Origin of the sequence: Pseudomonas sp. TWRC1-2, from assembly GCF_049896685.1 — a bacterium.
GTDB lineage: Bacteria > Pseudomonadota > Gammaproteobacteria > Pseudomonadales > Pseudomonadaceae > Aquipseudomonas.
Genome location: NZ_JAFCUU010000015.1, coordinates 1 through 55,473 on the forward strand (window position 1 = coordinate 1; position 55,473 = coordinate 55,473).

57 protein-coding genes and 1 pseudogene (1 of these 58 only partly in view) are annotated in these 55,473 nt (G+C 60.6%); 28 read left to right on the forward strand and 30 right to left on the reverse strand.

All coding sequences use genetic code 11. The annotated features are described in order from the left end of the window. The 11 genes and pseudogenes from ACP7B3_RS28300 to ACP7B3_RS28350 form a co-directional block, all read left to right on the forward strand. A partial coding sequence (locus ACP7B3_RS28300; RefSeq protein ID WP_426182605.1) for an RHS repeat-associated core domain-containing protein occupies positions 1-1,458 on the forward strand: 1,458 nt, incomplete at its 5' end. Further along, on the forward strand, positions 1,455-1,865 hold the full coding sequence (locus ACP7B3_RS28305) for a DUF6896 domain-containing protein (protein ID WP_106580255.1): 411 nt from the start codon (positions 1,455-1,457) through the stop codon (positions 1,863-1,865). The genes ACP7B3_RS28300 and ACP7B3_RS28305, both read left to right, overlap by 4 nt. 235 nt (positions 1,866-2,100) lie before the next feature. Continuing rightward, a pseudogene (locus ACP7B3_RS28310) lies at positions 2,101-2,226 on the forward strand (RHS repeat domain-containing protein); the annotation flags it as partial. 14 nt (positions 2,227-2,240) lie between these two features. Beyond that, the gene (locus tag ACP7B3_RS28315) at positions 2,241-2,387 is read left to right on the forward strand and encodes a polymorphic toxin type 47 domain-containing protein (RefSeq protein WP_426182608.1); all 147 of its coding nucleotides are present in this window, start codon (positions 2,241-2,243) and stop codon (positions 2,385-2,387) included. Beyond that, positions 2,384-2,971 (forward strand): hypothetical protein, encoded by a 588-nt coding sequence (locus ACP7B3_RS28320; RefSeq protein WP_426182611.1) that lies wholly within the window; start codon positions 2,384-2,386, stop codon positions 2,969-2,971. The genes ACP7B3_RS28315 and ACP7B3_RS28320 overlap by 4 nt, the downstream gene beginning before the upstream one ends. Before the next feature lie 68 nt (positions 2,972-3,039). Then, entirely contained in the window at positions 3,040-3,453 is a 414-nt protein-coding gene (locus tag ACP7B3_RS28325; protein WP_426182614.1) for a hypothetical protein, read from the forward strand. Between the two features lie 226 nt (positions 3,454-3,679). Continuing rightward, positions 3,680-4,810, forward strand: coding sequence for a Fic family protein (locus ACP7B3_RS28330; protein WP_426182617.1), 1,131 nt, complete (start codon positions 3,680-3,682; stop codon positions 4,808-4,810). An 85-nt stretch (positions 4,811-4,895) separates the two neighbouring features. Next, complete coding sequence (locus ACP7B3_RS28335; protein ID WP_003176346.1) at positions 4,896-5,138, forward strand: exodeoxyribonuclease VII small subunit; 243 nt, start codon at positions 4,896-4,898, stop codon at positions 5,136-5,138. Further along, positions 5,135-6,022 (forward strand): (2E,6E)-farnesyl diphosphate synthase, encoded by an 888-nt coding sequence (ispA, locus tag ACP7B3_RS28340; RefSeq protein WP_369302417.1) that lies wholly within the window; start codon positions 5,135-5,137, stop codon positions 6,020-6,022. Before ACP7B3_RS28335 ends, ispA begins: the two co-directional genes overlap by 4 nt. A 110-nt stretch (positions 6,023-6,132) precedes the next feature. Continuing rightward, complete coding sequence (gene dxs, locus ACP7B3_RS28345; protein ID WP_426182620.1) at positions 6,133-8,031, forward strand: 1-deoxy-D-xylulose-5-phosphate synthase; 1,899 nt, start codon at positions 6,133-6,135, stop codon at positions 8,029-8,031. A 140-nt stretch (positions 8,032-8,171) separates the two neighbouring features. After that, the gene (locus ACP7B3_RS28350) at positions 8,172-10,073 is read left to right on the forward strand and encodes a TonB-dependent receptor domain-containing protein (RefSeq protein ID WP_426182623.1); all 1,902 of its coding nucleotides are present in this window, start codon (positions 8,172-8,174) and stop codon (positions 10,071-10,073) included. A 106-nt stretch (positions 10,074-10,179) separates the two neighbouring features. Here ACP7B3_RS28350 and ACP7B3_RS28355 read toward each other — a convergent pair whose 3' ends face one another. The 12 genes from ACP7B3_RS28355 to nrdR all read right to left on the reverse strand — a co-directional run bounded on the left by ACP7B3_RS28355 (position 10,180) and on the right by nrdR (position 18,877). After that, positions 10,180-10,539, reverse strand: a complete 360-nt coding sequence (locus tag ACP7B3_RS28355) for a transcriptional regulator (RefSeq protein ID WP_145162603.1) — start codon at positions 10,537-10,539, stop codon at positions 10,180-10,182. Between the two features lie 126 nt (positions 10,540-10,665). Continuing rightward, positions 10,666-11,466 (reverse strand): cobalamin-binding protein, encoded by an 801-nt coding sequence (locus tag ACP7B3_RS28360; RefSeq protein WP_426182626.1) that lies wholly within the window; start codon positions 11,464-11,466, stop codon positions 10,666-10,668. Next, entirely contained in the window at positions 11,463-11,882 is a 420-nt protein-coding gene (locus ACP7B3_RS28365; RefSeq protein WP_369302414.1) for an MFS transporter, read from the reverse strand. The genes ACP7B3_RS28360 and ACP7B3_RS28365 overlap by 4 nt, the downstream gene beginning before the upstream one ends. Beyond that, positions 11,879-12,496 carry a GTP cyclohydrolase II gene (gene ribA / locus ACP7B3_RS28370; RefSeq protein WP_017135999.1) on the reverse strand — a complete coding sequence of 206 codons (618 nt, stop codon included), beginning with the start codon at positions 12,494-12,496 and terminating at the stop codon, positions 11,879-11,881. The genes ACP7B3_RS28365 and ribA overlap by 4 nt, the downstream gene beginning before the upstream one ends. A 129-nt stretch (positions 12,497-12,625) precedes the next feature. Continuing rightward, on the reverse strand, positions 12,626-13,351 hold the full coding sequence (locus ACP7B3_RS28375; RefSeq protein WP_416364926.1) for a substrate-binding periplasmic protein: 726 nt from the start codon (positions 13,349-13,351) through the stop codon (positions 12,626-12,628). A gap of 57 nt (positions 13,352-13,408) precedes the next feature. Then, positions 13,409-14,374 carry a thiamine-phosphate kinase gene (thiL, locus tag ACP7B3_RS28380; protein WP_426182631.1) on the reverse strand — a complete coding sequence of 322 codons (966 nt, stop codon included), beginning with the start codon at positions 14,372-14,374 and terminating at the stop codon, positions 13,409-13,411. A gap of 18 nt (positions 14,375-14,392) precedes the next feature. Continuing rightward, the gene (gene nusB, locus ACP7B3_RS28385; protein WP_017135996.1) at positions 14,393-14,893 is read right to left on the reverse strand and encodes a transcription antitermination factor NusB; all 501 of its coding nucleotides are present in this window, start codon (positions 14,891-14,893) and stop codon (positions 14,393-14,395) included. Further along, positions 14,890-15,366, reverse strand: coding sequence for a 6,7-dimethyl-8-ribityllumazine synthase (gene ribH / locus ACP7B3_RS28390; RefSeq protein WP_003194576.1), 477 nt, complete (start codon positions 15,364-15,366; stop codon positions 14,890-14,892). Before ribH ends, nusB begins: the two co-directional genes overlap by 4 nt. Positions 15,367-15,454: 88 nt before the next feature. Beyond that, a complete protein-coding gene (gene ribBA, locus ACP7B3_RS28395; RefSeq protein ID WP_242201374.1) occupies positions 15,455-16,546 on the reverse strand; it encodes a bifunctional 3,4-dihydroxy-2-butanone-4-phosphate synthase/GTP cyclohydrolase II in 1,092 nt (363 codons plus the stop codon). A 15-nt stretch (positions 16,547-16,561) separates the two neighbouring features. Next, positions 16,562-17,224 carry a riboflavin synthase gene (locus ACP7B3_RS28400; RefSeq protein ID WP_145162620.1) on the reverse strand — a complete coding sequence of 221 codons (663 nt, stop codon included), beginning with the start codon at positions 17,222-17,224 and terminating at the stop codon, positions 16,562-16,564. 49 nt (positions 17,225-17,273) lie between these two features. Beyond that, positions 17,274-18,410 carry a bifunctional diaminohydroxyphosphoribosylaminopyrimidine deaminase/5-amino-6-(5-phosphoribosylamino)uracil reductase RibD gene (gene ribD, locus ACP7B3_RS28405; RefSeq protein WP_426182636.1) on the reverse strand — a complete coding sequence of 379 codons (1,137 nt, stop codon included), beginning with the start codon at positions 18,408-18,410 and terminating at the stop codon, positions 17,274-17,276. Continuing rightward, positions 18,407-18,877, reverse strand: coding sequence for a transcriptional regulator NrdR (gene nrdR, locus ACP7B3_RS28410; protein ID WP_164487963.1), 471 nt, complete (start codon positions 18,875-18,877; stop codon positions 18,407-18,409). The genes ribD and nrdR overlap by 4 nt, the downstream gene beginning before the upstream one ends. A gap of 139 nt (positions 18,878-19,016) precedes the next feature. On the opposite strand from nrdR, the gene ACP7B3_RS28415 reads away from it, so the two are divergent. The 3 genes from ACP7B3_RS28415 (at position 19,017) to trxA (ending at position 21,124) form a co-directional block, all read left to right on the forward strand. After that, on the forward strand, positions 19,017-19,472 hold the full coding sequence (locus ACP7B3_RS28415) for a YbaY family lipoprotein (protein ID WP_145162626.1): 456 nt from the start codon (positions 19,017-19,019) through the stop codon (positions 19,470-19,472). Further along, entirely contained in the window at positions 19,469-20,125 is a 657-nt protein-coding gene (locus tag ACP7B3_RS28420; protein WP_426182641.1) for a class I SAM-dependent methyltransferase, read from the forward strand. The genes ACP7B3_RS28415 and ACP7B3_RS28420 overlap by 4 nt, the downstream gene beginning before the upstream one ends. A gap of 126 nt (positions 20,126-20,251) precedes the next feature. After that, positions 20,252-21,124, forward strand: a complete 873-nt coding sequence (gene trxA / locus ACP7B3_RS28425) for a thioredoxin (protein ID WP_145162632.1) — start codon at positions 20,252-20,254, stop codon at positions 21,122-21,124. Here the strand turns inward: trxA and ACP7B3_RS28430 are convergent. Further along, positions 21,121-21,462 carry a hypothetical protein gene (locus tag ACP7B3_RS28430; protein WP_369302409.1) on the reverse strand — a complete coding sequence of 114 codons (342 nt, stop codon included), beginning with the start codon at positions 21,460-21,462 and terminating at the stop codon, positions 21,121-21,123. The two genes, trxA and ACP7B3_RS28430, sit on opposite strands and share 4 nt — an antisense overlap. A 130-nt stretch (positions 21,463-21,592) precedes the next feature. Between ACP7B3_RS28430 and ACP7B3_RS28435 the strand changes: the two genes are divergently transcribed. The 5 genes from ACP7B3_RS28435 (at position 21,593) to ACP7B3_RS28455 (ending at position 25,652) form a co-directional block, all read left to right on the forward strand. Next, positions 21,593-22,198 (forward strand): DUF2796 domain-containing protein, encoded by a 606-nt coding sequence (locus tag ACP7B3_RS28435; RefSeq protein ID WP_426182644.1) that lies wholly within the window; start codon positions 21,593-21,595, stop codon positions 22,196-22,198. A gap of 149 nt (positions 22,199-22,347) precedes the next feature. After that, positions 22,348-23,058 (forward strand): ABC transporter ATP-binding protein, encoded by a 711-nt coding sequence (locus tag ACP7B3_RS28440; RefSeq protein WP_426182647.1) that lies wholly within the window; start codon positions 22,348-22,350, stop codon positions 23,056-23,058. A gap of 1 nt (position 23,059) precedes the next feature. Beyond that, entirely contained in the window at positions 23,060-24,325 is a 1,266-nt protein-coding gene (locus tag ACP7B3_RS28445; protein ID WP_262208822.1) for an ABC transporter permease, read from the forward strand. Between the two features lie 11 nt (positions 24,326-24,336). Beyond that, a complete protein-coding gene (locus ACP7B3_RS28450) occupies positions 24,337-24,858 on the forward strand; it encodes a DUF3299 domain-containing protein (RefSeq protein ID WP_106580232.1) in 522 nt (173 codons plus the stop codon). Between the two features lie 95 nt (positions 24,859-24,953). Beyond that, complete coding sequence (locus tag ACP7B3_RS28455; RefSeq protein WP_145162650.1) at positions 24,954-25,652, forward strand: OmpW/AlkL family protein; 699 nt, start codon at positions 24,954-24,956, stop codon at positions 25,650-25,652. 168 nt (positions 25,653-25,820) lie between these two features. Here ACP7B3_RS28455 and ACP7B3_RS28460 read toward each other — a convergent pair whose 3' ends face one another. Continuing rightward, positions 25,821-26,705 carry a sugar nucleotide-binding protein gene (locus tag ACP7B3_RS28460; protein ID WP_145162653.1) on the reverse strand — a complete coding sequence of 295 codons (885 nt, stop codon included), beginning with the start codon at positions 26,703-26,705 and terminating at the stop codon, positions 25,821-25,823. A gap of 166 nt (positions 26,706-26,871) precedes the next feature. On the opposite strand from ACP7B3_RS28460, the gene ACP7B3_RS28465 reads away from it, so the two are divergent. Beyond that, positions 26,872-31,119 carry an Lhr family helicase gene (locus ACP7B3_RS28465; RefSeq protein WP_426182653.1) on the forward strand — a complete coding sequence of 1,416 codons (4,248 nt, stop codon included), beginning with the start codon at positions 26,872-26,874 and terminating at the stop codon, positions 31,117-31,119. Positions 31,120-31,238: 119 nt separating this feature from the next. Here the strand turns inward: ACP7B3_RS28465 and ACP7B3_RS28470 are convergent, their stop codons facing one another. After that, positions 31,239-33,368, reverse strand: a complete 2,130-nt coding sequence (locus ACP7B3_RS28470; RefSeq protein ID WP_262208819.1) for a mechanosensitive ion channel family protein — start codon at positions 33,366-33,368, stop codon at positions 31,239-31,241. 177 nt (positions 33,369-33,545) lie between these two features. Between ACP7B3_RS28470 and ACP7B3_RS28475 the strand changes: the two genes are divergently transcribed. The 5 genes from ACP7B3_RS28475 (at position 33,546) to ACP7B3_RS28495 (ending at position 38,864) form a co-directional block, all read left to right on the forward strand. After that, positions 33,546-34,748: an MFS transporter gene (locus ACP7B3_RS28475; RefSeq protein ID WP_426182657.1), complete on the forward strand. Its 1,203-nt coding sequence runs from the start codon at positions 33,546-33,548 to the stop codon at positions 34,746-34,748. 211 nt (positions 34,749-34,959) lie between these two features. Next, positions 34,960-35,886, forward strand: a complete 927-nt coding sequence (locus ACP7B3_RS28480; RefSeq protein WP_426182660.1) for a DUF72 domain-containing protein — start codon at positions 34,960-34,962, stop codon at positions 35,884-35,886. Further along, positions 35,883-36,659 (forward strand): endonuclease/exonuclease/phosphatase family protein, encoded by a 777-nt coding sequence (locus ACP7B3_RS28485; RefSeq protein WP_404485317.1) that lies wholly within the window; start codon positions 35,883-35,885, stop codon positions 36,657-36,659. The genes ACP7B3_RS28480 and ACP7B3_RS28485 overlap by 4 nt, the downstream gene beginning before the upstream one ends. Next, entirely contained in the window at positions 36,656-37,918 is a 1,263-nt protein-coding gene (gene clsB / locus ACP7B3_RS28490; protein ID WP_426182664.1) for a cardiolipin synthase ClsB, read from the forward strand. Before ACP7B3_RS28485 ends, clsB begins: the two co-directional genes overlap by 4 nt. Beyond that, complete coding sequence (locus ACP7B3_RS28495; RefSeq protein WP_262208810.1) at positions 37,908-38,864, forward strand: lysylphosphatidylglycerol synthase domain-containing protein; 957 nt, start codon at positions 37,908-37,910, stop codon at positions 38,862-38,864. Before clsB ends, ACP7B3_RS28495 begins: the two co-directional genes overlap by 11 nt. 111 nt (positions 38,865-38,975) lie before the next feature. On the opposite strand, the gene ACP7B3_RS28500 is transcribed toward ACP7B3_RS28495, so the two are convergent. After that, positions 38,976-39,731 (reverse strand): alpha/beta hydrolase family protein, encoded by a 756-nt coding sequence (locus tag ACP7B3_RS28500; protein WP_145162677.1) that lies wholly within the window; start codon positions 39,729-39,731, stop codon positions 38,976-38,978. Beyond that, complete coding sequence (locus tag ACP7B3_RS28505; RefSeq protein ID WP_426182669.1) at positions 39,721-40,830, reverse strand: DUF3182 family protein; 1,110 nt, start codon at positions 40,828-40,830, stop codon at positions 39,721-39,723. The genes ACP7B3_RS28500 and ACP7B3_RS28505 overlap by 11 nt, the downstream gene beginning before the upstream one ends. 239 nt (positions 40,831-41,069) lie before the next feature. Here ACP7B3_RS28505 and ACP7B3_RS28510 point away from each other — a divergent pair, with 239 nt between their 5' ends. Then, positions 41,070-41,633, forward strand: a complete 564-nt coding sequence (locus ACP7B3_RS28510; RefSeq protein WP_242201314.1) for a cysteine hydrolase family protein — start codon at positions 41,070-41,072, stop codon at positions 41,631-41,633. A 21-nt stretch (positions 41,634-41,654) separates the two neighbouring features. Here the strand turns inward: ACP7B3_RS28510 and tam are convergent, their stop codons facing one another. Then, complete coding sequence (gene tam, locus ACP7B3_RS28515; protein ID WP_426182672.1) at positions 41,655-42,416, reverse strand: trans-aconitate 2-methyltransferase; 762 nt, start codon at positions 42,414-42,416, stop codon at positions 41,655-41,657. Between the two features lie 101 nt (positions 42,417-42,517). Here tam and ACP7B3_RS28520 point away from each other — a divergent pair, with 101 nt between their 5' ends. Continuing rightward, the gene (locus tag ACP7B3_RS28520; RefSeq protein WP_426182675.1) at positions 42,518-43,426 is read left to right on the forward strand and encodes a LysR family transcriptional regulator; all 909 of its coding nucleotides are present in this window, start codon (positions 42,518-42,520) and stop codon (positions 43,424-43,426) included. A 127-nt stretch (positions 43,427-43,553) separates the two neighbouring features. Here the strand turns inward: ACP7B3_RS28520 and ACP7B3_RS28525 are convergent, their stop codons facing one another. Next, entirely contained in the window at positions 43,554-44,081 is a 528-nt protein-coding gene (locus ACP7B3_RS28525; RefSeq protein WP_010467282.1) for a single-stranded DNA-binding protein, read from the reverse strand. Between the two features lie 9 nt (positions 44,082-44,090). Then, positions 44,091-45,485, reverse strand: coding sequence for an MFS transporter (locus ACP7B3_RS28530; RefSeq protein WP_426182679.1), 1,395 nt, complete (start codon positions 45,483-45,485; stop codon positions 44,091-44,093). A gap of 178 nt (positions 45,486-45,663) precedes the next feature. On the opposite strand from ACP7B3_RS28530, the gene uvrA reads away from it, so the two are divergent. Next, entirely contained in the window at positions 45,664-48,498 is a 2,835-nt protein-coding gene (uvrA, locus tag ACP7B3_RS28535; protein ID WP_119742783.1) for an excinuclease ABC subunit UvrA, read from the forward strand. 65 nt (positions 48,499-48,563) lie between these two features. On the opposite strand, the gene bfr is transcribed toward uvrA, so the two are convergent. The 10 genes from bfr to rplO all read right to left on the reverse strand — a co-directional run. Further along, on the reverse strand, positions 48,564-49,028 hold the full coding sequence (gene bfr, locus ACP7B3_RS28540; RefSeq protein WP_015886133.1) for a bacterioferritin: 465 nt from the start codon (positions 49,026-49,028) through the stop codon (positions 48,564-48,566). A 155-nt stretch (positions 49,029-49,183) separates the two neighbouring features. Further along, complete coding sequence (locus tag ACP7B3_RS28545) at positions 49,184-50,632, reverse strand: catalase (RefSeq protein ID WP_426182683.1); 1,449 nt, start codon at positions 50,630-50,632, stop codon at positions 49,184-49,186. Positions 50,633-50,873: 241 nt separating this feature from the next. Then, complete coding sequence (gene rplQ / locus ACP7B3_RS28550) at positions 50,874-51,260, reverse strand: 50S ribosomal protein L17 (protein WP_003176402.1); 387 nt, start codon at positions 51,258-51,260, stop codon at positions 50,874-50,876. Positions 51,261-51,301: 41 nt separating this feature from the next. Continuing rightward, entirely contained in the window at positions 51,302-52,303 is a 1,002-nt protein-coding gene (locus ACP7B3_RS28555) for a DNA-directed RNA polymerase subunit alpha (RefSeq protein ID WP_003176403.1), read from the reverse strand. Positions 52,304-52,325: 22 nt separating this feature from the next. Continuing rightward, complete coding sequence (gene rpsD, locus ACP7B3_RS28560) at positions 52,326-52,946, reverse strand: 30S ribosomal protein S4 (RefSeq protein WP_003210056.1); 621 nt, start codon at positions 52,944-52,946, stop codon at positions 52,326-52,328. Positions 52,947-52,964: 18 nt separating this feature from the next. After that, positions 52,965-53,354, reverse strand: a complete 390-nt coding sequence (gene rpsK / locus ACP7B3_RS28565; protein ID WP_002555466.1) for a 30S ribosomal protein S11 — start codon at positions 53,352-53,354, stop codon at positions 52,965-52,967. Between the two features lie 30 nt (positions 53,355-53,384). Further along, on the reverse strand, positions 53,385-53,741 hold the full coding sequence (gene rpsM, locus ACP7B3_RS28570; RefSeq protein ID WP_024077676.1) for a 30S ribosomal protein S13: 357 nt from the start codon (positions 53,739-53,741) through the stop codon (positions 53,385-53,387). 129 nt (positions 53,742-53,870) lie between these two features. Beyond that, complete coding sequence (rpmJ, locus tag ACP7B3_RS28575) at positions 53,871-53,987, reverse strand: 50S ribosomal protein L36 (RefSeq protein ID WP_002555468.1); 117 nt, start codon at positions 53,985-53,987, stop codon at positions 53,871-53,873. 27 nt (positions 53,988-54,014) lie between these two features. Beyond that, the gene (gene secY / locus ACP7B3_RS28580) at positions 54,015-55,343 is read right to left on the reverse strand and encodes a preprotein translocase subunit SecY (protein ID WP_016969470.1); all 1,329 of its coding nucleotides are present in this window, start codon (positions 55,341-55,343) and stop codon (positions 54,015-54,017) included. After that, positions 55,344-55,473: the end of a 50S ribosomal protein L15 gene (gene rplO, locus ACP7B3_RS28585; protein ID WP_003176407.1), read on the reverse strand. Its footprint extends 308 nt past the window's final position; 130 of the gene's 438 nt are visible here — the last part of the coding sequence; its start codon lies beyond the right edge, outside the window — the gene reads right to left on this strand; the stop codon is at positions 55,344-55,346.

The following is a 55,473-nucleotide window of genomic DNA, read 5'->3' on the forward strand; positions in this document are numbered from 1 at the left end:
AGCGGCCACCTCGCCACCGTCGAGCTGAACGGCAAAACCCTCACCTCTCACCTGTTCAACAACGGAAAAGAACGCCAGCGCCAACAAGGCCAACTGCTCAGCCATTACGACTACGACGAGCAACACCGTCTACACGCCCACGCGGTGACTCAACAGGAGCACAAGTTCTACCGCCGCCACTACGACTACGACAAATCCGGCAACCTGACCCGCCTGCTCGATACGCGCAAAGGTGAACACCACTACCACTACGATCCGCTCGCCCGCCTGACTCGAGCGGATCACTCGCAAGACGTGCAAGAGCGCTTTGGCCACGACCCGGCGGGCAACCTGCTGATGCAGGACCGCCCCGGTCCGGACATCGTGGCGGGGAATCGGTTGGTGATTCAGGGCGATCATCATTACGACTATGACGCGTTCGGCAATCTGATCCGCCAAAGACGCGGTAAGGGTCATCAACTCGTTACCGAGTACCGCTACGACTGCCAGCATCGGTTGATTGGTATCACTCAACCCAACGGCCAAACCGCGAGCTACTGCTACGACCCGTTTGGTCGGCGCATCAGCAAAACCGTCGACGACATAACGACGGAGTTTTTCTGGCAAGGCGACAAGCAGGTTGCGGAGCATCACGCGGACAGGCATCGCAGTTATATCTACGAGCCGGACAGTTTCCGTCCGCTGGTCCTGCTGGAGGGCTTTGGTCCAAAACATACCCAGCCCTTCCACTACCAACTCGACCACCTCGGCACCCCGCAGGAACTCACAGCCCTCGACGGCGAAATCGTCTGGTCTGCGCACTACCGCGCCTACGGCCAAATCAGCCGCCTCGACATAAACAAAGTCGACAATCCGCTACGTTTCCAGGGCCAATACTTCGACCCGGAAAGCGGACTGCACTACAACCGCCATCGCTACTACAATCCAGATATCGGTCGTTACCTGACACCCGACCCCGTGAAGCTGGCGGGTGGGATCAACGCGTACCAGTACGTGCCCAACCCTACGGGGTGGGTGGACCCTCAGGGCTTGCATAGCTGCCCGGGTGAGAACGGTTGCAAGCCCCAAACAGGTGCGGACGATACAGCCCAAATTACCCGGGTAGATGAAGGGCTCCCTTCCGCTCCTCTTATCCATGGAGTTGATGCAGAAACGTTGAGTCGGACACATAGCATTGAAGGGAAGCGTTCAACCAAAAAGGTTGAGGAGATTTCTGGCAATATGCGAAGCAATGGATACGATATTAACCAACCCATTGAAGTGCTTGAGCATAACGAACGGCGCTACATTATAGACGGCCACCATCGAGCTGCAGCCGCCAGACGAACACATACGATGGTCACCATAAAACTGATTGAAAATATAGAAAGCCACGAAAGCGTGTTTAAGAACACCAAGGAAGTGGTGGATGCGTCAAATACAGCTGGGCTGGATAGGTTAAATAGGCCAAGACGATGAAAGCTCATACACTTGAAAATTTGATCGCAGAGTATTTAGAGCACGTAAAGAAGGCAACTGATTTGCTTGAGTGCTCATTCGGCACTAAAAATATTCTCCGACTGTGGCGAACCAACAAAATCCCGCGGTGCGGGAAGGTTAATGGTGATGTAACCTACGAACTGCACGGAATTGGTTGCTGTGTTTACCTATCCGAAATATGTATCGACTTTGATTATGGCCCTGACGGAAGAGTCGACGGCTTCGACGCATGGCGGCTGTACATGTACGCATGTGAGTTACCATGCAAATACAAAAAATACACCAACAAAGAATCCTTGGAACGCGAATTCAACGAGTACCTAAAAAAGGGAAAAGCCAAGAAAATCGAAGGTTCCACATCTAATTTATACTTTATACAGCCTTGAAAGGTGTTGAAAGACTACCTCTAAATAGACCATTCGATCTTTACCTGTGGCGGGCGAGCTTGCTCGCGCTGCGCAGAAGCCCCAATAAGGGCGACGCGCTTTGAAAACCAAAACCGCGCCGCCAGTTTCGAGGCTGCTGCGCAGCCGAACCCAGGGCAAGCCTGCTAATCACAACAAACCTACTCACCAGATACCAAGGTTCACCCTCAAAAAATAAGTGAACCCGGCACCCAATCAACTCGTCACCGAATATCGCTACGACTGTCAGCACCGGCTAATTAGCATCACCCAACCCAACGGGCAAACAGCCAGCTACCGCTATGACCCATTTGGTCGGCGCATCAGCAAAACTGTCGACAACATATAGATAACCCTTTGCCGGTCCCGAGTACCAACGGCCCACGCTCACCTCATATTGGCTACCAGACTGCCGGAAAGCGCGGTAACGGAGGTGCCAAAAGAGGCCATATCTTGCTGAATCTAACCCCCGTCAACCGCTCCAGGATTGGTATTGCACAATGAGTAACCTAGAAGCAGAGATCGACGAAAGCTTAGAAAACTTAAGTATTCAGAGTAGAAAACTTGCCCCCGAAGACTTAGATATATTAATCGCATCTCTTCGCAACGTGTTTTTCTGCGAGAGTGCCAACCATCTTGATCCAACTCAGTTACGGGTTAACCGCACGGAGTACAACCCTGATTTCTGGCAAGAGGTATCAAAACACATTCAAAGTGATCAGTTGATTTTCGTTGTGTTCGACACATCCTATAGAGCATGGGAAATCGCCTCTCCCCAACAACTTGAGCGTATTTTATCTGATACCACTGGATACCCATTCTGGATGACGGACAAGAGCTTTGGATTTTTGATCTACATGGACGACCATGATTGCGTTAGTTGGGCTTATCCCTGGAAAAACAACTTTCCCTCACGCGGCCATCAGCAACCCCGACACCGAACAAAACGGCAAATGAAAATACGTATCCAACCGCACCAACCTCCACCCGCCCAGTTTTTTAAACACCTCTCCAGCACCGAATCGCTGATCGCCCAGGCAAACATCACCACTACTATCGCGCGGTCCTCCAACGCAGGCTTCATATGAGAACCGGCGAGAAATAAAACCGACCGTATCCCCCTCCGTATGCCAAAAAGACTTCTGAAGGACGACAAATGATTACTCTACTGAAAAAGTCATCAGACCCTATAACAAACCACTATAAAAAAGGAAAAGTGATAGCACTCAATAAGCATGCAAATGATGATGTGATATTTCTCATTGAGGGAACAGCTATAAACTGTTTTGTCAGCTACTGCCCCTACACTATCGAAGTTGGAGAAACCTACGACATAGAACTCACCCTAAACCTTTCCGACGACTACGAGATTGAACGGGTTGAACCGAGGAAAATACGGGCTGAAAAGGCGAATTATGGTTATTGCTACTTCCTCTACGGAGAGCTACTCAATGAGACTTTTCTTACTTTCACTTCGCTGAGCGATGAAGATATCCACTACGAACACCCCGAATGTAACGAGCACTTTATTAAATTAAAAGTTCAAAGAGTTGACGCTAGCTTTCGCTGAGCCTGACAGTGAGATCAGCCCCCATCGCCTTTTTGTATTCACAAAAAGGCGTCCAGCGCAAAGCTCTAGATTTTGAAGCATATCCACGCCGAGGCTTGGAGCAAGCGGCTAATGACTCTCTCGAATAGTTTGAAAACAGCACGATGAGCCGAATAGAATGCACAATCGGCTCACTGAATGAGCCGAATAGCCCATTTATTCGGCTCACGCACCTAGGTACGCCTTCATGGATTCTCCTTCCTGGATCTGGCAACACACTGACTGGCCCCACTTCCATTGGCAGCCCGGACGCCTGGCTGTCTTGGTGCGCGAGTGCACGCAAGCCCAAGGCAAGCTGCTAGGCATGCTCGGCTCCGTTAGTCAGGCGGTCAGTGCGCAGAATGAGCTGGATGCTTTGCTGCAAAACATCCTGACGTCTTCGGCAATCGAAGGCGAGCAGCTGAATGTCGGCTCCGTGCGATCCTCTTTGGCGCGCCGCTTGGGCCTGGAGGCACTGCAAGATGGCCAGGTGAGCCGCCGCAGTGAAGGCCTCGCCGAATTGATGATGGACGCCACCAAACAATTCGCACAGCCGTTCACCCTTGCGCGCTTATTGAACTGGCAGCACTGGTTGTTCCCGACCCCGGAAGCGGGCTTTGCCGCGCGCGCGCTCAATGTCGGCGCTCTGAGGGGAGATGAGCCCATGCAGGTGGTCTCGGGGCGACTGGATCGGCCGAAGGTCCATTTCGAGGCGCCACCGCGCCGGGGACTGGAGCAAGCGCTGGATGACTTCCTCGAATGGTTCGAAACCAGCCGCAACCAGCCAGAGCTGGACCCGTTGGTTCGCGCCGGCGTCGCGCACTTCTGGTTTGTCACGCTGCATCCGTTCGATGACGGCAATGGTCGCCTGACCCGGGCAATCACTGACTTGGCATTGGCACAAGGCGAGCATCAGGCCATCCGTTTTTATGCCATGTCAGCCAGCATTCTTGAGGATCGCGCCGGTTACTACAACGCATTGGAATCCAGCCAGAAGGCCACACTGGATATCACCGCTTGGCTGGAATGGTTCCTGAAAACCTTGCTGCGCAGCCTGGAGCAGGCGATGGCGCGAATTGACCGAGTTCTGGCCAAGACCCGGTTTTGGCAGCAGCACCGCGACCTCTCGTTATCTGCCGAACAGATCAAGGTACTCAACCGCCTGCTCGACGGCGGTGAAAAAGGCTTCGAACACGGCATCAACGCCGCGCAGTACCAGGCAGTGGCGAAGGTGTCCAAGGCCACCGCAACCCGGCATCTTACTGATCTGTTGGAAAAAAACTGCCTGGTCCGTTTGCCTGGCGGAGGCCGTAGTACGCGCTATCAAATCAATAGCTGAAGCGACTGAAGCCACCCGCTCATTTGCCCACAATCCCCATGTCTGCTAGTGTCGCGCCGGTTTACCGTCTACCGGAATAGCCGCCATGGCCCGCAAAAAAGTTGCACTCGATTTCGAACAATCCCTCGCTGACCTGCAAACACTGGTCGAGCGTCTGGAGAACGGCGAGTTGTCGCTGGAAGACTCGTTGACGGCGTTCGAGCAAGGCATCGGCCTGACGCGCGACTGCCAGAGCGCGTTGGCGCAGGCGGAGCAGAAGGTCCAGGTTCTGCTGGAACGTGACGGGGAGTTGGCCGAAGAACCTTTCGATGCGGAACAGCCGGAATGATCGACGCGTATCAGGCCAGTAGCCAAGCCCGGGTCAACGCGGCGCTCGAGCCCTTGTTTGTTGCGCCAAGCCCGGAAATGAAGCGTCTCTACGATGCCATGCGCTACAGCGTGATGAATGGCGGCAAGCGTGTGCGCCCGTTGCTGGCGTATGCGGCGTGTGAAGCGCTGGGCGCGCCGGCCGAGCAGGCCAATGGCGCGGCGTGTGCGGTGGAGCTGATTCACGCCTATTCCCTGGTGCATGACGATTTGCCGGCGATGGACGACGATGATTTACGTCGCGGCCAGCCGACTACCCACAAAGCCTTCGATGAAGCCTATGCCATTTTGGCCGGCGATGGCCTGCAGAGCCTGGCGTTCAGCGCCCTGCTCGACCCGCGCTTAAATAGCGTGAACGCAGAAAACAGCCTGCGCATGGTGACCGCCCTCGCCCTGGCCGCAGGCCCGGCCGGTATGGTCGGCGGGCAAGCGATCGACATGGGTTCGGTCAGCCTCAAGCTGGATCAACAGGCCCTGGAACATATGCATCGCCACAAGACCGGCGCGCTGATCGAAGCCGCCGTGCACTTGGGTGCGTTGGCCAGTGGCCGTGCCGACGCTGCGCAATTGGCCGCCCTGCAGACCTATTCCCGGGCCGTCGGCCTGGCGTTTCAGGTGCAGGACGACATTCTCGACGTCGAAAGTGACACCGCGACCCTGGGCAAACGCCAAGGCGCGGATGCCGCACGCGATAAACCGACCTATCCGGCCTTGCTTGGCCTTGAAGCGGCCAAGGCGTATGCCCTGGAACTGCGCGACCAAGCCCTGGATGCCCTGCGACCTTTCGACGCGGCGGCCGAGCCTCTGCGCGACCTGGCGCGGTATATCGTCGAACGCCGCCACTGAGAATGGCGGCCATTGCAGCCGCATATCGGCCAAGTTCGGCGCTCTGCGTGGGCAGTTTGCACCGCTTGAGGTAAACTGCCGCCTCTTCTATACCTATAACGATTCGCCTGATGCCCACGACGTTTCAAGAGATTCCCCGCAAACGCCCGTCCACGCCACTGCTCGACCGTGCTGCCACGCCGGACGGCCTGCGTCGACTGGGTGAAGCCGAGCTGGAAACCCTGGCCGATGAGTTGCGCCTGGAATTGCTCTACACGGTCGGTCAGACCGGTGGGCATTTTGGTGCCGGCCTGGGCGTCATCGAGCTGACCATCGCCCTGCATTACGTGTTCGACACCCCGGACGACCGGCTGGTGTGGGACGTGGGCCACCAGGCGTATCCGCATAAAATCCTTACCGGCCGTCGCGAGCGCATGGGCACCCTGCGCCAGAAGGACGGCCTGGCCGCCTTCCCGCGTCGCGCCGAGAGCGAGTACGACACCTTTGGCGTCGGCCACTCCAGCACCTCCATCAGCGCAGCGCTGGGCATGGCCATTGCCGCCCGCCTGCAAGGCAGCGATCGCAAGGCAATCGCGGTGATCGGTGATGGCGCGTTGACCGCCGGCATGGCCTTCGAAGCCCTGAACCATGCGCCGGAAGTGAACGCCAACATGTTGGTGATCCTCAACGACAACGACATGTCGATTTCGCGCAATGTCGGTGGCCTGTCGAATTACCTGGCAAAAATTCTTTCCAGCCGCACCTATGCCAGCATGCGCGAAGGCAGCAAAAAGGTGCTCTCGCGTCTGCCCGGCGCGTGGGAAATTGCGCGCCGCACTGAAGAATACGCCAAGGGCATGCTGGTGCCCGGCACCCTGTTCGAAGAACTGGGCTGGAACTATATCGGCCCCATCGATGGCCATGACCTGCCAACCCTGATCGCCACGTTGCGCAACATGCGTGACCTCAAGGGCCCGCAGTTCCTGCACATCGTCACCAAGAAAGGCAAAGGCTTCGCCCCGGCCGAAGTTGACCCGATCGGCTACCACGCGATCACCAAACTCGAACCGCTCAACGCCCCCGCCGCCGCGCCGAAAAAGGCCAGCGGGCCCAAGTACTCCGGTGTGTTTGGCGAGTGGCTGTGCGACATGGCCGCGGCCGACTCGCGCCTGGTGGGCATCACTCCGGCGATGAAGGAAGGCTCCGACCTGGTGGCGTTCAGCGAGCGTTTCCCGCTGCGCTATTTCGACGTGGCGATTGCCGAGCAGCACGCCGTGACGTTCGCCGCCGGCATGGCCTGTGAAGGCGCCAAGCCGGTGGTCGCGATCTACTCCACCTTCCTGCAGCGCGGTTACGACCAACTGGTTCACGACGTGGCGGTGCAAAACCTCGACGTGCTGTTTGCCATCGACCGCGCCGGCCTGGTCGGCGAAGACGGCCCGACCCACGCCGGCAGTTTCGATTTGTCCTACTTGCGCTGCATCCCCGGCATGCTGGTGATGACGCCGAGTGATGAGAACGAACTGCGCAAGATGCTCAGCACCGGCCACCTGTACAACGGCCCGGCCGCCGTGCGTTACCCGCGCGGCAATGGCCCGAACGCAGTGATCGAGAAAGACCTGGAGCCGATCGAGATCGGTAAAGGGATCGTGCGGCGCCAGGGCAGCAAGACGGCGTTTCTGGTGTTCGGCGTGCAATTGGCCGAAGCGCTGAAAGTCGCTGAGAAGATCGACGCCACCGTGGTCGACATGCGTTTCGTCAAACCGTTGGACGAAGCCCTGGTACGCGACATTGCCGCTAGCCATGAGCTGCTGGTGACCGTCGAAGAAAACGCCATCATGGGCGGCGCGGGTGCGGCAGTCAGCGAGTTCCTGGCGCGGGAGAACATCCTCAAGTCGGTGCTGCACCAGGGCTTGCCGGATGTGTACGTCGAACACGCCAAGCCGGCGCAGATGCTGGCAGAGTGTGGGCTGGACGAGGCGGGTATCGAAGCGTCGGTGCGCGCGCGCATGGCACTGCTAGGCCTGTAGAAACCGGCTCAAAAAATGTGGGAGCTGGCTTGCCTGCGATAGCATCACCTCGGTTTTACTGACAAACCGAGGTGCCTGCATTGCAGGCAAGCCAGCTCCCACATTGGTTTTGTATTGCTGATAAATGCTATGGACAGCCCATGAACCGTCTTCGCCTTGCCCTGCCCTTGCTACTGCTCCCCGCCCCCGACCTGCTGGCCGACAGCTTCGAGCGTGACGACGCACTGAAACTCCCCGATGTAGTCATCAGCGCCAACCGCCAGGTCCAGGCGCGCAACGACAGCAGCGCCGCCAACACCGTGTTCACCCGTGATGACATCGACCGCCTGCAACCCACCAGCGTGACCGACCTGCTCAGCCGCGTACCCGGCGTACAAGTGGCACCCACCGGCGGCCGTGGCAGTTTGCCGGGCATCTATATTCGTGGCACCAAATCCGCGCAAAGCCTGGTGCTGGTCGATGGCCAGCGCATCGCCAACACCACCTCCGGCGACAGCGGGCTGCAATACCTGAACGTCGATCAGATTGAACGCGTGGAAGTGCTGCGCGGCTCGCGCTCGGTGATCTACGGCAGCGACGCGATTGGCGGCGTGATCCAGATATTCACTCGGCGTAATGCCGAGCAAGGCCTGCAGCCACGCTTGAAACTGGGGTTTGGCAGCCACCAGACCTGGGAGCGCAGCGTCGGTCTTTCCGGCGGTGATGAACACACGCGTTTCAACCTGGGCGCGAGCCTGGATGACACGGCGGGTATCAACTCAACGCGTGAGTCGTTTCCCAGCGACGGCGACCATGATGCCTACCGCAATCAATCCATCAGCCTCAACCTCAGCCATGCTTTCAGCGACGAACTGGAGGTTGGTTTCAATCTGTTGGATAACCGTGGCAAGTCAGAGTACGACAACAGCTTCGGCCGTTACGACGCCGCTTCCGGGCAAACTGTCGGGCAGAAACCCTACACCGATTACACCGTGAGCAGCGCCAGCGGTTATGTCGACGCCAAGCTCAATGCGCACTGGCAGTCGCGCCTGGAACTGGGCCACAGCGAGAACCTCGATACCAAGCGCGATACGCTCAGCGATGATTTCAGCGTGTTCAATACCTATCGCGACTCGATCAACTGGCAAAACGACCTGACGCTGAATGACCAGAACAGCTTGATCCTCGGCGGCGACTGGTACGAAGACCGTTTCCACGGTTCAACCACCTTCACCGAAAACAGCCGCTGGAACCGGGCCGCCTTTGTGCAGCATCGCTTCCACGGCGAGTGGTTCTCCACCGAACTGGGCCTGCGCCGCGACCAGAACCAGCAGTTCGGCGGCCAGAACAGCTGGAGCGGCACCCTCACCGTGCCGATCAACCCCGACAATGACGTGCTGCTGAGCTACAGCGAAGGCTTTCGCGCGCCGACCTTCAACGACCTTTATTACCCTGACACGAAGTACAGCAACCCCAACTTGCAGCCCGAAACGTCAAAGAGCTACGAGCTGCAATGGCGCAGCCAACTGAGTGACAGCACGCGCCTGGAAGCCTCGCTGTATCGCACCCAGTTAAGCAACGCGATCATCCTCGACAGCACCAGCAAGCCGCAAAACGTGGCGTCGGCGCGTGTCGATGGGTTTGAAGCGGCGCTCAAGCAGGAGCTGTTTGGTTGGCAGAGTAACCTGGGCGCCGCCTTTATCAACCCGCGCGACCGTGACACGGGCCACACCCTGGCCCGTCGTGCACGCCGCACGTTGAACCTGGATCTGGATCGACAATTTGACAAGTTGGGACTGGGGGCCAGTTGGCAGGTCATCAGCAGCAGCTACGACGACGAAAAAAACCGCAACCGCCTGGGTGGATACGCACTGCTGGGGTTGCGCAGCAGTTGGGCGGTGAGCCGTGAAATCCGTATTTCACTAAAGGTCGACAACCTGCTGGACCGCCAATACGCCCGCGCCCGCTACAGCTATAACGCTTCGGACTTTTCCAATAATCAGGACTACCGCGAAGCGGGACAGACCTGGATGCTCGGGCTGACCTGGACCCCGAAGCTGTAACCAACGCCCCGGCGCCTCGACCTATCGATTGACCTTTCAGGCAATGGCTCGCTGTCGGAACGAGCATTGCAGTGGCAGGGTCATGTGCGCCGCTCCCCTTGGCGCCTCAACGACGCTCGCGCATGGGCTCATTCGTACTCAGATACCCGGCCTTGATGGCCTCGGCGCAGTCTATAAACCCATAGGCGTTAACACGGCCGGCCTCGGTAAAGCCGACGTAGAAGTCCTTTTTTTTGCCTTGGCTTTCCAGTTCATAGTCAAAACACTGTGAGCTGCCACTACGAATCGGGGTGATGCGCTTGGGCTGCTGGATAGCGAGAATGTCCTGCTTGGAGGTTCTTTCGCCTCGGCCAGCCTTCTCTACCAGCGGATCAGCCCAGAAATTCATCAACGTTGAGACACCTTCCAGCGTCGCGCAGCCGGTCAGCAAAAGGGCAGTAGAAACACCGATGATCAAACGACGCATGGCCACCTCCTGTAGTGGAATAATCGCCATGCGGCACGCATCGCGGGCCATAGAGTAATCCGCTGCTGGCCGAGCCACTCAACGGAAGAATCTTATTAATCGGTAGGACAACACGCCTCCCGCACGCTAGCGTTGCGGGGCAATCAACGCGCAGAGCTCGGCCACCGCCTCGACCATCTGGCCGCTGGGCCGCTCCAGGCCTTTGTCCGGCACCAACAGCAAGCGTCCCTGTGCCACGGCGGCGATCTGCGGCCAGGCCTTCCAGGCGTTCAACTGCGGCTGATCCCCGGCCAGAATCACCTCGGGATTGCGCTGCAACACCGACTCGATGCTGACCTGCGGCGCCGGCAGCTTCAGGTCATCGAACACATTGCGCGCGCCGCACACACTCAGCGCGTCGCTGATGATCTGCCCGCCGCCCACGGTGTACAGCGGCTGGTTCCATACCTGATAAAACACCCGCAGCGGCTCGGCACGCTGATAGCGTTGGCGCAGTTCGGCCAGGCGCAGACGCAACTGCGCGGCTAATTGCCGACCGGCGTCGGCGCGGCCCAATTGCTCGGCGATTGCTTGAACCTGGGTGGTCAGTTGTTCGAGGCTATGGGGTTCGGCGACATACACGGGAATATTCAGACGCTGCAATTGCTCGCGCTGCGCAGGGCCGACGCTGCCGGGCCACAACAGGATCAGGTCCGGTTTGAGACTGAGCAGGCGTTCCATGTTCAGTTGTCCGTAATGCCCAACCGACGGCACTTCGGCCAGCACCGCCGGTCGTTCGCCGCCGTCAAGCACGCCCACCAGCAAATCGGCAGCGCCCAGTTCAACCACGATTTCAGAGAGCGAAGGCGCCAGGCTGACGACGCGCTGGACCGCCAGCGCCTGGGCACTGAATGCCAGCAGCAGCACCGCCAGCCAGTAGCGCATCATCCCAATTGACGCGGGATGCGGTAGAGGTAAAACAGCACCAGGGTGGACAGCGCCAGCAAAAACAGCGGCACCGCTTCCAGACCGACAAACACCGCCAACGCGCCGATCCAGGCCGGTAGGGCCGCCACCAGCAAGGCCGTGCGACGACGGGCCGCGAGGGTGATCCAGGCAGCCGGTTCTTCGGCAGTATCGAGGGCTTTGGCGGTGGCGATCAGCGCGTGTTTATAGCCGTTAAAATAACGCAGGCTCAAAAACATCGAGGCCACGCCGCCAATAAAGAACGGCATGGCCAATACGGGAAGCAGGGACTGGGCCTGGCCAAATACCAGGTTGATCACGAATAACGGCAGCAATGCCAGGGCCAGGTACTGCCACCAGTTGAAGGACAGTCGCCGTTTCACCTGGCCACGGGTCACGCGCGGTCGACCTCGCCTTGGTGCTCGTTGCCCATCATGTGGTCGAGCTTGCTGGCTTTGGTCGCCAGGTAGAGTTTGTTGTGCGGGTTTTGCCCGGTGTGCAGCGGCACGCGCTCGGCCACGGTGATGCCCATCTCGGTCAAGGCTTTGACCTTGCGCGGGTTGTTGGTCATCAGGCGCAGGGATTTCACGCCCAGGTGCTCGAGCATCGGCAGGCAGATCGCATAGTCACGCTGGTCGGCGGCAAAGCCCAGGCGTTCGTTGGCTTCGACGGTATCGGCGCCGCCGTCTTGCAGCTCGTAGGCGCGGATCTTGTTCATCAGGCCGATGCCACGGCCTTCCTGGCGCAGGTACAGCAGCACGCCACGGCCTTCGCGGGCGATGGCGCGCATGGCGGCTTCCAGTTGCGAACCGCAGTCACAGCGTTGGCTGAACAATGCGTCGCCGGTCAGGCACTCGGAGTGCACGCGGCCAAGCACCGGCGCGCCGTCGGCGATGTCACCCAGGCTGAGCACGACGTGCTCGCGGCCAGTGGCCTCTTCGAGAAAGCCGTTCATGGTGAACGTGGCAAAAGGGGTAGGCAGCTTGGAAGCGGCGACGAAAACGACGGGCACCGTGTGCTCCTGATTTCAGATTTCACAGAGGGCGCCATTGTAACAGCAGGTTCCTACAGACGCTTAAGCTGAATTATCGCTGATAAAGATCAATAGGTTCGATTGGCCTTCGTCCCGGTTCTATGCAGGTCAGAACGGGTAAGGCTGCTTCCAGTGTCCGAAAATCGGCTTCAGTTCGCCGCTTTTGACCAAAGCCGCCATGCGCTGGTCATACACCGCCATCAAGGCCCGGCCGCGCTCAGTGTCGGCAAAGCCTATGTAAAGCGGCAGCTCGGCGATAGGCGTGAGCCTGAACTGCGAAGGATCGTCCGCCTGGCCAAGCACGTACCTGGCTTCGGTGAGCGAGTCGATGTAGAAGTCGGCGCGGCCGTGCTGCAGCATCGGCAGGATGCCGTCTCGGCGTTCGATCTGGTTGAAGTGACGCAGGTTGGGCAAGTACTCCTCGTACTTGTAGCCGCGTACCCAGGCCAGGCGGTAATTGCCCAGCGTGGCGAGGCTTGGCGTCGGCGTCGTTGCCAGCCCGAGGGCGTAGATGTGGTCCGAGTCGAAATTCCAGTGCGGGTACAACACGCCGCTGGCTTCATCGCGATAGGCACCGACCCAGCCATCCACCTCGCCGCGCTGGGCCAGGCCGACCGAGCGGGTATAGGGCTCGCTGCGGGTTTGCAGGGTGATGCCGGCGGGCTCGAAGATTTGGCGCAATAAGTCCCAGGCCAGGCCGCTGCCATCTTTGTTGGTGTAGTCGTTCCATTCCTCACTGGCCAGCGTGATCTTGCCAGGGACCGGGCCCTCATCTGCTTGGACCAGCGAGGCAAGTGCACACAGCACCACCAGCAGCCAACGACGTACATCCATAACGACACAACCCCACACACCGTGATATCCGTATAGAGGGTAGCGCAGGTCGCTGGCTTACGGTGTTTCGTGAAAATGCTGATAGCCACGCACGGCCGGTGTGATGTCTTGCCCTGTGGCATCGAGCAAGGTGACGCCCTGCCCCGCCTCGACCCGACCGATCACGTGGATCGGCCAACCAGCAGCCTGCAACGGCGCCAGCTCGGCCGGCGGCAACGTGAACGCCAATACGTAGTCGTCGCCCCCGCTCAGGGCCGCCACGCGCGCCTGGTCATCACCGAGAAACGCCAGCAAGGCCGCCGACAACGGCAATTGCTGACGCTCAATCACCAGGCTGACAGCCGACGCCTTGGCGATATGCCCGCAATCGGCCAACAACCCGTCGGAGATATCCATGGCCGATGTGGCCTTTGCCCGCAGCGCCAGGCCCAACGCCAGTTGCGGTTGTGGCGACCAGTAGTGCGCCAGCAGCGGCTCGGCAATCGCCGTATCCGCCGTGCGTTGGCCCAGCACCAGCGGCAACGCACCGGCAGCATTGCCCAGCTCACCGCCTACACACAGCAAGTCACCCGGTTGCGCACCGCTGCGCGTCAACGCCTGCCCGGCCGGCACACGGCCAAACACGGTCAGGGTCAGGCTCAGCGGCCCACGCGTGGTGTCGCCGCCCACCAGGCCGACGCCGCAGCTTTGCGCCATGGCGTTCAAACCCTGGGCATAGCGTTGCAGCCAATCGGCATCGACCGTCGGCGTTGTCAGGGCAAGGGTAAAGGCAAGCGGATGGGCGCCCATGGCGGCCAAGTCGCTCACTGCCACGGCCAGCGAGCGCTGGCCGAGCAGGAACGGGTCACACGGGTCGGCAAAATGCACGCCGGCCACTAACGTATCGGTGGAGATTGCCAGCTGCTCCCCGGCGGGGAGCGCCAGCAAGGCGCAGTCGTCGCCGATCCCGAGGGCAATGCCTTCGCCGCCCTGCGCACAGGGCGCGGCGGCGAAGTAGTTGCGGATCAGCTCGAACTCACCCATTGGGAAGGTCAGCGCGACTTAGCGCTTGTGTTCCTTCACTTCGGCTTCACGCAGGCGCGGGGCCAGCTTGTCGAGCACGCCGTTGACGAACTTGTGGCCGTCGGTCGAACCGTATACTTTGGCCAGCTCGATCCCTTCGTTGATCACCACGCGGTACGGCACGTCAACGCGCTTGAGCAGTTCCCAGGTGGACAGGCGCATAACGCACAGTTCAACCGGGTCCAGCTCTTCGATCGTCAGGTCCAGGCAAGGTGCCAGCGCCGTGTCGATCTCGGTCAGGTTGGCATGCACACCGTGCAGGATGTCGTGGAAGTAGCTCTGGTCGGCAAACGTGAAGTCGTTGTCGACGCGGAACTGCGCTTCGATTTCGTTCAGCGAAGCGCCGGCCATCAGACGCTGGTACAGCGCCTGAGTCGCGAGTTGACGCGCTTTACGGCGCTTCTCGCTTTTGGACGGCTTGCCGGCATCCGCAGGGCGCGGGTCTTGGGGGTTGAACTGATCGCTCTCGTCGGAAATCACTTGGCCTCCAACTGCGACAGCAGGCTGACCATTTCCAGCGCGGACAGGGCAGCTTCAGCGCCTTTGTTACCGGCCTTGGTGCCGGAACGCTCGATGGCTTGCTCGATGGAATCCACGGTCAGCACGCCGAAAGCGACAGGCACGCCGAACTCCATGGACACCTGGGCCAGGCCCTTGGTGCATTCGCCGGCCACGTATTCGAAATGCGGGGTGCCGCCACGAATGACCGCGCCTAGGGCGATGATCGCCGCGTATTCACCCTGCTGAGCAACTTTTTGCGCAACCAGTGGAATTTCGAAGGCGCCAGGGGCACGGATGAGAGTGATATCGCTCTCGCTCACACCGTGGCGAACCAGGGCGTCAACGGCACCGCTTACCAGGCTTTCAACCACGAAGCTGTTGAAGCGGCCAACCACCAGGGCATAGCGGCCTTTGGGGGCGATGAAGGTACCTTCGATGGTCTTCAGGGTCATTCGACAAATCTCTTAAAGAGCCGGGACGCGAAAAGTGCGTCCCTCAGTGATGATTTAACCGCGAACAAGGGGCAAAAATCGCCGGCCTTTATTCGGAGGGCACGTATTCTACAACTTCCAGGTCGAAACCGGATATCGCATTAAATTTCATTGGCGCGCTCATCAGGCGCATTTTGCGTACGCCCAGGTCACGAAGGATCTGCGAACCGGCACCGACGATGCTGTAGGTGGTCGGTTTTTTCACCGGCACGTGGTCGGCGGTTTCGCGGATATGCGCCAGCAATACATCGCCGTCCAACGGGTGACCGAGCAACAGCACCACACCGCTGCCTGCCTCGGAGACCGCAGCCATGGCGGCGCGCAGGCTCCAGCGGCCGGGCTGCTTGACCATCAGCAGGTCGCGCAGCGGGTCCATGTTGTGCACGCGCACCAGGGTCGGTTCTTCGGCGCAAATGTTCCCCAGCGTCAGGGCCATGTGCACGTCACCTTCCACTGAATCACGGTAGGTCACCAAATTGAATTGGCCCAGTTCGCTGTCCAGTGGCTGCTCGGCAATCCGCTGAACGGTACGCTCATGGATCATGCGGTAGTGAATCAGGTCGGCAATGGTGCCGATCTTGAGGTTGTGTTCAGCCGCAAACGCTTCAAGTTCAGTGCGACGAGCCATGGTGCCGTCGTCGTTCATCACTTCGCAGATCACCCCGCTCGGCTCGAAACCGGCCATGCGCGCCAGGTCGCAGGCGGCTTCGGTGTGGCCGGCACGCGCGAGGGTGCCGCCCGGCTGGGCCATCAGCGGAAAGATGTGGCCGGGGCTGACGATGTCTTCGGCCTTGGCGTCTTTGGCGGCGGCGGCTTGCACGGTGCGCGCGCGGTCGGCCGCAGAAATACCGGTGGTCACGCCGGTGGTCGCTTCAATCGATACGGTGAACTTGGTGCCGAAACCCGACCCGTTGCGCGGCGCCATCAAGGGCAGCTTGAGCAGCTCGCAGCGTTCGCGGCTCATGGGCATGCAGATCAGCCCACGCGCGTGCTTGGCCATGAAGTTGATGTGCTCAGCCTTGCAGGCCTCGGCGGCCATGATGATGTCGCCTTCGTTTTCACGGTCTTCGTCATCCATCAGGATGACCATCTTGCCTTGGCGGATGTCTTCAACCAGTTCTTCGATGCTATTGAGCGCCACTCGGCACCCCCTTGGTCAGGATTTAAGGTAGCCGTTAGCGGCTAAAAAACTTTCAGTGATGTTCCCGGCAGTAGGCTCTGCGGCCTTATCGCCCAACAGCAGGCGCTCCAGGTAACGGGCAAGCAAGTCGACTTCCAGGTTCACCCGGCGACCTGGCTGGTACGAGGCCATGATGGTTTCGCTCAGGGTGTGGGGAATGATGGTCAGTTCAAATTCTGCGCCATTCACGGCGTTCACGGTCAGGCTGGTGCCGTCGACGGTGATCGAGCCTTTGTGGGCGATGTACTTGGCCAGCTCTTTGGGGGCGCGGATGCGAAATTCCACGGCCCGCGCGTTTTCGCTGCGCGAAACCACTTCGCCGACGCCATCAACGTGGCCGCTGACCAGGTGGCCGCCCAGGCGCGTGGTCGGGGTCAGAGCTTTTTCCAGGTTGACCGGGCTGCCGGCCTTGAGGTCGTTCATCGCGGTGCAGTCCAGGGTTTCCCGGCTGACGTCGGCGGCAAAGCCGTTGCCAGGCAGCTCGATGACGGTCAGGCACACGCCGCTGACGGCGATGCTGTCGCCCAGCTTGACGTCGCCCAGGTCCAGCTTGCCGGTTTCAACCAGCAGGCGGATGTCGCCGCCTTTGGGAGTCATTGCACGGATGCTGCCGATGGATTCGATAATGCCGGTGAACATTTCGTTCTCCTGAAAACGAGGGGGCTGTCGCTCAAGCGCGGGCCGGGAATTATACGCTCGCTGCTGGCATAGGGATGGCAGTGACTCGCCAGTCGTCGCCTACAGCGCGCATGTCAGTGATCTTGAGTGGGGGGGCATCGGCCAGTTTCTCAAGCGGCCAGTCCAGCAGAGGCCGGGCGGCGGAGCCGAGGAACTTGCCGGCGACGAATATCACGTACTCGTCCACCAGCCCTTGCTGGGCAAACGCACCGGCCAGGCTCGGGCCGGCTTCCACCAGCACGTCGTTGACGCCACGGGCGGCCAGGGCCACCAGGGCCGAGCGCAGGTCGACCTGACCATCAACGCCCGGCACCACCAGGCATTCGGGGCCACGGGGGAACTGGTTTTCCGCGGTCACGCAGGTGATGACCAACGCCGGGCCGGCCTTGAAGAACGGCGCGTTGAGCGGCACCCGCAGGCGCCCGTCGATCAACACGCGCAACGGCGGGCGCGACATGGCAAGTGCGGTGGTTTCATCGTCCAGGCCCAACTCGTCGGCGCGTACCGTCAGACGCGCGCCATCGGCCAGCACCGTGTCGGCGCCGGTCAGCACCACACTGGCCTCGGCACGCAGGCGCTGTACGGCGGCGCGGGCGGCCGGGCCGGTGATCCATTGGCTTTCGCCGCTGGCCATCGCGGTGCGGCCGTCCAGGCTCATCGCCAACTTGACCCGCACAAACGGCAGGCCGTGCTCCATGCGCTTGAGGAAGCCCGGGTTCAGCGCGCGCGCTTCGCTTTCCAGCACGCCGCTGCGGGTTTCGATACCGGCTTGCGCCAAGCGCTGCATGCCACGCCCGGCCACTTCCGGGTTCGGGTCCTGCATTGCGGCCACCACGCGCGCCACACCGGCAGTCACCAGTGCATCGGCACACGGCGGCGTGCGTCCGTGGTGGCTGCACGGCTCCAGGGTCACATACACCGTGGCGCCACGCGCCTTGGCACCGGCGGCGCGCAGGGCATTCGGCTCGGCATGCGGTTCGCCGGTGCGCTCGTGCCAGCCTTCGCCGACAATCTGCCCGTCACGCACAATCACGCAGCCCACACGCGGGTTGGGGTGGGTGGTGTACACGCCCTTGCGCGCCAATTCGAGGGCGCGGGCCATGTAATGGGCGTCGAGGACAGCTTGTTCGGCAGACGGAGGGTTCATTTTTTGGCAGGCTCACGGGCCAGGCGGTCGATCTCTTCGCGGAACTCGTTGAGGTCCTGGAAGCGTCGATACACGGAGGCGAAACGGATATAGGCGACTTCGTCGAGCTTTTGCAGCTCGCCCATCACCAGCTCTCCAACCACCAGGCTCTTGACCTCGCGCTCGCCGGTCGCACGCAGCTTGTGCTTGATGTGCACCAGCGCCGCCTCCAGCCGCTCGACACTCACCGGGCGTTTTTCCAGGGCGCGCTGCATACCGGCGCGCAGTTTGTCTTCGTCGAAAGGCTGGCGGCTGCCGTCGGACTTGATCAGACGTGGCAATACCAGTTCGGCGGTTTCGAAGGTGGTGAAACGTTCACCGCAGCCAGAGGCCAGGCATTCGCGCCGGCGACGTACTTGATCGCCCTCGGCGACCAGACGCGAGTCAATGACCTTGGTGTCGTTGGCACCGCAGAAGGGACAGTGCATGGTGGCAGGCAACAAAAAAAGGGAGGGCCATGGTAGCGCATCCCTGTGGCAAGACAAGCCATAGCCTTTACGGTATATAGGCAGGCTTATATGTTTCTTTATTTTAAAGCCACGGATTTTGCCCTTTCTGGAGCCGTACATGCAGTTACGACCACTTGTTTTACTCGCCCTGTTCAGTTTTCTGGTCGCCTGCAGCAGCGAAGCCCCCAAGCCTTCGGCGCCTCAACCGACGCCCGCCCAAGAGAAAAAAGTGCCCGGCATTGAAGACCTCGGCCCGCTGCCGGCTTACCAGCGCGAAATCAACGGCACCCTCAACGGCGTGCCGGCCAACGCCGAAGTCGAACTGGCCCTGCTGGTGATTGACGAGCGCAACCGCCCGCAACAGCTGCTCGCCAGCAGCGTGTTGACCGGCAATGGCAAGCCCCTGGCGTTCCGCCTGCGCTTTAACCCGGAAGCCTTCCCGGCCGGTGCGCGGGTTGAATTGCGCGGTCGCGCCAGCCAGTCTGGCCAGTTGATCCTGCACCTGCCCGCCGTGCGCATCACCCAGGCAATTACCCAGGCCACCGGCCCGCTGCAACTCGTCCCGGCGCCATGACGCCACCGCTGGACCTGCAACGCGCCCTGAGCGAGCTGATCGGCGACGCGCAACTGGTGCCCTGCCCGCTGCCGGGCACCGAGCTGTCGTTGTGGCTGCTGGACGCGGACAATATGGACCGCGCCTTCAGTCCCGAAGAAACCCGGCGCATCCTGCATGAGCCGCCCTATTGGAGTTTCTGCTGGGCCAGCGGTCTGGCGCTGGCGCGCTACCTGGCGGCGCACCCCGAGTGGGTTGCCGGCAAGCGCGTGCTGGATTTTGGCGCAGGCTCTGGCGTGGCCGGGATTGCCGCCGTCAAGGCGGGCGCGCTGGAAGTGGTCGCGTGTGATTTAGACCCGCTGGCGTTGGCATCCTGCAGGGCGAATGCCGAACTCAACGGTGTGACCCTGGATTATTCAGCCGATTTTTTCGCCGAAGCCGATCGCTTCGACCTGATCCTGGTGGCCGACGTGCTTTACGACCGCGCCAACCTGCCGCTGCTTGATCAATTCCTGACGCGCGGCCGTGAAGCGCTGGTAGCAGATTCGCGCGTGCGCGACTTCCAGCACCCGGCTTATCAACGCCTGGAGATCCTTGAGGCACTGACCCTGCCGGACCTGGCCGAGCCTTGGGAGTTTCGCAAGGTGAGCCTGTACCATTCGCGGCGCGCTTGAGGCCATCGCGGGCACGCCCGCTCCCACAAGGGAACGCGGTCAAGTGTGGGAGCGGCTTGCCCGCGATAGCGATCTGGACTCCATCACCTTATAGTTGCCCCATTCCCGCTTTATTCGAGACGCCCCATGAGTGAGCCCACGCCGTACATCTTCGACGTCACCACCGCCAACTTCGACCAGGCAGTGATCCAGAACTCCTTCGAGAAACCCGTGCTGGTGGATTTCTGGGCGGAGTGGTGCGCGCCGTGCAAGGCGTTGATGCCAATGTTGGCGAAAATTGCCGAGAGTTATCAGGGCGAGTTGCTGCTGGCCAAGGTCGATTGCGAGGCTGAGCAGGATATCGTCGCGCGTTTTGGCATTCAGAGCCTGCCCACTGTGGTGCTGTTCAAGGACGGCCAGCCGGTGGACGGGTTTGCCGGCGCGCAGCCGGAGTCGGCGGTGCGCGCAATGCTGGAGCCGCACGTGCAGATGCCACCACCGGCGGCGGCTGATCCGCTGGAGCAGGCCCAGGCGCTGTTTGCCGAAGGCCGCATCAGCGATGCCGAAGCGGTGCTGGTGACGATGCTGGGCGAAGACAACACCAACGCCGGCGCGCTGATCCTGTACGCGCGCTGCCTGGCTGAGCGCGGTGAACTGGGCGAAGCCCAGGCCGTGCTCGACGCCGTGAAAAGCGATGACCACAAAGCTGCCCTCGCCGGCGCCAAGGCGCAAATCACCTTCCTGCGCCAGGCCGCCGAGCTGCCGGACGCCGCCGACTTGAAAAGCCGCCTGGCGCAAAACCCACAGGATGATGAGGCTGCCTATCAGTTGGCGATTCAGCAGCTGGCACGTCAGCAATACGACGCGGCGCTGGAAGGCTTGCTCAAGCTGTTTATCCGCAACCGCAGCTACAGCGAAGGCTTGCCGCACAAGACCTTGCTGCAGGTGTTTGAACTGCTCGGCAATGACCACCCGCTGGTCACCGCGTACCGCCGCAAGTTATTTGCTGCGCTGTACTAATCGCCGATCCAGCTGTACAGCGGCGTATCCCCGCCGCTGGTCACTTTCACCTTGGCGTTATGGCGCAAGCGCACCAGCAGGCGCTTGCCTGATGCGGCGTCACCGGCCAAGCCTTCCAGCTGATCGAGCAGTTCCAGCCCGTTGAGTTGCCCGGCCTTGCGCAACAGGTCCTGGGCGTTCTGCCACAGATCATCATTGTGTTTGACCGGCGCGGCAGCGGGCGCGCTCGGCGTAGGCGCGGCCTGCAACTGGGCGCCCAAGCGCGCCCAATCGCCGTCATCCAGCTCCAGGGTCAAGTCCACCGGCACGTCGCCGACCGTTCCACGAATTCGCAACATCGTCCTTACTCCTGCACTTTTCTGACGGGCATGCTCCCACGCGGCTTGCGCAACGCCAAGCGGGCGGTCAAACTCTGTAACTATTGTTATAAGATCACATAACAAAACTTTCATGTTCTGGAGCCTTCTCATGCGCCGTCTGCTGCTTGCTTTGCCGTTTGCCCTGCTGCCACTGGCAGTTGCCCATGCTCACGATGATCACGAACATGAGCACGGCAGCCTCGGCGCCCACGAGCATGGCGTCGGCCGTCTCAATGCGGTACTCGACGGTCAGGCGCTTGAGCTGGAATTTGACAGCCCGGCCATGAACCTCGTGGGTTTTGAACACCAGGCCAGCACGCCGGCCGACAAAGCCAAAGTCGCTGCAGCGCGCAAACAGCTGGAAAACCCGTTGGCCCTGTTCAATGTGCCCAAGGCCGCCGGTTGCGTGATCAGCACCCAGGAACTCAACAGCCCGCTGTTCGGCGACAAGCCTGAAGCCGATCATGATGACGACGACGATGACCACGCCACCGACGGCAAAGGCGCAGCCGCCCACGAACATCATCATGACCACAGTGAAATCCACGCCCACTACCAGTTCACCTGCGCCACGCCGACGGCCTTGAGCAACCTCGACCTGACCCAGGTGTTCAAGACCTTCCCCGCCACTCAGAAGATTCAGGTACAACTGATCGGCCCAAGCGGCCAGCAAGGTGTGGAAGCCACGGCCACCGCAGCCACCCTGAAGTTCTGATTTGAAACACGGTCAATGTGGGAGCTGGCTTGCCTGCGATAGCGGTATAACAGACACATCCATATTGAATGTGCCGCCGTCATCGCAGGCAAGCCAGCTCCCACATTGGATCGGCGCCACGCTCTACAACCAGGCGATATTGATTTCACATGACCCAAGCACTGATCGAACTGTCTGACCTGGGCTTCAACTGGCCCGGTCACCCACAGTTGCTGGACATCCCAGCGTTTAGCCTGCAAGCCGGCGAAACCCTGTTTCTCAAAGGCCCGAGCGGCAGCGGCAAAACCACGCTGCTCGGCCTTCTCGGCGGCGTGCAGAAACCCAGCCGGGGCAGCATCCGCCTGCTCGGCCAGGAGCTGACCGAACTCTCGGCCGGCGCCCGCGACCGCTTTCGCGTGGACCACACCGGCTACATCTTCCAGCAGTTCAACCTGCTGCCGTTTCTGTCGGTGCGCGAGAACGTCGAGCTGCCTTGCCACTTTTCCAAGCTGCGCGCGCAACGCGCGATTCAGCGCCACGGCAGCGTCGACCAGGCCGCCGCGACCTTGCTCGCGCATTTGGGCCTCAACGACAACAATCTGCTCGAGCGCCGCGCCGACTCACTGTCCATCGGCCAACAACAACGCGTCGCCGCCGCCCGCGCGCTGATCGGCCAACCGGAACTGGTGATCGCCGACGAGCCCACCTCGGCGCTGGACTACGACGCGCGCGAAGCTTTCATTCAGTTGTTGTTCGCCGAATGCCGCGACGCTGGCGCCAGCCTGCTGTTTGTCAGCCATGACCAGAGCCTCGCGCCGCTGTTCGACCGCCACCTGTCACTGGCCGAACTCAATCGCGCCGCCACGCCCGCAGAGGTTTGAGATGTATTTGTTTCGTCTAGCCATGGCCAGCCTGGCTAACCGCCGCTTTACCGCGATCCTCACCGCCTTTGCCATCGCGCTGTCAGTCTGTTTGCTGCTCGCGGTGGAGCGCGTGCGGGTTGAGGCGCGCAACAGTTTTGCCAGTACCATCAGCGGCACCGACCTGATCGTCGGCGCGCGTTCGGGCTCGGTCAATTTGCTGCTGTACTCGGTGTTCCGTATCGGCAACGCCACCAACAACATCCGTTGGGACAGCTACGAGCACTTCGCCGCCAGCCCGCAGGTGAAATGGGCGATCCCGATTTCCCTCGGCGACTCGCACCGCGGCTATCGGGTGATGGGCACCAACCAATCCTACTTCGAGCACTACCAATACGGCCGCAAACAGAACCTCGAACTGGCCAGCGGCCGCGCCTTTGCCACCGACCCGTTTGAAGTGGTGCTCGGCGCCGAAGTCGCCGAGGCGCTGCATTACAAGCTGGGCGACAAGCTGGTGCTGGCCCACGGTGTCGCGGTGGTCAGCCTGGTCAAACACGATGACAAACCGTTCACCGTGGTCGGTATTTTGAAACGCACCGGTACGCCGGTGGACCGCACGCTGCACATCAGCCTCGGTGGCATGGAAGCCATTCACATCGACTGGCACAACGGCGTGCCGGCCCAGGGCAAAGGCCGCATCAGCGCCGATCAGGCGCGCAACATGGACCTCACGCCACAGGCCATCACCGCGTTCATGCTCGGCCTGAACAACAAGATTTCCACCTTCGCCCTGCAACGCGAAATCAATGAATTTCGCGGCGAGCCGATGCTGGCGATATTGCCGGGCGTGGCCCTGCAAGAGTTGTGGAGCATGATGGGCACCGCCGAAAAAGCGCTGTTCGTGATCTCGCTGTTCGTGGTGCTGACCGGTTTGATCGGCATGCTTACGGCGATCCTCACCAGCCTCAACGAGCGCCGCCGTGAAATGGCCATTTTGCGCTCGGTGGGCGCGCGGCCGTGGCATATCGCAACGCTGCTGATCTTTGAAGCCTTCGCCCTGGCCTTGTCCGGCGTGGTCGCTGGCGTCGGCTTGTTGTACCTGTGCATCGCCGCCTCGCGCGGGTATTTGCAGGCCAATTACGGCCTGGACCTGCCGATGTCATGGCCGAGCGAATATGAATGGACCTTGCTCGCCGGCATTCTCGCCGCTGCGCTGTTGATGGGCAGCGTGCCCGCGTGGCGCGCCTATCGACAATCACTGGCCGATGGCCTGTCCATACGTTTATGAGGAAGGCTTCGATGCGTCGTGCCCTGTTTGCAATGCTGCTGTTGGTGGCAGTGCCCGTCTGGGCCGAAGACCAGCCGAAGGATCTGTCATGGCAGGAGATGATCCCGCCGGACGCGCCGCCGGAAATCCCCAACATGAAACCGCTGCACGACCTGTCGAACATGGCCGACGCGCTGTCGGTCGAGTCGGCGCCGGCCGCCAAGCAGGACTTGCCCAACGCGCCGGTGGTGCAAAGCCTGGACGGTAAACACATCCGCTTGCCGGGTTACATCGTGCCGCTGGAAGTCAGCGAAGAAGGCCGCACCACCGAGTTTTTGCTGGTGCCGTATTTCGGCGCGTGCATCCATGTACCGCCGCCGCCGTCGAACCAGATCGTGCATGTGAAAAGCGAAGTCGGGGTGAAACTCGATGAGTTGTATCAGCCGTATTGGATCGAAGGCGCGATGCAGGTCAAGCCGTCATCCAGCGAACTGGCCGACGCCGGTTATCAAATGGATGCCGACAAGATTTATGTCTACGAGCTGCAGGAATAGGGGCTGATCGTCCTTTCATTGAGCTGAGTCAAAGGATCGAACGGAACGATCTTTACCATTGGACGTACAACTTTTAACGTCCTTTTGGAGCTCCCATGAACAAGTCTCTGCTCGGCGCGTCCCTCTTCGCGCTCGCCCTCGCCGCCCCGGTCGCACACGCTCACGAAGCGGGCGAAATTCTGATTCGCGCCGGTGCAATTACCGTGAATCCGGAAGCTGAAAGTGGCCATGTGAAGGTTGATCAGGGCCCATTGGCGGGCACCAACCTGGGCGGCAAGGCGACCATGAGCAGCGACACCCAACTGGGGTTGAACTTCGCCTACATGCTGACCAACCACGTCGGTATCGAACTGCTGGCGGCCACGCCGTTCGAGCACGATGTGAAGATCAAGAACACCGCCCTCGGCGCCGCCAACGGCAAGCTCGGCACCCTCAAGCACCTGCCGCCAACCCTGAGCGTCGTGTACTACCCGATGGATAGCAAATCCGCCTTTCAGCCGTACGTGGGCGCCGGTATCAACTACACCTGGATCTACGACGAGCACGTCAGCAGCCGCGCCGAACAAGCCGGTTTCAGCAACTTCAAGGCCGAAAACTCCTGGGGCTGGGCCGCGCAGATCGGCGCCGACTACATGATCAACGACAAGTGGATGATCAACGCCCAGGCGCGCTACATCGACATCAGCACCAAGGCCACCGTGGACAACAACGCGCTGGGCCAGGGCACACGTGCCAAGGTCAATGTGGACGTTGACCCGATGGTTTACATGGTGGGTATCGGCTACAAGTTCTAAATCCGATTTAACTAACACTGCATAACCCATGTGGGAGCGGGCTTGTGTGGGAGTCGGGCTTGCCCGCGATGCAGACACCTCGGTGTATCAGTGATACCGAGGTGATGCGATCGCAGGCAAGCCAGCTCCCACACAAAACCCGCTCCCACATTTTGGTTTTGTGCGGTGTCAGCTGTGGCGGTAGAACCGATCCAGCAACGCCGGTAACCCCGCCCGCCATGCCCGAGGCTTGATGCCGAAGGTGTGCAGGATTTTCTTGCAGGCCAGCACCGCGTGTTGCGGTTCATCTGCCGCATCCGGGCGTGCCGCGTGAGCCTGGGCGGTAGGCGATTCGATCGCCAGCGGGTGGAAATTACGCGCTTCGGTAAGGATCGCCTGGCCCAGCGCCAACGGTGTGGTCGCCTCGTGTCCGGCGTAGTGATAGGTGCCCCACAGCGGCGCCGCGCAATCAAGTTGCTTGAGCACCGAGATGATCACCCGCGCGGCATCGTCCACGGGCGTCGGGTTACCCCGGCGATCATCGGCCATCAGCAACTCATCCGGCTTCTCGGCCCGCGCCAAAAAGCGCCCGAGGGTGCCGTCGACGCTGTCATCCAGCAGCCAACCAAAACGCAGCAGCACATGTTGCGGGCAGGTGGCGCGCACGCTTTGCTCGATACGCCACAACGCCTGGCCACGCAGGCCCAAGGGCACCGGCTCGTCTTTTTCGCTGTAGGCGGTGGCGCGGGAGCCATCGAACACGCGGTAGCTGGACGGTTGCAGCAAGGTAATGTTGTGGTGCTGGCACAGCTCGGCCAGGCGCTCGATGGCGAATTCCTGAGAGGCCAAACGGGTTTCGCTGACCGCTTCGGCCTGAAACCAGTCGAAATAGTAGGCGAGGTTGATCAACGCATCGGGACGGGTGTCGTCGAGCAATTGGGTAAGGCTCGCGGCATCCCAGCCGTCTTGGGGCGGTTTGGGTGCGAGGAAACCGATGTCTTCCTCTGCACCGAGGCGAATCAGCGCTTGCCCGAGGGCATTCCCGCCGCCCAGTAACATAAGGCGCATTCGCATAGAGTGTGCAGGCCCGGTCTGTTTGGAACGATGGTTATTGTCGGCAGGCGGATGAAGCCGGCCGTAGGTTTATTCCAGAATCGTTGCATTTTGCGGGTTTGTAGCGCAACCGTCACGGATAAAGTGCGGGGTTGCAACTTGGCACCGCCGGTTGCATATAAGGGGTATGAACCTTCCTGAAACCACGGACACGGTCTTGAACGGCTTTCACCCCGCTGTCAGCGCCTGGTTCCGCAACGCTTTCCCCTCGGTGACCAGTGCCCAGGCCCAGGCGTGGCCGCTGATTCGCCAGCGCCGCTCCACCCTGATCGCTGCGCCCACCGGTTCCGGCAAGACCCTGACGGCATTCCTCGCCGTGCTGGATGACCTGGTGCACCAAGGCCTGGCGAATGGCGGGCAACTGCCGGACGAGACGCTGGTGGTGTATGTCTCACCGCTCAAGGCATTGTCCAACGACATCCAGATCAACCTGCAAAACCCGCTCACCGGCATCACCGCGCAGCTGCAGGCGATGGGCTTGCCGCCCTTGGTGATCCGCACCGCCGTGCGCACCGGCGACACCCCGCAAAAAGACCGCGCACAGATGCGCAAGCGCCCGCCGCATATCCTGGTGACCACCCCGGAATCGCTCTACGTGCTGCTGGGTTCGGACTCCGGCCGGCACATGCTCGCCAGCACGCGCACGGTGATCGTCGATGAAATCCACGCCATCGCCGCCGGCAAACGCGGCAGCCATATGGCCCTGAGCCTGGAACGCCTGCAGGGCCTGTGCGCCGAACCGCTGACCCGCATTGGCCTGTCTGCCACGCAAAAGCCCATCGAGGCGGTGTCGCGCTTTTTGGTCGGCACCGACCGCCCCTGCGCAATTGTCGATATCGGCCACGCCCGCCCGCGTGACCTGGATATCGAAGTGCCGCCGGTGCCGCTCTCGGCGGTCATGGCCAACGACGTGTGGGAACTGGTCTACAACCGCCTCGCCGAGTTGGCGCGCGAACACCGCACCACGCTGATTTTCGTCAACACCCGGCGCCTGGCCGAACGCCTGGCGCGGCACTTGAGCGAGCGCCTGGGCAAAACCGCCGTGGCCGCGCACCACGGCAGCCTGGCCAAAGAGCTGCGACTGGACGCCGAGCAACGGCTCAAGGCCGGCGAGTTGCAAGTGCTGATCGCCACTGCGTCCCTGGAGCTGGGGATTGATATCGGTGACGTCGACCTGGTGTGTCAGATCGGCTCGCCCGGCTCAATCAATGGTTTCCTGCAACGCGTTGGCCGTTCCGGGCACCAGGTCGGCGGCACGCCCAAGGGGCGCCTGTTCGCCACCACCCGCGACGACTTGATCGAGTGCGCCGCCCTGCTCGACTGCGTGCGCCGGGGTGAGCTGGACACCTTGCAGATTCCGGTCGCGCCGCTGGATGTACTGGCCCAGCAGATCATCGCCGAAGTCAGTGCGCAGGAATGGTCGGAACCCGCATTGCTCGATCTCATTCGCCGCGCCTCGCCCTACGCCGCGCTGGACGAACGCCATTACCAGGCGCTGTTGCAGATGCTCGCCGAGGGCTATAACGGCCGCCAGGGTATCCGTAGCGCCTACCTGCACCGCGACGCCGTGACCCACACCCTGCGCGGCCGCCGTGGCGCCAAGCTGACCGCCGTGACCAGCGGCGGCACCATCCCCGACAACGCCGACTACAGCGTGCTGCTGGAGCCGCAGAGCCTGAACATCGGCAGCGTCAACGAAGACTTCGCGGTGGAAAGCATCGCTGGGGATATCTTCCAGCTCGGTAATACGTCCTACAGAATTTTGCGGGTCGAAGCCGGCAAGGTGCGGGTTGAGGACGCCCATGGCCAGCCGCCGACCATTCCGTTCTGGCTGGGCGAGGCGCCGGGGCGCAGCAACGAATTGTCGGCGGCGGTGGCGCGGTTTCAAGGCCAGCTCGACGCGCGGCTCAGCGCCACGCCCGGCGACTTGCAAGCGGCCCTCGACTGGCTCACCGGCACACTTGGCCTGAACCACGCCAGCGCCGAGCAGATCCTCGATTACCTGGCCCGCGCACGCCTGGCCCTGAGCGCGCTGCCGTCCCAGGACACGTTGATCATGGAGCGGTTTTTCGACGAGTCCGGCGGCACCCAACTGATCATTCACACGCCGTTTGGCAGCCGTATCAATCGCGCCTGGGGCCTGGCGTTGCGCAAGCGTTTTTGCCGCACGTTCAATGTCGAATTGCAGGCGGCGGCCAGTGAAAATGCAATCGTGCTGTCGCTGTCGACCAGCCACAGTTTCGAGCTGGATGACGTGTGGCGGTATCTGAACAGCAACAGTGCCGAGCACGTCCTGATCCAGGCTGTGCTGGACGCGCCGCTGTTTGGCGTGCGCTGGCGCTGGAACGCCGGTGTGGCACTGGCGTTGCCGCGTTATACCGGCGGGCGCAAAGTGGCGCCGCAGATCCAGCGCATGAAAAGCGAAGACCTGATCGCCAACGTGTTTCCCGACCAGATCGCCTGCCTGGAAAACCTCGCCGGCGAGCGCGAAGTGCCCGAGCACCCCTTGGTGGAGCAGACCCTCGACGACTGCTTGCACGACGCCATGGACAGCAACGCCTGGCTGGCGCTGCTGCGGCGCATGGAAAGCGGCGAAGTGCGGCTGATCAGCCGTGACCTGCCGGCGCCCTCGCCCATGGCCGCGGAAATTCTCAGCGCGCGCCCCTACACCTTTCTCGACGATGCCCCCTTGGAAGAACGCCGTACCCAAGCCGTGCTCAACCGGCGCTGGAGCGACCCGCACAGCACCGACGACCTCGGCGCGCTGGATGCCGAGGCCATCGCCGGCGTGCGCGAGGAAGCCTGGCCGGCGCCCAATGGCCTGGACGAAATGCACGAAGCGCTGATGAGCCTGGCCTGCATTGCCACTCATGAGGTCACGCCGCAATGGGCCGAGTGGCTGCAGGCCTTGGCCAAGGGTGGGCGCGCCTATGCATTGAGCAATGGCCTGTGGGTGGCGGTGGAACGCTTGAGCTGTTTGCAGGCTATCTATCCCAACGACTTGCCGTTGCTGCCGGGCTTCGATGAACCCTGGACCACTGATGATGCGCTGGTCGAAGTGCTGCGCGCCCGCCTCGGCGGGTTCGGCCCGCTGAGCCTGATCGAGATCGCCGCGCCGTTGGCCCTGCCGGTGGCAGACGTAACCCAGGCACTCGCTCGCCTGGAGCAGGAAGGCTACGTGCTGCGCGGCCGTTTCAGCCCTGGCGCCAGCGAAGAACAGTGGTGCGAACGGCATTTGCTCGCGCGCATTCATCGCTACACGGTCAAGCGCCTGCGCCGGGAAATCGAGCCCGTGGCGCTGCAGGATTTCATGCGTTTTCTGTTCGATTGGCAGCACCTGTCCGAGGGCACACGCGGCCAGGGCAGCGCCATGTTGCCGCAGATTGTCGCGCAGTTTGAAGGCTACGCCGCCGCCACCTCGGCCTGGGACAGTGACTTGCTCAGCGCGCGCCTCAAGGATTACTCATCCACCTGGCTCGACGACCTGTGCCGCAGCGGCAAGCTGGTGTGGACGCGGCTGAGCAACAAGGCTGGCGCGATGGCCCTGCGCAGCACACCGGTGGTGTTGCTGCCGCGCAGCCAAGTGCCGCTGTGGAGCGGGCTGACCGAGATGACCGACAGCACCACGCTGTCGCCCAAGGCGCAGAAAGTCCACGTGGCGCTGCGTGAACATGGCGCGCTGTTTTTTGACGAACTGGTGCACGAAGCCCATCTGCTGCGCAGCGAACTGGAGACGGCGCTGCAGGAACTGGTGGGCGCAGGGCTGGTGAATGCCGACAGCTTCGCCGGCCTGCGCGCGCTGACCACACCCGCCAGCAAACGCCAGGCGCGCAGCAGCCGGCGCGGACGCGGGGCGTTTATCGGCGGCATGGACGACGCCGGGCGCTGGGCTTTGCTGCGCCGTTCACCGAGCGCCGCCGGGCCACACTCGGCCGAGACGCTGGAGCATGTGGCGATGACCTTGCTGCGCCGCTATGGCGTGGTGTTCTGGCGGTTGCTGGAGCGTGAGGCGGATTGGCTGCCGAGCTGGCGCGAATTGCTGCGTACTTTCCATCGGCTCGAAGCGCGCGGGGAGATCCGCGGCGGGCGGTTCGTCAGTGGGCTGGCGGGCGAGCAGTTTGCGTTGCCGGAGGCGATTGCGTCATTGCGCGAAGTCCGCCGCCGGCCGCATGACGGCAGTTTGATTGCGGTGTGCGGGGCTGATCCACTGAACCTGATGGGCACGCTGCTGCCGGGCAGCAAAGTGCCGGCGGTGAGTGGCAATCGGGTGGTGTACCGCGATGGGCTGCCCGCGGCGGTGATGGTCGGCGGCAAGCAGCAAATATGGGTGGAGGTGGATCAGTTGGTGGTGCAGGAGAAGTTGATCAGGCATTAAGTCGCAGTGACTTCAAGGGCCTCATCGCAGGCAAGCCAGCTCCCACATTGAACGGGTTCACACGGTCAAAAGGTGGGAGCCGGGCTTGCCCGCGATGGGGCCAGCCCAGACACCTTCCCTCACTGGGTACGCGGCTGCTCGGTCAACACCACCGAAGCCGGCGCTTCCTCATCCGGCTCATCCACCTGCGCCGTGCGCTTGGGCAGCAAGACCTGCTGTGGATAAGTTTGCGCGAAGTGCACCTCATCACAGTTATCCACAAGCTTTTTCAAGCGCTGGTTGAACGCGCGGCTCACCGCGTATTGCCCGCCCGACACCGTGCGGAACTGCGCGGTCAGCACCACGCCGTTGAGGTCCATCTTGTCGACGCCAAACACCTCCAGCGGCCCTTGCAGGTTGTACTTGAGGAACACGTCATCGCGAATCGATTGCCCGGCCTCGCGGATCAGGTCCACGGCCTTGTCCACATCGGTGTCGTAGGTGAACTGCACCGAGAAGAACGCATAGGCAAATTGCCGCGACTGGTTGGTGACCGCCTTGATCTGCCCGAACGGCACCGAGTGCACAAAACCTTTGCCGTCACGCAGGCGCAACGTACGGATGGTCAGGCCTTCTACGGTACCGGCGTGGCCGGAGTCGAGTACGACCCAATCGCCGATGGACAGCGTGTCCTCAATGATGATGAACAGGCCAGTGATCACGTCCTGCACCAATTGCTGCGAGCCAAAACCGATAGCCAGACCGACCACACCGGCACCGGCCAGCAGCGGCGCAACGTTGATGCCAAGGTTGGCCATGGTGGTAATCGCGCAGATCACCACCAGGATGATTTTCACTGCGTTACGCAGCAGCGGCAGGATGGTTTTGACCCGCGTACTCGGCTGACGGCTGGAGCGTTTATTGACCGGCGGTTTCAGCGCTTCCTGAATCGCGGTGTCGAGCACCACCCAGAACAGCCAGGTCATCAGCAGGATCAGGCCGATGCTGCTCAGAGAGTCGCTGATCGCGCGGCCCACCGAGTTGCGCTGGGCAAATTCGAACAGCGAGATGCCCCAGATACGCCCCAGAATTTCGATAAACGCGATGGCCATGGCGATGCGCAAGATCGCGTGCAACAGGCTCAGGAAGCGCTCCTTGTAGGCGCTGCTGCGCTGGATTGCCACCTGGCTGCGGGACTTGAACAGGTGTTGCAGCACGGTGCTGAGAAACACCGTGCCGATCAGCAAAATCGTGGTGAACAGCGCACAGCGCAGCGCCTTCTGGTTATCGTCGCCAGCGCCGATCAGGTTGATCGCCGAGACCAGCACCATCAACAGAATCGGCCAGTACCACAGCCCGGAAAACACTCGCAGCGATTGCTGCAGCGCAGGGTGTTTGAGGCGCTGGGCCAGTGGCCGATTGCGGATCAAATGCGCCACCGGCCGGCGCAGGCGCACCACCAATACACCGAAAATCACCGCCGCGAACAGGCCGGTGAAAACCGCGATGCTGCTGGTGATATTGCCACCCAACTGTCGGGCGATCTGCGGGCTGGTCAGCGCGTCGCTGAGGGCGGCCAGGAAGCCGATCAGAAACAGCGGCTTGGGGCAGTAGTTGCGAATGATCTGCACGGCCGGGCGCTTGTGGCCGAGATTGAACATGACGATCACGCACAGCAACATCGACGTGGAAAAGATGCCGCTGCTGGTGGCGTAGGCAAAACACAGCGCCAGCGCGCGGCCCACCGACGAGGCCAGGAAGTGGCTGACGTAGAGGGTCAGCGGCAGACAGATGAGCGCGGGGATCGTGTAGGGCACCACATACCCCAAGACTGCCAGCAAGCGTTCGCGTCGCTCGACGAAATGCCGCCGACTCAAGCGCTGCACAACAAAGTGCCCCAGCAGGGTCAACACCGCAAAGGCGCCAACCCAGACGCCGGACAGCAGCAGGAAGTCGCCGGCCACGCTCCACGGCGAGCGTTCAGCCGTCTGGTCGACCAGGCGCCCCACCTCATCCGCCGCGCGATCGGCACGCAAGCGCCAGGCGTCGATGAGGTTCTGGTTGAGGTCGAGCTTGTCTTGTACATCGTCAATGCTGGAACTGATGGCGCCCAGCAGGCCACCCTCGACCAACAACTCCGGTTTGGCCGGTTCAGCCGCTGCGGCAGGCGTGGCCGGCGCTGCGGCGGCCGCAGACGTAGCAGCTTGCAGTGCGCCATTGCCACACAGCAGCAGCGCACCAAGCAGTAATGCAGTCTTTAAATTCAGCAAAACACCGGGCTCCATCAGCAGGGTCTGTAAGGAACTGACGGGTTTGAGCCTTGATCGTTCCCCGCCATTGGGCATCTTTGCGTACCGGTCAACTATCAAATGCCGATCCCTGTCTTTTTCTGCACAGGCCAAATCCCGACACTGCGCTCCTGAATCACCCCCATCGGAGTTGCAGCCATGCCCATTGCCTTGCTCGCGCTGACCCTCAGCGCTTTTGCCATCGGGACGACCGAGTTCGTCATCGTTGGCCTGTTACCTACCATCGGTGCCGACCTGGGCGTCGACCTGCCGTCCGCCGGCTTGCTGGTCAGCCTGTACGCCTTGGGCGTTGCCATTGGCGCGCCGGTGCTCACCGCCCTCACCGGCAAGGTGCCGCGCAAACTACTGCTGTTGTCGCTGATGGTGCTGTTCACCCTTGGCAACCTGTTGGCCTGGCAGGCGCCGAGTTATGAATCGCTGGTGCTGGCGCGAATCGTCACCGGCCTGGCCCACGGGGTGTTTTTCTCGATTGGCTCGACCATCGCCACCAGCCTGGTGCCCAAGGAGAAAGCCGCCAGCGCGATTGCGATCATGTTTACCGGCTTGACCGTTGCACTGGTCACCGGCGTGCCGCTGGGCACGTTTATCGGCCAGCACTTCGGCTGGCGGGAAACGTTCCTCGCTGTCTCGGCCCTGGGGGTGATCGCGTTTATCGGCAGCCTGATCTATGTGCCGAACAGCATCGCCCACAGCAAACCCGCCTCGTTGCTGCAACAACTGCAAGTGCTCAAGCAGCCACGTTTGCTGCTTGTGTACGCCATGACCGCCATCGGCTACGGCGGCTCGTTCATCGCGTTTACCTTTCTGGCGCCGATCCTTCAGGACATTTCCGGCTTCAGCGCCGGCACCGTCAGCCTGGTGCTGCTGGTGTACGGCATCTCGGTGGCGGCGGGGAATATCTGGGGCGGCAAGCTGGCCGATAAACGCGGCCCGATCAGCGCGTTGAAAATCATCTTCGCCCTGCTCGCGGCGGTGCTGTTCATCCTCACCCTGACCGCCAGCACCCCCTGGCTGGCGCTGGCCACCGTGCTGGTGTGGGGTGCGGTCGCCTTCGGCAATGTGCCGGGCCTGCAGGTGTACGTGGTGCGCCAGGCTGAACGTCACACCCCGCAGGCGGTGGATGTGGCGTCGGGCTTGAACATTGCGGCGTTCAGCCTCGGAATCGCCGGCGGCGCCTGGGCCGGGGGCTTGATCGTGGCGCACATGGGCTTGATCCACACCGCGTGGATCGGCGGCTCAGTGGTGTTGGTGGCCCTGGCACTGACGGCGTGGAGTGGCCGACTGGACCGGTTGGGGCCGGTGTATGCCGACAGTTCGACGCGCACGGTAGTCGGACACTGATTCAGCCACGTCACACATCCAATATGGGCGCGGGCTTGCCGCGATTGCGGTATGCCAGCGTCGCATTCATCGCCTGACCTACCGCTATCGCAGGCAGCCCGCGCCCACATTCTTTACCTCGTACCGTCTGTAGGAACGGCGAAACTTTCCGACAAAAACCGCAGTCATCCCAAAACGGAGGTCACTTGACCCTACATCCACGGGAGCAATTATGGCGGCGATTCACATCGGCATTTCCGGCTGGCGCTACACGCCCTGGCGGGGGGATTTCTACCCCGAGGGCCTGACCCAGAAACGCGAATTGCAATTTGCGTCACGCGCCGTCAACAGCATCGAAATCAACGGCTCGTTTTACGCCCTGCAAACACCCAAGCGTTATGCCGAGTGGTATACCGACACGCCTGATAATTTCATGTTCAGCGTGAAGGCACCGCGCTATATCACCCACATTCTGCGCTTGCGCGATGTGCACAAACCGATGGCCAATTTCTTTGCTTCCGGGGTGCTGGAACTGAAAGAAAAGCTCGGGCCGATCCTCTGGCAGTTCCCGCCCAGCTTCACATTCGACCCGCCGCTGTTTGAAGCCTTTCTTCAGCAACTCCCCACCGACACCCAACAGGCCGCCGCCCTCGCCCCCGAGCACGAGCCGCGCCTGAACGGCAAGGCGAGCATGCAAACCCATGGCAAAAAGCCGCTGCGCCATGCGGTGGAAATTCGCCACAAGAGTTTTGCAGTACCGGAGTTTGTGCAGATGCTGGACAAGCACGGCGTGGCACTGGTGGTCGCCGATACCGCCGGTAAGTGGCCGTATATCGAAGACGTCACCGCCAACTTCCTGTACCTGCGCCTGCACGGTGACAAAAAGCTCTACGCCAGCGGCTACACCGCCGAGGCAATCAAGCGTTGGGGCGACCGCATCGATCGCTGGCGCCAGGGCAAACAACCGGCGGATGCGCATTTGGTCGACCCGAAACGCACGCCACGCGCGCGCAAGCAACGCGATATTTTTTGCTATTTCGACAACGACATCAAAGTGCGCGCGCCCTTCGATGCGCGCCAACTGTTGCAGCGCTTCGAGCTGGATAAACACTTGGCCACCGAGCCCGGCAAGTTGCCGGAACCCGGAGTGCTGCCATGACCCATCCGGAATTGATCCCCGCCACGCCCACCACCGCCATCACTCGCTTCAAAGTGCTGACGGTGAACATCCACAAGGGTTTCACCGCGCTGAACCGCCGTTTCATCCTGCCCGAGCTACGTGAAGCGGTGCGCAGCGTGGGCGCCGACATGGTGTTCTTACAGGAAATCCACGGCACTCACGAACGCCATCCCCAGCGCTACCAGGACTGGCCGAAAATGCCGCAATACGAGTTCCTGGCCGACAGCATCTGGCCGCAGTTCGCTTACGGGCGCAACGCGGTCTACCCGCATGGCGACCACGGCAACGCGTTGCTGTCCAAATTCCAGATCGTGCGCTACGACAACCTCGACATCTCGCAGAGCGGCCATGAAAGCCGCGGGCTGCTGCATTGCGTATTGCGCCTGCCCGGCACCGGCCAAGAGGTGCATGCGATCTGCATGCACTTGGGCCTGCGCGAGGTGCATCGTCAGCAGCAATTGCGTTTGCTGGAACAGCGCATCAGCGAAATCCCGGCCGACGCGCCGCTGGTGGTGGCCGGTGATTTCAATGACTGGCGCCAAAAGGCCGACCTGAGCCAGAGCGGGCTCAGAGAAGTGTTTGTTGACGCCACAGGTAAGCACGCGCGCACCTTTCCGGCGCGCCTGCCGCTGTTACCGCTGGACCGCATCTATGTGCGCAACCTGAAAATTCACAACCCCAAGGTACTGACTACCCGGCCGTGGTCGCATCTGTCAGACCATGTGCCATTGTCGGTGGAGATCGAGTTATGACCGTCGCGGTAGAGCACATTGCCACCGACCAGCCGCCCGATGACGCCAAGGCGCGAGATGTCGATTACGGCTGGCAGAGTGGCAACCGTCTTGAGTTGCTGGAGAACGGCGAGGCTTACTTCCCCAGGGTCTTCGACGCAATGCGCGAGGCCCAGCGGGAGATCCTGCTGGAGACCTTTATTCTGTTCGAAGACAAGGTCGGCCATGAGCTCAAAGGCATCCTGATCGAGGCGGCGCAGCGCGGCGTCAAGGTGGTAGCCAGCCTCGACGGGTTTGGCTGCGGCGAGCTGAGCCCGGCGTTTCTCGGTGAGCTGGCCGAGGCTGGTGTACTGGTGCAGATGTTTGACCCGGCGTCGAAAACGCTGGGGATTCGCACCAACTGGTTCCGTCGCCTGCACCGCAAGATCGTGGTGGTGGACGCCACCGTGGCGTTTATCGGCGGGATCAATTTTTCTGCCGACCATCTGGGCGATTTCGGCCCCGAAGCCAAGCAGGATTATGCCGTGCGCGTGACCGGCCCAGCGGTCGCCGACCTGCATCATTTCGCCCTGGCCCAAAGCGGCCGTCAGGTGCGCACGCGGCGCGGCTGGCGACGGCGCCAGCAACGGCCGACACCGTGGACAACGACCAATGAGGACGGCTTGGTACGTTTGATTTACCGCGACAACGTGCAACACCGCGACGATATCGAAGAGGCCTATATCCACGCCTTGAGCAAGGCGCAAAAACGCGTGGTGATTGCCAACGCCTACTTCTTCCCCGGCTACCGCCTGCTGCGCGAGATTCGCAATGCCGCGCGCCGTGGCGTGCACGTGCAACTGATCATGCAAGGCCAGCCCGACGTGCTGTTGGCCAAGCTGGCGGCGCGCATGCTTTATGACTATTTGCTCAAGGACGGCGTGGTGATCCATGAGTATTGCCAGCGCCCGCTACACGGCAAAGTCGCGTTGGTGGACGACGAGTGGAGCACCGTAGGCTCAAGCAACCTGGACCCATTGAGTCTGTCCCTGAACCTGGAAGCCAACGTGTTGATTCGCGACCGCGCGTTCAACCAGCAGCTGTACGAACGCCTGGAACTGCTCGCCCGCGAGCACTGCCAGACCATGCCGGAAAACCGCAAGCCACGCCTGTGGCTATGGCGGCTGACCGTGGGTTTTTTGGTGTTTCATGTGATGCGCCACTTCCCCGTGCTGACGGGCTGGCTGCCCGCGCACAAACCGCGTTTGAAACCCTTCGAGAGCCAGGCCCATGACCTCTGAAGCCGGTGGTTCACGACTCAAACGCTGGAAGAAGCCGCTGACCGTCGTCTTCTTCCTGGTGTTGATCGCGCTGTTCACCCTGCTCGCACGGCGCATCGACTGGAGCGAAGTGCTACAGACACTCGGCGACTTCAAGCTGCGCACGTTGTTGATCGCCGGCGCGCTGACCCTGTGCAGTTTTCTCGTCTACGCCAGTTTCGACCTCATCGGCCGCACCTACATCCGCCAACCGCTGGGTTGGAAGCAAATCCTGCCGGTGGGAATCATCAGCTACGCGTTCAACCTCAACCTCAGCGCGTGGGTCGGCGGGATTGCCATGCGTTACCGGCTGTATTCGCGGCTCGGGGTAAGCACCGGCAATATCGCCAAGATTCTTGGGCTGAGCCTGGCCACCAATTGGTTCGGCTATATGGCGCTGGCCGGTGTGGTATTCAGCAGCGGTTTGGTGACGATGCCGCCTGGGTGGAAAGTCAGCACCCTGGCCTTGCAAGGCATAGGTGTGTTGCTGGTGTTGGTCAGCCTCGGCTACCTGGCAGCCTGCCGGTTTTCGACAAAGCGCGCGTGGTCGATCAAGGGCATCGAGATCAACCTGCCGTCGCTGCGCATGGCCTGTTTACAGCTGGCAATGGGCGCGCTGAACTGGTCACTGATGGCGGCGGTGATCTTCACCTTGTTGCCGGCCAAGCTGGACTATCCACTGGTGCTGGGCGTGTTGCTGATCAGCGCGATTGCCGGCGTGGTTACACATATCCCGGCGGGGCTTGGGGTGCTGGAGGCGGTGTTTATCGGCTTGCTGCAGCATGAGGCGTCGCGCGGCAGCTTGCTTGCCGGGTTGATTGCTTACCGCGCGATCTACTTTATTTTGCCGCTGCTGATTGCATTGGTGATGTACCTCGCCGTTGAGGCTAAGGCCAAGGCGTTGCGGGTTAAAAAGACACCGGCTTGATGCAGTGTTGGCAGGACCGGCGCCATCGCGGGCAAGCCCGCTCCCACATTTGGAATGCATTCCACTGTGGGAGCCGGGCTTGCCCGTGATGGGGCTTGAGAGGGCAACGCCTTATCGGGCCTGGATGATGCTCAACCGCTCGCCCACTACCATCTCGGTAATCCAGTCCACCAGGATTGAGGTGTAGGCCTGCTGAGACACCGGATCACTCAACGAGTGATCGGCGCCGTCGATGATGCGGTGGGTCAACGAATGTGTCTGCTGGCACGCCGCGCGGTAGCTCATGATGGTGGCATGCGGCACGTGATCGTCGGTCTGCGACTCGACGATCAGCACATCGCCGGTGAATTGCGCGCAGGCATGCAGGGCGCGATTGGTTTCGGCGTGTACCAGCGTGCTGCGGTAATCCATCAGGTCGGCCTTATCCAGGTCGCGCTTGGGCTTGAGCCATTCCTGGTCGCGGTACAGCGCCGGCACGCGCAGCGCCAACCAGCGCACCGGGCGCAGTGAGGTGAGGATTGCCGCCAGGTAACCTCCGTAACTGGTGCCCACCACCGCCACGGCCGAGGTGTCGATGGCTGGGTGCGACAGCAAGCGGTCGTAGGCCGCCAGCAGGTCGCGCAGGTTGTCTTCGCGGGTAACGCGTGACAATGGAATACCGGTGCCGGCGTGGCCGCGCAAATCAAAGGTCAGGCATACGCAGCCCAGGCCGGCAATGCCTTTGGCGCGCTCAAGGTCGCGCTCCTGGCTACCGCCCCAGCCGTGCACAAACAACACGCCTGGCACTTTGGATTTGGGGCTCAGGAATGTCCCGCTCATTTGTTCGTCGTCGATGTCGATCGCAATGCTTTCACTTCTAGCCGTCATAAGATTTAACCGTCACGTACTTGAGAAGAAAGTCGCTGTTGTCTGCAGGGCCGCGGTACACCTCGATGGCATCCGCCGGCAGCGGTTGGTCCACGTAGGTTTCCACCGATGAAACGTGGATGGCGCGCAGGCTCGGGTTATTGATGAAGCTTTGCAGCGCCGCGACTTCCGCGCTGCTGGCGCCGCCCATGCGCCAGGATTGTTCGAGCACGCCGCTGCGGCGTTGGCCGTCACTGTCCAGGCCTTGGGCAATGTCGTAGTTGCGGCGCGAGGCATAGAAACCAGGGTAGGCCTCATCGGCGGCCGTGTCGAAAACCTGGGCTTGTTCGATGGCCTCACGCACGTCGTCGGGCAGGTCGAGCTTCAACAGGTCGGCGTAGGCGCCAGGCACGACGAGTAAGTCGGAGCCGCCGTAGACCGCTTCGCCCTGCCCGTCCTCAGTGAGGTACTGCTCGCCGCAATAGCTGATGACGTGACCGCCGATAAAACTCTGACCCACGCTGTGGGTGATCACCTCGTGCAAGTCCTGCTCGAGCACCACGCCTTCGGTAAAGAGCGTTGCCACGTCGGGCCGCGCCAGCAGCGCTTCGAACTCATCGAGACTGTGGATAACTTCCTGCCCCCGACCGGCGCAGGCATGCACGGGCTTCAGGCGGATCGGCCCGCTGTAAAGCAAGCGCGTGGCGGCGGGCAATGCATCTTCAAGGGCAAAGACGCTAAGGCCATCAAGGACGACAGGGCGCACCCGCTCGGCAAACGCCGACGACCAGCCTTCCGGCGCCTTCGCTTCGGGGCTCAGCAGGCCATGGGTGATGGCTTTGGTGCAGATGAAATCGTAGTCGACGTAACCGCCCCATACATCCTCTGGGCCTTTTACCTTCAGCGCCAGCGCCTGGACGGCGCCCACCAGGGTTTGCGTTGGCAGCACGTACACGTCACGCCCGGCATGTTGCTGCGGGTCGTAACTGCCGCCGAATTTCAGCCCCAGAATCTGTGCCAGCCACCGCGCCAGCGCGCGGTTGGTTTCAACCTCGTGCTGCGGCGCGCCCGCTCGCGTGGAATGAGCAACCACCAGCTTCTTGCGTTGAGTCGGGGTCATGCGTCCCCCTTGGCTATCCCGCCATGTGTGTACACCAATGGTTGCAGGGATCAGGCCAAGGCGGTTTCCGGAAAGAGCGTTTTTAAATCAATCAGTTGCTTAAAAAGCGATGGCAGTTGGCCTGTCTTATTCTGCACGACAGGCGGTTGAACAGGCGGCGTTCTGCACGATTCCCTCAGCCGCTGCGGCTGACGACAGCTAAGATACCGGGCCCATTCCTCTGCAACGAGACATCACCCATGGCCAAGCAAGCGCTCATCCTCATCGACATTCAGAACGACTACTTCCCTGCGGGCAAGTGGCCGCTCGACGGCGTGGACGCGGCGGCAGACAACGCAGCGCAGGTGCTGCAGGCCTTTCGCCAGGCGGGCGACGCGGTGATTCACGTGCGCCATGAGTTCACCTCCGAGGACGCACCCTTTTTCACACCGGGTTCCGAGGGCGCGCACCTGCATGCCAAGGCCGTGAACGAGGCGAATGAACCGGTGGTGCTCAAGCACTTTGTGAATGCGTTTCGCGGGACAGATCTGCGGGCATTGCTGGAGCAACGGGCCATCACCGAAGTGGTTGTGGCGGGCAACATGAGCCATATGTGCATCGACGCTGTGGTGCGGGCTGCGGCGGACCTGGGCTACAAGGTCACGCTGCTGCATGACGCGTGTGCGACACGGGATCTGGAATTTAATGGGCAAGTGATTCCGGCAGCCCAGGTGCATGGGGCCTATATGGCTTCACTGGCTTTTGCCTACGCAGACGTGGTGTCGACGGATGAGTACTTGAAGGCACAAGCGGCGACGGCATGACCGCCACTTGTGTACCGAGCTTTAACGAGTCGCGATGATGAAAAGGCGGGGGAACGGCAGCAACACAGTGCCATCGCCCAGTGCTGGATATGCCTGGGCAATCCGCGCCTGATATTCATGCAGAAAGGCGACTTTTTCGCGCTCGGTCAACGGTGCTAGAAAGGGCCGTAATGCCGACCCCTTGAACCATTCCACCACAGCGGCGTGATCCGCCAGCGGGTGCAGGTAGGTGGTGCGCCACACATCGACAGTGCTGCAGTGCTTGCTCAACAGCTCGTAGTAATAGCTCGCCGTGTGCCGTTCATTGTGTTTGACCGAACCGATCTTCGCCGCCCATGGGCCCTGGGCAGCAACTTCGCGCGCCAAGCGGTGGGCAGGCTCGTCCAGGTTGTCGGGGGTCTGCACGGCCAGGGTGCCGCCGGGCGTCAGCTGATTGACCAAGTGCGGATACAGCGTGGCGTGGTCCGGCAGCCATTGCAGCGAAGCGTTGGCCAGAATCACATCACATGGCTGCTCCGGTACCCAAGTGCCGATGTCGGCCAATTCGAAGTTCAGCGCCGGCAGGCGTTTGCGTGCATCGATCAGCATGTCGCCGGAACTGTCCATGCCGGTGACGTGCGCCTGTGGGAAACGCTCGGCCAGCACCTCGGTGGAGTTACCGGGGCCACAACCGAGGTCGACCGCGGTTTTTACCGGGCTATCTGGAATGGCCGCGACCAGGTCACGAACCGGGCGGGTGCGCTGCTGTTCAAACATCGTGTATTGCTTGGCTGACCAGGTCATCACGGCTTTCCTTCTTTTCGAGAGTGGCCACAGCCTAAATCTTGTGAGCCATGAGAACAAATGCCAAGATTGGCAACCTCCCATACCTTGAAAGTATCCCTATGCTGGAACTTCGCCAACTCAGAGCCTTCGTAGCGATTGCTGAGGAAGGCTATATCACTCGCGCGGCGCAACGCTTAGGCATGCAACAACCGCCGCTGACCCGAATGCTGCAAAGCCTTGAGGCCGAGCTAGGCGTGACATTGATGGAGCGCCTGCCGCGCGGGGTGCGCCCCACAACTGCCGGCCTGGCGTTGCTGGATGAAGCACGAGAAGTCTTGGCGCGTGCCGATGGGATCGCCGATATCGTGCGGCGCGCCGCCCGCGGTGAGCGTGGTCGGTTGGCTATCGGTTTTACCAGTTCGGCGGCATTGCACCCGTTCGTGCCCAGCGTTTTGCGCGTGTTTCGCGAAACGTTTGTCGGCGTCTCGGTGGCCCTGGAAGAAGCGGGTACCGGCGAGCTGCTGGACGCGCTGGCCCATGAAAGACTCGACGCAGCGTTTATCCGCTCGCCACTCAGCGGCAGTCAAACGCTGCAGGACCAGCCCATTCTGGTGGAGCCGATGCTGCTGGCGCTGCCTACCGACCACCCGCTGGCAAACGACGCCGCAATTCCCCTGCCCCTGGCGGCACTGGCCACCGAAGCCTTCGTGCTCTATCGGCGTCGCGTCGGGCTGGGTTTGTATGACGCGATTCTGGTGGCCTGCCGTGAAGCGGGTTTCAGCCCGCAGGTGGTCCAGGAAGCGCCGCGCATGACCGCGACATTGAGCCTGGTGGCGGCGGGCCTTGGCGTCTCCATCGTGCCAGCGTCCATGCAGCGGCTACGGGGGGATGGCATCGTTTATCGCGAACTGACGGACTGCCAAAGCCTGGTGGCGCCATTGCATTTGGCGACGCGGGTCGGTGACAGCTCGACGGTATTGCAGCGCTTCAAGCAGATGGTGATCAGCGCCGCCGCGACGGACGCCTGAGCGTCGGCGGCGGCACCTTGCCGCCAAGCGGCTTGGGATCAGTTGTTGAGGGCAAAGAAAAAGCCCCAAGAGCAGAACTCTCGGGGCTTTCAGGGAAATACTTTACAGATCGAGGCTCAGTCGTATCCTAGAACGGGATATCGTCATCAAAGCTGTCGAAATCCGGAGCAGGCTGCGGGGCGGCCTGTTGTGGAGGCGGCGCCTGACGCGACTGTTGCGGGGCCGACTGCTGCGGACGCGGAGCCTGCTGGCGTGGGGCCGGAGCGGACTGCTGGTAGTTATTGCCCCCGCCTTGTTGGTCGCCCTGCTGTGGACGGCCGCCGAGCAGTTGCATGGTGCCTTGCATGTCGACCACGATTTCAGTGGTGTAACGCTTGATGCCGTCTTTTTCCCACTCGCGGGTTTGCAGTTTGCCTTCGATGTAAACCTGCGAACCTTTGCGCAGGTACTCGCCGGCGATCTCTGCAACCTTGCCGAACATCGACACGCGGTGCCATTCGGTTTTCTCGACCTTCTGGCCGGTCTGCTTGTCAGTCCACTGTTCGCTGGTCGCCAGACTCAGGTTGGTCACGGCGTTACCGTTAGGCAAGTAGCGAACTTCGGGATCCTGGCCGCATGTACCGACCAATATGACTTTGTTAACCCCACGGGCCATAACGTTCTCCTAAGCTGGGCGCGCTGTCGGCACTGGGTTGACCAGTTGCTCAAGCGTCGCGCGATCCAATAATTCGGTGTCCAATTTGATGTAAATGGCCGCCTCTTCAGCGACCACCACTGCATCTGTTACCCCGACGACGGCCTTCAGGCGCTCTACCAGGCCAGCTTCACGAATTGCTTCGGGCGACAGCGGCAGGCGCAGGCTTGTGACGTACGGAGGTTCGCGCATGGTAACAGCAAAGACCAGCCAAAGTGCAGCCAGCCCGGCGCATCCGAGGAACACAACCGACAAACCGCCATGCTGGAACATCCAGCCGCCCATGATGCCGCCAAGCGCAGAGCCGAGGAACTGGCTGGTGGAATAAACCCCCATCGCTGTGCCCTTGCCACCGGCCGGTGAAACTTTACTGATCAGCGAAGGCAGCGAAGCCTCCAGCAGGTTGAACGCGGTGAAGAACACCACCGTGCCGATTACCAGCGCCCGCAGGCTGTCGCCGAACTCCCAGAAGAATAGCTCAGTGAGCATCAATGTCGCGACGGCGCCCAGGAGAACTCGTTTCATTTTGCGTTTCTTCTCGCCGTAGATGATGAACGGGATCATGGCGAAGAACGAAATCAGCAAGGCTGTCAGGTAGACCCACCAGTGCTGCTCCTTGGGCAGGCCGGCTTTTTCGACGAGGGCCAGGGGCAACGCGACGAAGCTGCACATCAGCATCGCGTGCAACACGAAGATACCTAAATCCAGACGGAGCAGGTCTGGGTGCTTGAGCGTCGGCAACAATGCCTTGCGTGCGACGCCGGACTCACGGTGCTGCAAGGTGCCGGTGGAGCGCGGCACCATGAAGGCCACGATCACGATCCCGAACAACGCCATGCCGCCCGTGGCCAGGAACAGTCCGTGCAAACCAAAGGCGCGCGTCAGCAATGGACCCACCACCATGGCCACCGCGAACGACAGGCCGATGGTCATGCCGATCATGGCCATGGCCTTGGTGCGATGTTGTTCGCGGGTCAAGTCCGAGAGCAGCGCCATGACGGCCGCAGAAATTGCGCCGGCGCCCTGCAACACGCGCCCGGCGATCACGCCCCAGATCGAATCCGACTGCGCGGCAAGCACGCTGCCGAGCGCGAACACGATGAGCCCCAGGTAGATCACTGGGCGACGGCCGATGCGGTCGGAAATGATCCCGAACGGAATCTGGAAAAGCGCCTGGGTCAGGCCATAGGCGCCAATCGCCAGGCCGATCAGGGCGGGGGTCGCGCCTGCGAGATCCATTCCATAGGTCGCCAGCACCGGCAACACCATAAACATGCCAAGCATACGGAAGGCGAACACCAGGGCCAGACCGCTTGCTGCTCGGGTCTCGCCGCTACTCATGCGTTCGCTGTGGGGATCGTGCATGGAAAAACCTCGTGTGAACCGGCGGCGATTCTACCAGTCCCATCGATTGAGAGGGTATATGCGGCGCTTTGCCGCGCAGCTTTCATGTAAGGCTGCAACCGGCACTTTGACAGTGTATATTCATCCAGTCTTTAGCCGTATACTCCTGCATTATTTACGCCCGCCGTGCGAGGCCATCTTGGACAAGATCCTGATTCGTGGGGCTAGAACCCACAACCTGAAGAACATCGACCTGACCCTGCCCCGGGACAAACTGATCGTCATCACCGGCCTGTCCGGCTCCGGCAAATCGTCCCTGGCGTTCGACACGCTGTATGCCGAAGGTCAGCGTCGCTACGTGGAATCGCTGTCGGCCTATGCCCGGCAATTCCTGTCGATGATGGAAAAGCCTGACGTCGACACCATTGAAGGCCTGTCGCCGGCAATTTCCATCGAGCAGAAGTCAACCTCCCATAACCCGCGCTCTACCGTGGGCACCATCACCGAAATCTACGACTACCTGCGTCTGCTGTATGCGCGTGTGGGTATTCCGCGCTGCCCGGACCACGATATTCCCCTGGAAGCCCAGACCGTCAGCCAAATGGTCGACCTGGTGCTGGCCCAGCCGGAAGGCGCCAAGCTGATGTTGCTGGCGCCGGTGATTCGCGAGCGTAAAGGCGAACACCTTTCGGTCTTCGAAGAGCTGCGTGCGCAAGGTTTTGTGCGCGCGCGCATCAACGGCAAGCTGTATGAGCTTGATGAAGCGCCGAAGCTCGACAAGCAGAAGAAGCATTCCATTGATGTGGTGGTCGACCGCTTCAAGGTGCGCGCCGACTTGCAGCAGCGTTTGGCCGAATCGTTCGAAACCGCGCTGAAGCTGGCGGATGGCATTGCGCTGGTTGCACCGATGGACGACGAGCCGGGTGAAGAGGTTATCTTCTCCGCGCGCTTTGCCTGCCCGATCTGCGGCCACGCCATCAGCGAGCTGGAGCCCAAGCTGTTTTCCTTCAACAACCCGGCTGGCGCTTGCCCGACCTGCGATGGCCTGGGCGTTAAGCAGTTCTTCGACATCAAGCGCCTGGTCAACGGTGAGCTGACTTTGGCGGAGGGCGCGATTCGCGGCTGGGACAGGCGTAACGTCTATTACTTCCAGATGCTGGGGTCATTGGCCTCGCACTATAAATTCAGCCTGGAAGTGCCGTTCAACCAGCTGCCGGCCGAGCAGCAGAAGGTCATCCTGCACGGCAGCGGCTCGCAGAATGTCGACTTCAAGTACCTGAACGACCGTGGCGACATCGTCAAACGCTCGCACCCATTCGAAGGCATCGTGCCGAACCTGGAGCGTCGTTACCGCGAGACTGAGTCGGCGAGCGTGCGTGAAGAGCTGGCCAAATTCCTCAGCACTCAGCCTTGCCCGGATTGCCGCGGCACGCGTCTGCGTCGCGAGGCGCGGCATGTGTGGGTGGGCGAGAAGACACTGCCGGCCGTGACCAACCTGCCGATTGGCGATGCCTGTGAATATTTTGGTGTACTCAAGCTGACCGGGCGTCGTGGGGAAATTGCGGACAAGATCCTCAAGGAAATCCGTGAGCGCCTGCAATTCCTGGTTAACGTTGGCCTGGACTACCTGTCGCTGGATCGCAGTGCGGACACGTTGTCTGGCGGTGAAGCTCAGCGGATTCGCTTGGCCAGCCAGATTGGTGCTGGCCTCGTGGGCGTGTTGTACATCCTCGATGAACCGTCGATTGGCCTGCACCAACGGGACAACGACCGCCTGCTGGGGACGCTGAAACACCTGCGGGATATCGGCAACACCGTGATCGTGGTCGAGCACGATGAAGACGCGATTCGCCTGGCGGACTACGTGGTCGACATCGGCCCGGGCGCGGGTGTGCACGGTGGCCATATTGTTGCCGAGGGCACGCCTGCCGAGGTAATGGCTCACCCGGACTCTTTGACCGGCAAGTACCTGTCTGGCCGCGTGAAGATTGAAGTGCCGGCCAAACGTACGCCACGCAACAAGAAAATGGCGCTGCACCTGAAGGGCGCACGCGGTAACAACTTGCGCAACGTCGACCTGGAAATTCCGCTGGGTCTTTTGACCTGCGTGACCGGTGTTTCCGGCTCGGGCAAGTCGACACTGATCAACAACACGCTGTTCCCGCTGAGTGCCACCGCCTTGAACGGCGCAACCACTCTGGAAGCGGCCGCGCACGACAGCATCAAGGGCCTGGAGCATCTGGACAAAGTCGTCGACATCGACCAAAGCCCGATCGGCCGTACACCACGCTCCAACCCGGCGACCTATACCGGCTTGTTCACCCCAATCCGCGAGCTGTTTGCTGGCGTACCCGAATCCCGCTCGCGGGGTTATGGGCCGGGCCGGTTCTCGTTCAACGTCAAGGGCGGGCGCTGCGAAGCGTGCCAGGGCGATGGCCTGATCAAGGTAGAGATGCACTTTCTGCCGGACATCTACGTCCCGTGCGACGTGTGCAAGAGCAAGCGTTATAACCGCGAAACCCTGGAGATCAAGTACAAGGGCAAAAGCATCCACGAAACCCTGGAGATGACCATCGAGGAAGCTCGGGTGTTCTTCGACGCGGTTCCAGCGTTGGCGCGCAAGCTGCAAACGTTGATGGATGTGGGCCTGTCGTACATCAAGCTGGGTCAATCGGCGACAACCCTTTCCGGCGGCGAGGCGCAGCGGGTGAAGTTGTCTCGTGAGCTGTCCAAGCGGGATACCGGCAAGACTCTGTATATCCTCGATGAGCCGACCACGGGTCTGCACTTCGCCGATATCCAGCAATTGCTGGACGTACTGCACCGCTTGCGTGACCACGGCAACACAGTGGTGGTTATTGAGCACAACCTGGATGTGATCAAGACTGCCGACTGGCTGGTGGACCTGGGTCCGGAAGGCGGCTCCAAGGGCGGCCAGATCATTGCGGTGGGCACACCGGAGCAGGTTTCCGAGATGCCGCAGTCGCATACCGGTTATTACTTGAAGCCGTTGCTGGCACGCGATAAAGCCTGATTTTTCGGGCTCATGAAAAAGCCCCTGTCACTTTGCGGTGACAGGGGCTTTTTTGTAGCCGGGAATCAGAACTGCGATTGCAGGTAATTCTCCAGGCCAACCAGCTTGATCAGCCCCAACTGCTTTTCCAGCCAGTAGGTGTGATCTTCTTCGGTGTCGTTGAGCTGCACGCGGAGAATTTCGCGGGTCACGTAGTCGTTGTGCTGCTCACAGAGCTCGATGCCCTTGCAGAGTGCGGCACGCACCTTGTACTCAAGGCGAAGATCGGCTGCGAGCATGTCAGGCACCGTGGTGCCCACATCCAGGTCGTCGGGGCGCATACGCGGCGTGCCTTCGAGCATCAGGATACGGCGCATCAGCGCGTCAGCGTGCTGTGCCTCTTCTTCCATTTCGTGGTTGATACGCTCGTAGAGCTCGGTAAAGCCCCAGTCTTCGTACATGCGCGAATGGATGAAATATTGGTCACGAGCTGCCAGTTCGCCCGTCAGCAACGTGTTGAGGTAATCGATTACGTCGGGGTGACCTTGCATCGCCCTACATCTCCCTGCTTGAAAGTCTGTAGTTTGAACCATGATGACCCTAAGGTCACGGGACCAACGGCAGAAAAGTGAAGGTTTCCGGAGAAAAGTGGCTGAAATAACGCAAAAACCGCCCAAATGAGGGCGGTTCTGCTTATCGTTTAGACTTAACTAAGCGTTACACCCAATGCCTTTGCGATTGCGTCTCCATAAGCCGGGTCAGCTTTGAAGAAGTGCTGCAGTTGGCGCTGAACCACATCGCTGGTGACGCCGGCCATTGCACCGGCAATGTTGCTGACCAGCAGGGCTTTTTGACTCTCGTCCATCAAGCGAAACAGTGCGCCGGCATGGCTGTAGTAGTCGGTGTCCTCACGGTGATCGTAGCGATCAGCGGCACCGCTCAAGGCCAGCGCGGGTTCTGCATACTGTGGCGCTTGCTTGGGCGCATCAGCGTAGCTGTTTGGCTCATAGTTAGGCGCTGCGCCACCGTTACTGCCGAAGGCCATCGAACCATCACGCTGGTAGCTGTTTACCGGGTTGCGTGGGGCGTTCACCGGCAATTGCTGGTGATTGGTACCCACGCGGTAGCGGTGAGCATCGGCGTAAGCGAATACGCGGCCTTGCAGCATGCGGTCTGGCGACAGGCCGACACCCGGCACCATGTTGCTTGGGCCAAACGCGGCCTGCTCTACTTCAGCAAAGTAGTTCTGCGGGTTACGGTTGAGCTCCAGCTCGCCGACTTCGATCAGGGGAAACTCTTTCTGCGACCAGGTCTTAGTCACATCGAAGGGGTTCTCGTAGTGAGCGTTAGCTTGGGCTTCAGTCATGATCTGAATGCAGACACGCCATTTCGGGAAGTCCCCCCGCTCAATCGCACCAAACAAATCACGCTGTGCGTAATCAGGATCTGTACCGGCCAGGCGCGCGGCTTCAGCGGGTGCCAGGTTCTTGATCCCTTGCTTGGTCTTGTAGTGCCACTTAACCCAGTGACGCTCACCACGAGCGTTGATCAGGCTATAAGTGTGACTGCCAAAGCCGTGCATGTGACGGTAGCCGTCAGGAATGCCGCGATCCGAAAAGAGGATGGTGACTTGATGCAACGCTTCCGGAGAGTGCGACCAGAAATCCCACATCATCTGCGCACTTTTCAGGTTGCTTTGTGGCAAGCGCTTTTGGGTGTGGATAAAGTCCGGGAATTTCAGCGGGTCACGGATGAAGAACACGGGCGTGTTGTTGCCCACGATGTCCCAGTTACCTTCTTCGGTGTAGAACTTCAGGGCGAAACCGCGAGGATCGCGCTCAGTGTCGGCCGAACCGCGCTCGCCGCCGACAGTGGAGAATCGCAGAAACGTCGGTGTTTGTTTTCCGACGGACTCGAACAGCTTCGCGCTGGTGTACTGAGTGATGTCTTGAGTAACGGTAAAGGTGCCGTAAGCACCCGAGCCTTTGGCGTGCACGCGGCGCTCAGGAATGTTTTCACGATTGAAGTGTGCGAGCTTCTCGATCAGGTGGAAATCGTCGAGCAGCAAAGGACCGCGCAGGCCGGCGGTACGGGAATTCTGGTTATCGGCAACGGGCGCACCGCTGGCGGTAGTAAGGACTTTACTCATGCTCAATCTTCCTCAGGTCAGACTCGGAACTGCCGGCTAATCGGCTTGGAGGAAGTATCGACCATCAAGATGACACCATCAAATGCATTAAATTATGGCCTTTGATAGAGAATAACTAATGAGCCATTCGCGCAAACGGCGATGGATTGATAGAAGCGCGGGCAGCGACGCAGGAAATGCAGGTAGTTTTTTAGACGCGCACAAAAAACCGGGCACTAGGCCCGGTTCTTCGTTGCAGACTGTCGTCTTACTCGGCGGATACAGCTTCGCCGGCAGTAGCACGATCAACCAACTCGACGTACGCCATAGGCGCGTTGTCGCCAGCGCGGAAACCGCACTTGAGAATGCGCAGGTAGCCACCCTCACGGGTAGCGTAACGCTTGCCCAGGTCGTTGAAGAGCTTACCAACGATAGCTTTCGAACGAGTACGGTCGAAAGCCAGACGGCGGTTAGCCAGGCTGTCTGTCTTGGCCAAAGTGATCAGCGGCTCAGCAACGCGACGCAGTTCTTTAGCTTTCGGCAGTGTAGTTTTGATCAGCTCGTGCTCGAACAGCGACACCGCCATGTTTTGGAACATGGCCTTGCGGTGCGAGCTGGTACGGCTCAGGTGACGACCACTTTTACGATGACGCATGGTTCATTCCTTACCAAACTCACGTTCGGTGATTACGACGATCAGGCAGTCGCCTTGTCGTCCTTCTTAAGACTTGCAGGCGGCCAGTTGTCGAGGCGCATGCCGAGGGACAGACCGCGGGAGGCCAGAACGTCCTTGATTTCAGTCAAGGATTTCTTGCCCAGGTTCGGAGTCTTCAACAGTTCTACTTCGGTACGCTGAATCAGGTCACCGATGTAGTAAATGTTTTCCGCCTTAAGGCAGTTAGCCGAACGTACAGTCAGTTCCAGATCGTCAACCGGGCGAAGCAGGATCGGATCGATCTCGTCTTCCTGCTCGATTACCACTGGTTCGCTGTCACCTTTGAGGTCGACGAACGCAGCCAACTGCTGTTGCAGAATGGTTGCAGCGCGGCGGATAGCCTCTTCAGGATCCAGAGTACCGTTGGTTTCCAGATCAATAACCAGCTTGTCCAGGTTAGTACGCTGTTCGACACGGGCGTTTTCCACCACGTATGCGATACGGCGAACCGGGCTGAACGAAGAGTCAAGCTGCAAGCGACCAATGCTGCGGCTTTCGTCTTCATCGCTCTGACGCGAGTCGGCCGGTTCATAACCACGACCACGAGCTACAGTGAGCTTCATGTTCAGGGCGCCGTTAGACGCCAGGTTAGCGATTACGTGATCGGGGTTAACGATCTCGACATCATGATCCAGCTGAATATCGGCAGCGGTAACCACCCCCGAACCCTTCTTCGACAAGGTCAGCGTAACTTCGTCACGGCCGTGCAGCTTGATAGCCAGACCTTTAAGGTTCAACAGGATTTCAATTACGTCTTCCTGTACACCTTCGATGGCGCTGTACTCGTGGAGCACACCGTCAATCTCGGCCTCGACTACTGCACAGCCGGGCATTGAGGACAACAGGATGCGGCGCAGCGCGTTGCCCAGGGTGTGGCCAAAACCACGCTCGAGAGGCTCGAGAGTGATCTTGGCGCGGGTTGGACTGACAACCTGCACATCAATGTGGCGGGGTGTCAGGAACTCATTTACCGAAATCTGCATGGATGCACCTATTTTCTAGCCCTTACTTGGAGTAGAGCTCGACAATCAGGCTTTCGTTGATGTCGGCGGACAGATCACTGCGAGCAGGAACGTTCTTGAAAACGCCCGACTTCTTCTCAGTGTCTACTTCTACCCATTCTACGCGGCCACGTTGGGCACACAGATCGAGAGCTTGGACAATGCGAAGTTGGTTTTTTGCTTTCTCGCGAATCGCGACCACGTCACCAGCACGAACCTGGTAAGACGGGACGTTAACGGTTTGGCCGTTTACGCTGACGGATTTGTGCGATACCAGCTGACGGGATTCGGCACGAGTCGAACCAAAGCCCATACGGTATACAACGTTGTCCAGACGGCATTCGAGCAGTTGCAGCAGGTTTTCACCAGTTGCACCTTTCTTGCCAGCAGCTTCTTTGTAGTAGCCGCTGAACTGACGCTCGAGAACGCCATAAATACGACGGACCTTCTGCTTTTCACGCAGTTGGGTGCCGTAATCGGACTGGCGACCGCGGCGTTGGCCGTGGATACCAGGTGCTGCTTCAATGTTGCACTTCGATTCGATCGCGCGCACGCCGCTCTTCAGGAAGAGATCGGTGCCTTCGCGACGAGCGAGTTTGCATTTTGGACCAATGTAACGAGCCATTCTTTACAATCTCCTGGATTACACGCGGCGCTTCTTCGGCGGACGGCACCCGTTGTGCGGGATTGGCGTCACGTCGGTGATGCTGGCGATCTTATAGCCACAGCCGTTCAAAGCACGGACAGCAGACTCACGACCTGGACCTGGACCTTTGACGTTGACGTCGAGGTTTTTCAGGCCGTATTCCAGCGCAGCTTGACCAGCACGTTCAGCAGCTACTTGAGCAGCAAACGGGGTGGACTTGCGGGAACCGCGGAAACCCGAACCACCAGAGGTAGCCCAAGACAGCGCGTTACCTTGACGGTCGGTGATGGTCACGATGGTGTTGTTAAAAGATGCATGGATGTGGGCGATGCCATCAACCACTGTCTTTTTAACTTTTTTACGAGGACGAGCAGCAGGTTTTGCCATGATAATTTTCCTGTCGATTCGCTGGGGCGATTACTTGCGGATCGGCTTACGCGGACCTTTACGGGTACGCGCGTTAGTCTTGGTACGCTGACCGCGTACTGGAAGACCACGACGATGACGCAGACCGCGATAGCAACCGAGGTCCATCAAACGCTTGATTTTCATGTTGATTTCGCGACGCAGGTCACCTTCAGTGGTGAACTTCGCCACTTCGCCACGCAGCAATTCAATCTGCTCGTCGCTCAGATCCTTGATCTTAGCGGCTGGGTTTACCCCAGCAACTGCGCAAATTTTCTGCGCAGTAGTGCGACCAACACCATAGATGTAGGTCAGCGAGATAACAGTGTGCTTGTTATCTGGAATGTTAACGCCTGCAATACGGGCCATTCAGTGGGACTCCAATTGACAGCTACCTACGCCCCGGAAGCCAAGAAATAGGGCGCGAGATAATATCGCTGTAATAACAAATAATCAACCCGGCAGCGCACTAGCTGCCGGGCTTCAAGCGGATCACACTCAGCCTTGGCGCTGTTTGTGACGCGGTTCCGCGCTGCAAATTACTCGAACAACACCTTCGCGGCGAATAATCTTGCAGTTACGGCACAGCTTTTTCACCGATGCACGAACTTTCATCACCAACTCCTCGAACCTTATGGGTACTCAGCGCAACATGCCGCTGCCGTAACCCTTCAGGTTGGCTTTCTTCATCAGGGATTCGTACTGGTGCGAAACGAGGTGCGATTGTACTTGGGACATGAAGTCCATCACAACCACGACCACGATCAGCAACGAGGTCCCGCCAAGGTAGAACGGAACGTTTGCTGCAACCACCAGGAACTGGGGCAACAAGCACACGGCCGTCATATATAGAGCACCGAACAGGGTCAAACGAGTCAGAACGCCATCAATGTAGCGCGCAGACTGCTCACCCGGACGAATACCCGGAATAAAGGCACCGGACTTCTTCAGGTTTTCCGCTACGTCTTTCGGATTGAACATCAACGCCGTATAGAAGAAGCAGAAGAAAATAATCCCTGCACTAAACAGCAGAATATTCAACGGCTGACCAGGAGCGATCGACTGAGAGAGGTCCTGCAGCCAGCCCATGTTTTCAGACTGACCAAACCAGGTACCCAACGAAGCCGGAAACAGCAAAATGCTGCTCGCGAAAATTGCCGGAATAACACCGGCCATATTCACTTTCAGCGGCAAGTGGCTGGTCTGCGCAGCGAAGACCTTACGGCCCTGCTGACGCTTGGCGTAGTGAACAGCAATACGACGCTGGCCACGCTCAATGAACACCACAAAACCGATAATCGCTACTGCCAGCAAACCGATAGCAACCAGGGCGAAGATATTGATATCACCCTGACGTGCAGACTCGAAAGACTGCCCAATTGCTCTCGGAAGACCGGCGACGATACCTGCGAAAATCAACATCGAGATACCGTTACCAACACCACGCTCAGTAATCTGCTCACCCAGCCACATCATGAACATCGCACCAGCCACAAAAGTGGATACCGCGACGAAATAGAAGCCAAAGTCACCAGTGAACGCAACGCCCTGCCCTGCCAGGCCAACGGACATGCCGATAGCTTGAACCAGGGCGAGGACGACAGTGCCGTAGCGGGTGTACTGGCTAATCTTGCGACGGCCAGCTTCACCTTCCTTCTTCAACTGCTCCAACTGCGGGCTGACGGCGGTCATCAGTTGCATGATGATCGATGCCGAAATGTACGGCATGATCCCCAGTGCAAAGATGCTCATCCGTTCCAGCGCGCCGCCGGAAAACATGTTGAACAAGCTAAGAATGGTCCCCTCATTCTGTCGAAACAGGTCTGCGAGTCGGTCCGGGTTGATACCTGGAACCGGGATGTGTGCGCCTATTCGGTAGACGATAATCGCCAGGAACAGAAAACGCAGACGAGCCCAAAGTTCAGACATACCGCCTTTGCCGAGCGCTGAGAGAGCACCTTGCTTAGCCATTTATTCCTCGAACTTGCCGCCAGCTGCTTCGATAGCCGAACGCGCACCTTTGGTGGCGCCGATTCCCTTGCCGATAGTGACAGCGCGAGTCACTTCACCGGACAGCATGATTTTCACACGCTGTACGTTG

Excerpts from the sequence above, each read along its gene's own strand:
- ACP7B3_RS28305 (WP_106580255.1), top strand. The coding sequence starts at position 1,455 with ATGAAAGCTCATACACTTGAAAATTTGATCGCAGAGTATTTAGAGCAC.
- ACP7B3_RS28320 (WP_426182611.1), top strand. The coding sequence starts at position 2,384 with ATGAGTAACCTAGAAGCAGAGATCGACGAAAGCTTAGAAAACTTAAGT.
- ACP7B3_RS28325 (WP_426182614.1), top strand. The coding sequence starts at position 3,040 with ATGATTACTCTACTGAAAAAGTCATCAGACCCTATAACAAACCACTAT.
- ACP7B3_RS28330 (WP_426182617.1), top strand. The coding sequence starts at position 3,680 with ATGGATTCTCCTTCCTGGATCTGGCAACACACTGACTGGCCCCACTTC.
- ACP7B3_RS28335 (WP_003176346.1), top strand. The coding sequence starts at position 4,896 with ATGGCCCGCAAAAAAGTTGCACTCGATTTCGAACAATCCCTCGCTGAC.
- ispA (WP_369302417.1), top strand. The coding sequence starts at position 5,135 with ATGATCGACGCGTATCAGGCCAGTAGCCAAGCCCGGGTCAACGCGGCG.
- dxs (WP_426182620.1), top strand. The coding sequence starts at position 6,133 with ATGCCCACGACGTTTCAAGAGATTCCCCGCAAACGCCCGTCCACGCCA.
- ACP7B3_RS28350 (WP_426182623.1), top strand. The coding sequence starts at position 8,172 with ATGAACCGTCTTCGCCTTGCCCTGCCCTTGCTACTGCTCCCCGCCCCC.
- ACP7B3_RS28355 (WP_145162603.1), bottom strand. The coding sequence starts at position 10,539 with ATGCGTCGTTTGATCATCGGTGTTTCTACTGCCCTTTTGCTGACCGGC.
- ACP7B3_RS28360 (WP_426182626.1), bottom strand. The coding sequence starts at position 11,466 with ATGATGCGCTACTGGCTGGCGGTGCTGCTGCTGGCATTCAGTGCCCAG.
- ACP7B3_RS28375 (WP_416364926.1), bottom strand. The coding sequence starts at position 13,351 with ATGGATGTACGTCGTTGGCTGCTGGTGGTGCTGTGTGCACTTGCCTCG.
- thiL (WP_426182631.1), bottom strand. The coding sequence starts at position 14,374 with ATGGGTGAGTTCGAGCTGATCCGCAACTACTTCGCCGCCGCGCCCTGT.
- ribH (WP_003194576.1), bottom strand. The coding sequence starts at position 15,366 with ATGACCCTGAAGACCATCGAAGGTACCTTCATCGCCCCCAAAGGCCGC.
- ACP7B3_RS28400 (WP_145162620.1), bottom strand. The coding sequence starts at position 17,224 with ATGTTCACCGGCATTATCGAATCCATCGGCAGCATCCGTGCAATGACT.
- ribD (WP_426182636.1), bottom strand. The coding sequence starts at position 18,410 with ATGAACCCTCCGTCTGCCGAACAAGCTGTCCTCGACGCCCATTACATG.
- nrdR (WP_164487963.1), bottom strand. The coding sequence starts at position 18,877 with ATGCACTGTCCCTTCTGCGGTGCCAACGACACCAAGGTCATTGACTCG.
- ACP7B3_RS28415 (WP_145162626.1), top strand. The coding sequence starts at position 19,017 with ATGCAGTTACGACCACTTGTTTTACTCGCCCTGTTCAGTTTTCTGGTC.
- ACP7B3_RS28420 (WP_426182641.1), top strand. The coding sequence starts at position 19,469 with ATGACGCCACCGCTGGACCTGCAACGCGCCCTGAGCGAGCTGATCGGC.
- trxA (WP_145162632.1), top strand. The coding sequence starts at position 20,252 with ATGAGTGAGCCCACGCCGTACATCTTCGACGTCACCACCGCCAACTTC.
- ACP7B3_RS28430 (WP_369302409.1), bottom strand. The coding sequence starts at position 21,462 with ATGTTGCGAATTCGTGGAACGGTCGGCGACGTGCCGGTGGACTTGACC.
- ACP7B3_RS28435 (WP_426182644.1), top strand. The coding sequence starts at position 21,593 with ATGCGCCGTCTGCTGCTTGCTTTGCCGTTTGCCCTGCTGCCACTGGCA.
- ACP7B3_RS28440 (WP_426182647.1), top strand. The coding sequence starts at position 22,348 with ATGACCCAAGCACTGATCGAACTGTCTGACCTGGGCTTCAACTGGCCC.
- ACP7B3_RS28445 (WP_262208822.1), top strand. The coding sequence starts at position 23,060 with ATGTATTTGTTTCGTCTAGCCATGGCCAGCCTGGCTAACCGCCGCTTT.
- ACP7B3_RS28450 (WP_106580232.1), top strand. The coding sequence starts at position 24,337 with ATGCGTCGTGCCCTGTTTGCAATGCTGCTGTTGGTGGCAGTGCCCGTC.
- ACP7B3_RS28455 (WP_145162650.1), top strand. The coding sequence starts at position 24,954 with ATGAACAAGTCTCTGCTCGGCGCGTCCCTCTTCGCGCTCGCCCTCGCC.
- ACP7B3_RS28460 (WP_145162653.1), bottom strand. The coding sequence starts at position 26,705 with ATGCGAATGCGCCTTATGTTACTGGGCGGCGGGAATGCCCTCGGGCAA.
- ACP7B3_RS28465 (WP_426182653.1), top strand. The coding sequence starts at position 26,872 with ATGAACCTTCCTGAAACCACGGACACGGTCTTGAACGGCTTTCACCCC.
- ACP7B3_RS28475 (WP_426182657.1), top strand. The coding sequence starts at position 33,546 with ATGCCCATTGCCTTGCTCGCGCTGACCCTCAGCGCTTTTGCCATCGGG.
- ACP7B3_RS28480 (WP_426182660.1), top strand. The coding sequence starts at position 34,960 with ATGGCGGCGATTCACATCGGCATTTCCGGCTGGCGCTACACGCCCTGG.
- ACP7B3_RS28485 (WP_404485317.1), top strand. The coding sequence starts at position 35,883 with ATGACCCATCCGGAATTGATCCCCGCCACGCCCACCACCGCCATCACT.
- clsB (WP_426182664.1), top strand. The coding sequence starts at position 36,656 with ATGACCGTCGCGGTAGAGCACATTGCCACCGACCAGCCGCCCGATGAC.
- ACP7B3_RS28495 (WP_262208810.1), top strand. The coding sequence starts at position 37,908 with ATGACCTCTGAAGCCGGTGGTTCACGACTCAAACGCTGGAAGAAGCCG.
- ACP7B3_RS28500 (WP_145162677.1), bottom strand. The coding sequence starts at position 39,731 with ATGACGGCTAGAAGTGAAAGCATTGCGATCGACATCGACGACGAACAA.
- ACP7B3_RS28505 (WP_426182669.1), bottom strand. The coding sequence starts at position 40,830 with ATGACCCCGACTCAACGCAAGAAGCTGGTGGTTGCTCATTCCACGCGA.
- ACP7B3_RS28510 (WP_242201314.1), top strand. The coding sequence starts at position 41,070 with ATGGCCAAGCAAGCGCTCATCCTCATCGACATTCAGAACGACTACTTC.
- tam (WP_426182672.1), bottom strand. The coding sequence starts at position 42,416 with ATGACCTGGTCAGCCAAGCAATACACGATGTTTGAACAGCAGCGCACC.
- ACP7B3_RS28520 (WP_426182675.1), top strand. The coding sequence starts at position 42,518 with ATGCTGGAACTTCGCCAACTCAGAGCCTTCGTAGCGATTGCTGAGGAA.
- ACP7B3_RS28525 (WP_010467282.1), bottom strand. The coding sequence starts at position 44,081 with ATGGCCCGTGGGGTTAACAAAGTCATATTGGTCGGTACATGCGGCCAG.
- ACP7B3_RS28530 (WP_426182679.1), bottom strand. The coding sequence starts at position 45,485 with ATGCACGATCCCCACAGCGAACGCATGAGTAGCGGCGAGACCCGAGCA.
- bfr (WP_015886133.1), bottom strand. The coding sequence starts at position 49,028 with ATGCAAGGTCACCCCGACGTAATCGATTACCTCAACACGTTGCTGACG.
- rplQ (WP_003176402.1), bottom strand. The coding sequence starts at position 51,260 with ATGCGTCATCGTAAAAGTGGTCGTCACCTGAGCCGTACCAGCTCGCAC.
- ACP7B3_RS28555 (WP_003176403.1), bottom strand. The coding sequence starts at position 52,303 with ATGCAGATTTCGGTAAATGAGTTCCTGACACCCCGCCACATTGATGTG.
- rpsD (WP_003210056.1), bottom strand. The coding sequence starts at position 52,946 with ATGGCTCGTTACATTGGTCCAAAATGCAAACTCGCTCGTCGCGAAGGC.
- rpsK (WP_002555466.1), bottom strand. The coding sequence starts at position 53,354 with ATGGCAAAACCTGCTGCTCGTCCTCGTAAAAAAGTTAAAAAGACAGTG.
- rpsM (WP_024077676.1), bottom strand. The coding sequence starts at position 53,741 with ATGGCCCGTATTGCAGGCGTTAACATTCCAGATAACAAGCACACTGTT.
- rpmJ (WP_002555468.1), bottom strand. The coding sequence starts at position 53,987 with ATGAAAGTTCGTGCATCGGTGAAAAAGCTGTGCCGTAACTGCAAGATT.
- secY (WP_016969470.1), bottom strand. The coding sequence starts at position 55,343 with ATGGCTAAGCAAGGTGCTCTCTCAGCGCTCGGCAAAGGCGGTATGTCT.